55 protein-coding genes (2 of these 55 cut by a window edge) are annotated in these 57,671 nt (G+C 40.9%); 54 read left to right on the plus strand and 1 reads right to left on the minus strand.

All coding sequences use genetic code 11. From position 1 onward, the window contains the following. The 41 genes from ACIQXQ_RS06880 to ACIQXQ_RS07080 form a co-directional block, all read left to right on the plus strand. On the plus strand, nucleotides 1–613 hold the 3' portion of the coding sequence (locus ACIQXQ_RS06880) for a protein-glutamate methylesterase/protein-glutamine glutaminase (protein ID WP_402956331.1). It extends 485 nt beyond the left edge of the window; only the last 613 of its 1,098 coding nucleotides appear in the window; its start codon lies beyond the left edge, outside the window; the stop codon is at nucleotides 611–613. A gap of 20 nt (nucleotides 614–633) precedes the next feature. Next, nucleotides 634–2,679, plus strand: coding sequence for a chemotaxis protein CheW (locus ACIQXQ_RS06885; RefSeq protein WP_402956333.1), 2,046 nt, complete (start codon nucleotides 634–636; stop codon nucleotides 2,677–2,679). Between the two features lie 124 nt (nucleotides 2,680–2,803). Continuing rightward, nucleotides 2,804–3,274: a chemotaxis protein CheW gene (locus tag ACIQXQ_RS06890; protein WP_402956335.1), complete on the plus strand. Its 471-nt coding sequence runs from the start codon at nucleotides 2,804–2,806 to the stop codon at nucleotides 3,272–3,274. A 4-nt stretch (nucleotides 3,275–3,278) separates the two neighbouring features. Beyond that, nucleotides 3,279–3,917 carry a chemotaxis protein CheC gene (locus ACIQXQ_RS06895; RefSeq protein ID WP_402868368.1) on the plus strand — a complete coding sequence of 213 codons (639 nt, stop codon included), beginning with the start codon at nucleotides 3,279–3,281 and terminating at the stop codon, nucleotides 3,915–3,917. Further along, nucleotides 3,910–4,413, plus strand: coding sequence for a chemotaxis protein CheD (locus tag ACIQXQ_RS06900; RefSeq protein ID WP_402868370.1), 504 nt, complete (start codon nucleotides 3,910–3,912; stop codon nucleotides 4,411–4,413). Before ACIQXQ_RS06895 ends, ACIQXQ_RS06900 begins: the two co-directional genes overlap by 8 nt. Nucleotides 4,414–4,537: 124 nt before the next feature. After that, entirely contained in the window at nucleotides 4,538–5,305 is a 768-nt protein-coding gene (locus ACIQXQ_RS06905) for a FliA/WhiG family RNA polymerase sigma factor (RefSeq protein WP_402868372.1), read from the plus strand. Nucleotides 5,306–5,471: 166 nt separating this feature from the next. Continuing rightward, nucleotides 5,472–5,789 (plus strand): hypothetical protein, encoded by a 318-nt coding sequence (locus ACIQXQ_RS06910; RefSeq protein WP_402956337.1) that lies wholly within the window; start codon nucleotides 5,472–5,474, stop codon nucleotides 5,787–5,789. Between the two features lie 11 nt (nucleotides 5,790–5,800). Further along, nucleotides 5,801–6,436: a hypothetical protein gene (locus ACIQXQ_RS06915; RefSeq protein ID WP_402956340.1), complete on the plus strand. Its 636-nt coding sequence runs from the start codon at nucleotides 5,801–5,803 to the stop codon at nucleotides 6,434–6,436. A 151-nt stretch (nucleotides 6,437–6,587) separates the two neighbouring features. Then, nucleotides 6,588–7,301, plus strand: a complete 714-nt coding sequence (gene rpsB / locus ACIQXQ_RS06920; RefSeq protein ID WP_402868377.1) for a 30S ribosomal protein S2 — start codon at nucleotides 6,588–6,590, stop codon at nucleotides 7,299–7,301. A gap of 283 nt (nucleotides 7,302–7,584) precedes the next feature. Next, the gene (tsf, locus tag ACIQXQ_RS06925; RefSeq protein ID WP_402868378.1) at nucleotides 7,585–8,469 is read left to right on the plus strand and encodes a translation elongation factor Ts; all 885 of its coding nucleotides are present in this window, start codon (nucleotides 7,585–7,587) and stop codon (nucleotides 8,467–8,469) included. 130 nt (nucleotides 8,470–8,599) lie between these two features. Then, the gene (gene pyrH, locus ACIQXQ_RS06930) at nucleotides 8,600–9,316 is read left to right on the plus strand and encodes a UMP kinase (protein WP_402868380.1); all 717 of its coding nucleotides are present in this window, start codon (nucleotides 8,600–8,602) and stop codon (nucleotides 9,314–9,316) included. Between the two features lie 3 nt (nucleotides 9,317–9,319). Further along, nucleotides 9,320–9,877 carry a ribosome recycling factor gene (frr, locus tag ACIQXQ_RS06935; protein ID WP_402868382.1) on the plus strand — a complete coding sequence of 186 codons (558 nt, stop codon included), beginning with the start codon at nucleotides 9,320–9,322 and terminating at the stop codon, nucleotides 9,875–9,877. 369 nt (nucleotides 9,878–10,246) lie between these two features. Beyond that, nucleotides 10,247–11,020 carry an undecaprenyl pyrophosphate synthase gene (locus ACIQXQ_RS06940; protein ID WP_402868383.1) on the plus strand — a complete coding sequence of 258 codons (774 nt, stop codon included), beginning with the start codon at nucleotides 10,247–10,249 and terminating at the stop codon, nucleotides 11,018–11,020. A 25-nt stretch (nucleotides 11,021–11,045) separates the two neighbouring features. Then, the gene (locus ACIQXQ_RS06945) at nucleotides 11,046–11,843 is read left to right on the plus strand and encodes a phosphatidate cytidylyltransferase (protein WP_402868385.1); all 798 of its coding nucleotides are present in this window, start codon (nucleotides 11,046–11,048) and stop codon (nucleotides 11,841–11,843) included. A gap of 40 nt (nucleotides 11,844–11,883) precedes the next feature. Continuing rightward, nucleotides 11,884–13,044, plus strand: coding sequence for a 1-deoxy-D-xylulose-5-phosphate reductoisomerase (gene dxr / locus ACIQXQ_RS06950; protein WP_402956342.1), 1,161 nt, complete (start codon nucleotides 11,884–11,886; stop codon nucleotides 13,042–13,044). A 7-nt stretch (nucleotides 13,045–13,051) separates the two neighbouring features. After that, a complete protein-coding gene (gene rseP, locus ACIQXQ_RS06955) occupies nucleotides 13,052–14,320 on the plus strand; it encodes an RIP metalloprotease RseP (protein WP_402868389.1) in 1,269 nt (422 codons plus the stop codon). Between the two features lie 244 nt (nucleotides 14,321–14,564). Continuing rightward, a complete protein-coding gene (locus ACIQXQ_RS06960; protein ID WP_402868390.1) occupies nucleotides 14,565–16,265 on the plus strand; it encodes a proline--tRNA ligase in 1,701 nt (566 codons plus the stop codon). A gap of 168 nt (nucleotides 16,266–16,433) precedes the next feature. Further along, nucleotides 16,434–20,753 carry a PolC-type DNA polymerase III gene (locus tag ACIQXQ_RS06965; RefSeq protein ID WP_402868392.1) on the plus strand — a complete coding sequence of 1,440 codons (4,320 nt, stop codon included), beginning with the start codon at nucleotides 16,434–16,436 and terminating at the stop codon, nucleotides 20,751–20,753. 193 nt (nucleotides 20,754–20,946) lie between these two features. After that, nucleotides 20,947–21,420, plus strand: coding sequence for a ribosome maturation factor RimP (gene rimP, locus ACIQXQ_RS06970; protein ID WP_402868394.1), 474 nt, complete (start codon nucleotides 20,947–20,949; stop codon nucleotides 21,418–21,420). Between the two features lie 40 nt (nucleotides 21,421–21,460). Beyond that, nucleotides 21,461–22,591 (plus strand): transcription termination factor NusA, encoded by a 1,131-nt coding sequence (gene nusA / locus ACIQXQ_RS06975; RefSeq protein WP_402868396.1) that lies wholly within the window; start codon nucleotides 21,461–21,463, stop codon nucleotides 22,589–22,591. 17 nt (nucleotides 22,592–22,608) lie between these two features. Beyond that, complete coding sequence (gene rnpM / locus ACIQXQ_RS06980; protein ID WP_402868398.1) at nucleotides 22,609–22,884, plus strand: RNase P modulator RnpM; 276 nt, start codon at nucleotides 22,609–22,611, stop codon at nucleotides 22,882–22,884. Nucleotides 22,885–22,888: 4 nt separating this feature from the next. Beyond that, nucleotides 22,889–23,194 (plus strand): YlxQ family RNA-binding protein, encoded by a 306-nt coding sequence (locus tag ACIQXQ_RS06985; RefSeq protein WP_402868399.1) that lies wholly within the window; start codon nucleotides 22,889–22,891, stop codon nucleotides 23,192–23,194. 19 nt (nucleotides 23,195–23,213) lie between these two features. Then, nucleotides 23,214–25,373, plus strand: a complete 2,160-nt coding sequence (infB, locus tag ACIQXQ_RS06990) for a translation initiation factor IF-2 (protein ID WP_402868401.1) — start codon at nucleotides 23,214–23,216, stop codon at nucleotides 25,371–25,373. Continuing rightward, on the plus strand, nucleotides 25,370–25,651 hold the full coding sequence (locus ACIQXQ_RS06995; RefSeq protein WP_402868403.1) for a DUF503 domain-containing protein: 282 nt from the start codon (nucleotides 25,370–25,372) through the stop codon (nucleotides 25,649–25,651). The genes infB and ACIQXQ_RS06995 overlap by 4 nt, the downstream gene beginning before the upstream one ends. 17 nt (nucleotides 25,652–25,668) lie before the next feature. Then, nucleotides 25,669–26,037, plus strand: coding sequence for a 30S ribosome-binding factor RbfA (gene rbfA / locus ACIQXQ_RS07000; protein ID WP_402868404.1), 369 nt, complete (start codon nucleotides 25,669–25,671; stop codon nucleotides 26,035–26,037). A gap of 93 nt (nucleotides 26,038–26,130) precedes the next feature. Continuing rightward, on the plus strand, nucleotides 26,131–27,051 hold the full coding sequence (truB, locus tag ACIQXQ_RS07005) for a tRNA pseudouridine(55) synthase TruB (protein WP_402868405.1): 921 nt from the start codon (nucleotides 26,131–26,133) through the stop codon (nucleotides 27,049–27,051). Nucleotides 27,052–27,085: 34 nt separating this feature from the next. Then, nucleotides 27,086–28,036 (plus strand): bifunctional riboflavin kinase/FAD synthetase, encoded by a 951-nt coding sequence (gene ribF, locus ACIQXQ_RS07010; RefSeq protein ID WP_402868407.1) that lies wholly within the window; start codon nucleotides 27,086–27,088, stop codon nucleotides 28,034–28,036. Nucleotides 28,037–28,195: 159 nt separating this feature from the next. Beyond that, nucleotides 28,196–28,465: a 30S ribosomal protein S15 gene (gene rpsO, locus ACIQXQ_RS07015; RefSeq protein WP_402868411.1), complete on the plus strand. Its 270-nt coding sequence runs from the start codon at nucleotides 28,196–28,198 to the stop codon at nucleotides 28,463–28,465. Nucleotides 28,466–28,788: 323 nt separating this feature from the next. Beyond that, nucleotides 28,789–30,906 carry a polyribonucleotide nucleotidyltransferase gene (pnp, locus tag ACIQXQ_RS07020; RefSeq protein WP_402868413.1) on the plus strand — a complete coding sequence of 706 codons (2,118 nt, stop codon included), beginning with the start codon at nucleotides 28,789–28,791 and terminating at the stop codon, nucleotides 30,904–30,906. 158 nt (nucleotides 30,907–31,064) lie between these two features. Further along, a complete protein-coding gene (locus tag ACIQXQ_RS07025) occupies nucleotides 31,065–32,024 on the plus strand; it encodes a polysaccharide deacetylase family protein (RefSeq protein ID WP_402868415.1) in 960 nt (319 codons plus the stop codon). 46 nt (nucleotides 32,025–32,070) lie between these two features. Then, the gene (locus tag ACIQXQ_RS07030; RefSeq protein ID WP_402868417.1) at nucleotides 32,071–33,297 is read left to right on the plus strand and encodes a M16 family metallopeptidase; all 1,227 of its coding nucleotides are present in this window, start codon (nucleotides 32,071–32,073) and stop codon (nucleotides 33,295–33,297) included. A 140-nt stretch (nucleotides 33,298–33,437) separates the two neighbouring features. Continuing rightward, the gene (locus ACIQXQ_RS07035) at nucleotides 33,438–33,716 is read left to right on the plus strand and encodes a YlmC/YmxH family sporulation protein (protein ID WP_402868419.1); all 279 of its coding nucleotides are present in this window, start codon (nucleotides 33,438–33,440) and stop codon (nucleotides 33,714–33,716) included. A 195-nt stretch (nucleotides 33,717–33,911) separates the two neighbouring features. After that, entirely contained in the window at nucleotides 33,912–34,814 is a 903-nt protein-coding gene (dpaA, locus tag ACIQXQ_RS07040) for a dipicolinic acid synthetase subunit A (RefSeq protein ID WP_402956345.1), read from the plus strand. Then, nucleotides 34,811–35,413, plus strand: coding sequence for a dipicolinate synthase subunit B (locus ACIQXQ_RS07045; RefSeq protein WP_402956346.1), 603 nt, complete (start codon nucleotides 34,811–34,813; stop codon nucleotides 35,411–35,413). Before dpaA ends, ACIQXQ_RS07045 begins: the two co-directional genes overlap by 4 nt. A gap of 224 nt (nucleotides 35,414–35,637) precedes the next feature. Beyond that, complete coding sequence (gene asd / locus ACIQXQ_RS07050; protein ID WP_402868424.1) at nucleotides 35,638–36,693, plus strand: aspartate-semialdehyde dehydrogenase; 1,056 nt, start codon at nucleotides 35,638–35,640, stop codon at nucleotides 36,691–36,693. Between the two features lie 94 nt (nucleotides 36,694–36,787). Next, entirely contained in the window at nucleotides 36,788–38,014 is a 1,227-nt protein-coding gene (gene dapG / locus ACIQXQ_RS07055; protein ID WP_402956347.1) for an aspartate kinase, read from the plus strand. A gap of 43 nt (nucleotides 38,015–38,057) precedes the next feature. Next, nucleotides 38,058–38,927, plus strand: coding sequence for a 4-hydroxy-tetrahydrodipicolinate synthase (gene dapA, locus ACIQXQ_RS07060; RefSeq protein WP_402956501.1), 870 nt, complete (start codon nucleotides 38,058–38,060; stop codon nucleotides 38,925–38,927). Between the two features lie 296 nt (nucleotides 38,928–39,223). Next, nucleotides 39,224–40,894 (plus strand): ribonuclease J, encoded by a 1,671-nt coding sequence (locus ACIQXQ_RS07065; RefSeq protein ID WP_402868428.1) that lies wholly within the window; start codon nucleotides 39,224–39,226, stop codon nucleotides 40,892–40,894. A gap of 219 nt (nucleotides 40,895–41,113) precedes the next feature. Beyond that, a complete protein-coding gene (locus tag ACIQXQ_RS07070; RefSeq protein ID WP_402868430.1) occupies nucleotides 41,114–41,851 on the plus strand; it encodes a ClpP family protease in 738 nt (245 codons plus the stop codon). Beyond that, nucleotides 41,848–42,075: a YlzJ-like family protein gene (locus tag ACIQXQ_RS07075; RefSeq protein WP_402868431.1), complete on the plus strand. Its 228-nt coding sequence runs from the start codon at nucleotides 41,848–41,850 to the stop codon at nucleotides 42,073–42,075. Before ACIQXQ_RS07070 ends, ACIQXQ_RS07075 begins: the two co-directional genes overlap by 4 nt. 218 nt (nucleotides 42,076–42,293) lie before the next feature. Next, nucleotides 42,294–44,627, plus strand: coding sequence for a DNA translocase FtsK (locus ACIQXQ_RS07080; RefSeq protein ID WP_483878326.1), 2,334 nt, complete (start codon nucleotides 42,294–42,296; stop codon nucleotides 44,625–44,627). Nucleotides 44,628–44,662: 35 nt separating this feature from the next. Here the strand turns inward: ACIQXQ_RS07080 and ACIQXQ_RS07085 are convergent, their stop codons facing one another. After that, nucleotides 44,663–44,962, minus strand: a complete 300-nt coding sequence (locus ACIQXQ_RS07085; RefSeq protein ID WP_402868433.1) for a DUF6509 family protein — start codon at nucleotides 44,960–44,962, stop codon at nucleotides 44,663–44,665. A 313-nt stretch (nucleotides 44,963–45,275) separates the two neighbouring features. Between ACIQXQ_RS07085 and ACIQXQ_RS07090 the strand changes: the two genes are divergently transcribed. The 13 genes from ACIQXQ_RS07090 to ACIQXQ_RS07150 all read left to right on the plus strand — a co-directional run. Next, nucleotides 45,276–46,001: a GntR family transcriptional regulator gene (locus ACIQXQ_RS07090; protein ID WP_402868435.1), complete on the plus strand. Its 726-nt coding sequence runs from the start codon at nucleotides 45,276–45,278 to the stop codon at nucleotides 45,999–46,001. 153 nt (nucleotides 46,002–46,154) lie between these two features. Beyond that, nucleotides 46,155–47,252: a BMP family lipoprotein gene (locus ACIQXQ_RS07095; protein ID WP_402868437.1), complete on the plus strand. Its 1,098-nt coding sequence runs from the start codon at nucleotides 46,155–46,157 to the stop codon at nucleotides 47,250–47,252. 188 nt (nucleotides 47,253–47,440) lie between these two features. Beyond that, on the plus strand, nucleotides 47,441–48,976 hold the full coding sequence (locus ACIQXQ_RS07100) for an ABC transporter ATP-binding protein (RefSeq protein ID WP_402868439.1): 1,536 nt from the start codon (nucleotides 47,441–47,443) through the stop codon (nucleotides 48,974–48,976). Continuing rightward, nucleotides 48,969–50,039: an ABC transporter permease gene (locus ACIQXQ_RS07105; protein ID WP_402868441.1), complete on the plus strand. Its 1,071-nt coding sequence runs from the start codon at nucleotides 48,969–48,971 to the stop codon at nucleotides 50,037–50,039. The genes ACIQXQ_RS07100 and ACIQXQ_RS07105 overlap by 8 nt, the downstream gene beginning before the upstream one ends. Next, nucleotides 50,040–50,999: an ABC transporter permease gene (locus ACIQXQ_RS07110; protein WP_402868443.1), complete on the plus strand. Its 960-nt coding sequence runs from the start codon at nucleotides 50,040–50,042 to the stop codon at nucleotides 50,997–50,999. Nucleotides 51,000–51,211: 212 nt separating this feature from the next. Further along, nucleotides 51,212–52,492, plus strand: coding sequence for an EF-P 5-aminopentanol modification-associated protein YfmF (gene yfmF / locus ACIQXQ_RS07115; RefSeq protein WP_402868445.1), 1,281 nt, complete (start codon nucleotides 51,212–51,214; stop codon nucleotides 52,490–52,492). Then, nucleotides 52,492–53,778: an EF-P 5-aminopentanol modification-associated protein YfmH gene (yfmH, locus tag ACIQXQ_RS07120; protein ID WP_402956349.1), complete on the plus strand. Its 1,287-nt coding sequence runs from the start codon at nucleotides 52,492–52,494 to the stop codon at nucleotides 53,776–53,778. Before yfmF ends, yfmH begins: the two co-directional genes overlap by 1 nt. 14 nt (nucleotides 53,779–53,792) lie before the next feature. After that, nucleotides 53,793–54,524 carry an elongation factor P 5-aminopentanone reductase gene (gene ymfI, locus ACIQXQ_RS07125; RefSeq protein WP_402956352.1) on the plus strand — a complete coding sequence of 244 codons (732 nt, stop codon included), beginning with the start codon at nucleotides 53,793–53,795 and terminating at the stop codon, nucleotides 54,522–54,524. 82 nt (nucleotides 54,525–54,606) lie between these two features. Next, nucleotides 54,607–54,864: a DUF3243 domain-containing protein gene (locus tag ACIQXQ_RS07130; RefSeq protein ID WP_402868451.1), complete on the plus strand. Its 258-nt coding sequence runs from the start codon at nucleotides 54,607–54,609 to the stop codon at nucleotides 54,862–54,864. 244 nt (nucleotides 54,865–55,108) lie between these two features. After that, nucleotides 55,109–55,900, plus strand: coding sequence for a DUF3388 domain-containing protein (locus tag ACIQXQ_RS07135; RefSeq protein ID WP_402956355.1), 792 nt, complete (start codon nucleotides 55,109–55,111; stop codon nucleotides 55,898–55,900). Nucleotides 55,901–55,908: 8 nt separating this feature from the next. Next, entirely contained in the window at nucleotides 55,909–56,823 is a 915-nt protein-coding gene (locus ACIQXQ_RS07140) for a helix-turn-helix domain-containing protein (RefSeq protein ID WP_402868455.1), read from the plus strand. Nucleotides 56,824–56,997: 174 nt separating this feature from the next. Next, nucleotides 56,998–57,582: a CDP-diacylglycerol--glycerol-3-phosphate 3-phosphatidyltransferase gene (pgsA, locus tag ACIQXQ_RS07145; RefSeq protein WP_402956357.1), complete on the plus strand. Its 585-nt coding sequence runs from the start codon at nucleotides 56,998–57,000 to the stop codon at nucleotides 57,580–57,582. Between the two features lie 16 nt (nucleotides 57,583–57,598). Then, nucleotides 57,599–57,671, plus strand: partial view of a competence/damage-inducible protein A gene (locus tag ACIQXQ_RS07150; RefSeq protein WP_402956359.1) — the 5' end (the start) only. 1,160 nt of this gene lie beyond the right edge of the window; the window shows 73 of its 1,233 coding nt (coding positions 1–73); its start codon is at nucleotides 57,599–57,601; its stop codon lies beyond the right edge, outside the window.

Genomic DNA, 57,671 nt, shown 5'->3' on the forward strand with positions numbered 1-57,671 from the left:
AATTAACGATATTGATAATGATATGAAAAAATGGTTCCATGGCAATAAAAAGATTGTAGTTATTGGTACATCGACAGGAGGACCAAGGGCTTTGCAGACAGTATTGACGGGTCTCCCGGAAAATATCGATGCCCCTATTTTGATTGTCCAGCATATGCCTCCCAGCTTCACGAAATCCTTAGCCGATAGGCTCAATTCATTATCGAGGATACGGGTAAAGGAAGCGGAAGATGGGGAGTTGATTCAAAAAGGAGTAGCTTATATCGCTCCGGGGGGCTTCCATTTCAAAGTGAAAAAAGTTGGTTTGAGCCTTGCGGTAGAATTGGATCAATCCGAGCAGCGAAATGGGCACCGTCCTTCGGTGGATGTGCTTTTCGAATCAGTAAGTGAAATAGCGGAATTTGCAAAAATAGCTGTTGTCATGACTGGAATGGGTATGGATGGTTCAAGCGGACTTACCAAGTTGAAAAGAACTGGTCCCTTAAAGGCAATAGCAGAGTCACAGGAGACGTCAATTGTCTTTGGAATGCCAAAGGCGGCAATTGCTACCAATTTAATAGATAGCATAGAGGATGTAGATAAAATAGCAAAAGCCATAATTGGCTATTGCTAACATACGGGGGTGGAGATTGTATGGATATGAATCAGTATTTAGAGGTATTTATTGAAGAAAGTAAAGAACATCTTCAAACGTGTAGTGAACAGCTGTTGGTACTTGAGAAGAACCCGGAGGATCTTTCGATAGTCAATGAGATTTTTCGTTCCGCACATACTTTAAAAGGTATGTCGGCTACAATGGGCTATGAGGATTTAGCTAATTTGACCCATAAAATGGAAAATGTTCTAGACGCGATCCGGAACAGCAAAATTATCCTAACTCCTGAACTGTTCGACGTAATATTCTTGGCGGTGGATGACCTAGAAGCAATTGTCATGTCGATTGCTGAAGGCGGAGATGGCAAACGTGATGTGACGAACGTGGTGCAAAAATTGCAACAAATCGAAAAAGGTGAATCACTGGTTATCCCTACAATTAATGAAACGGCAGCAGCATCTCCCGTTCTAGAAACAATGGAACAAGCAACGATGGGCGAATATGACGAATTCGAAATGACTGTTTTGCAGCAATCCAAGGAACAAGGATTTAAAAGCTATGAAATTTCAATCAGCTTACGTGACGACTGCCTTTTAAAAGCTGCAAGAGTGTTTATGGTGTTTGAAGTTCTTGAAAAGTCAGGTGAGGTGATAAAATCGAATCCACCCGCTGAACTTTTGGAGGAAGAACAATTTGATCAGAAATTCACGGTTACATTGGTGACCAATGAATCGATTGAAGAGACCAAGAAAAAAATCATGAAGGTTTCAGAAGTGGATGTCGTCGAAATAACAGCCCTAAATCTGGAAGAACTACGTCATGCTGCAAATATTAAAGAGGAAAAAAAAGCGGCCGATAAAAAGCCTCAGGAAGGTACGGACCAGTCACCTTCAATCAATGAGGCTAAAGAAACAAAAAAAGCGGTCAAGCATGCTCCAAGCAAGACCATTCGGGTAAATATCGAGCGGCTAGATATATTAATGAACTTATTTGAAGAACTAGTTATCGATAGAGGAAGGTTAGATCAAATTTCAAGCGATTTGGATAACCAGGAACTGCACGAAACAGTGGAAAGAATGTCTCGCGTAACAAGCGATTTGCAAACGATTGTGTTGAACATGCGCATGGTTCCTGTCGAAACGGTATTCAACCGTTTTCCGAAAATGGTACGCCAATTAGCGAGGGATTTAAATAAAAAGGTAGATTTAGAGATTATCGGCGCTGAAACTGAATTGGACCGAACGGTGATTGATGAAATTGGCGACCCACTCGTCCATTTATTAAGAAACGCGATGGATCATGGAGTGGAGACACCCGAAAAGCGCCTTTCTAAGGGAAAAAATGAAGTAGGGAAGATTCTGTTAAAGGCCTATCATAGCGGTAACCATGTGTTCATTGAAATTGAAGATGATGGAGCTGGTATTAATAAAGAACGGGTTTTAAGTAAAGCCCTTTCCAATGGAATACTAACGAAGGAAACCGCCGCAACACTATCGGATAAGCAAATTTATGAATTGATTTTCGCTTCAGGTTTCTCCACAGCCGATACCATTTCGGATGTATCTGGCCGTGGCGTAGGTTTGGATGTCGTGAAGAACACAATAGAATCACTGGGCGGATCGGTAACAATCGACTCTAAGGAGAATGAAGGGTCCATTTTTCTCATACAACTTCCTTTGACGTTATCTATCATTTCCGTCATGTTAGTTGAAATTCAACAGGAGAAATATGCCATCCCTCTTTCTTCTATTATAGAGACAGCCATTATAAGAAAAGAAGATATTATGAATGCCCATAATCAACAAGTGATCGACTTTAGAGGAAAAGTGCTGCCACTCCTGTTCCTAAAGGACATTTTTGAAGTGCCCGTACAAAACGAAGAAGAAGAGTTTCTTTCAATCGTTATAGTCAGGAAAGGCGAAAAAATGGCGGGACTTGTAGTGGATTCATTTATAGGGCAACTTGAAATCGTCTTGAAGTCATTAGGTAATTATTTATCGACTGCATTTGCCATATCTGGAGCTACTATTTTAGGCGATGGCCAAGTAGCCTTGATTGTCGATTGCAATGCATTGATTCACTGACCATTTTAATATATAGATTCGCTACAATCCTTCCTACCATTTGATTACTGGAGACCCTTTGGAAACAAGGGTCAATGGATGAACAGTAGATATGGTTGAGGGGTAAAAAGAGGAGGGTAATTGAATGTCGACCACAAGTCCTGTTCAAGATATAAAAGTAATCGTGTTTCAAATCAAAGACAAAGAATATGCGATTCCGGTGGATAAAGTAAGTGGAATAGAAAAACTTTTGCATATAACAAGGGTGCCCAAGGCCGTTCCATTTGTTAAAGGTGTGATTAATTTAAGGGGAGTGATTACCCCCATTATTGATTTAAGAGTCCGTTTCGGTTTTGAAGAAGTTGAATATAACGATTCAACGAGGATCATCATTGTTGTCCTTGATGACATCGAAGTAGGGTTGATTGTCGATTCAGCCAATGATGTGCTTGACATTCCTGTCGAGAGCATTGAGCCTCAGCCGGAAGTTGTCGGTCATTTAGCTTCTGAATATATCAGCGGTGTCGCAAAAATCGAGAAACGTTTGCTTGTATTGGTGAATTTGGAGAAGGCCTTAAGTCTCGAAGCAAATGAAATCGTGAGAAAAGAAGGATAAAGGGATGTCATTTATTGATAAAATCAACCCCATCCACCTTGATATCCTCAAAGAAATTGGGAATATTGGTGCGGGACATGCTGCTACTGCACTCTCTGCCATTCTTAATAAAAAAATAGATATGAATGTTCCTAATGTCCGGGTAGTTTCCTTTGATGAAATGATGGAATTGGCAGGGGGAGCAGAACATGTTGTGGCTAGTGTCTTTTTGCGAATTGAAGGAGATGCCACTGGAAGCATGATTTTTATCCTTTCATTACCTGTAGCTGAATATTTCATTCAACAGATGATAGGGGATGAAACCTTCTCCATTGATAAACCACAGCATTCTGAATTAGCTCTTTCTTGTCTACAGGAATTAGGGAATATCTTGTCGGGATCCTATCTTTCTTCTTTATCGGATTTTACTAAGTTGAATATATATCCATCGGTTCCTTCCTTGAATATCGATATGGTGGGAGCAACTATCAGTTATGGATTACTGGAATTATCACAAGTAAGTGATTCTGCTATTGTGATAGATACCGTCCTAGCGCAGAATGAGAGGTTTGCTGAATCTATCAATGGCCATTTCTTTTTACTGCCCGATCCTGATTCCTTTGATACTATTTTTGCTGCCCTGGGAGTGACAATAAATGGTTGAATTATTGCAAATCCAAGTTGTTAAAGTGGGGATAGCGGATATGAATACTGTAAAACCTCCTTATTCGATTCGCACTTCAGGGCTTGGTTCATGCGTAGGGGTCGTCATTTATGATGAGAAAAGAGAGATTGCCGGTTTGGCGCATGTCATGTTGCCGGATTCTTCACTTGCTAAGTCTGGTCAGATTAATCGGGCCAAGTTTGCCGATACAGCCGTAAAGGAATTGGTGAATCGTCTGGTGAAGGAAGGAGCAAGGCCTGCTTTTTTAAAAGCAAAGCTGGCTGGAGGTGCACAAATGTTTCAATTTGCCTCTGGGGGGGATTTAATGAGAATAGGACCCCGAAATGTTGAAGCTGTCCGGAAAGAATTGGCTGATTTACGAATACAGGTCGTTTCGGAGGACGTCGGCGGGAACAGTGGTAGGACGATAGAATTCAATGTGACAAAGTGCATGCTTAATATCCGGACAGTAAATAAAGGGACTAGAAATATTTAATTGGGAAGATGAAATTTGCGCAGCCGGAAAGTGACGGGAACACTGCAATCAAAATATTGTTGCACCTAGAGCCTTCGAGGACCGTTTTGATTACAAAACGTAAACAATGTTAGGAGGAAATCCCATGTCTCAACTGACTATCGAAGAAGAACAGTTATGCTGGAAAAATTGGGTCGATTGCAGGGACCCGCAAGCAGGGGACGTTTTGGTGAAGAAATATGTTCCGCTTGTATCTTACCATGTCCAACGTATTTCAGTCAGCCTTCCTAGGAATGTCAGTCGTGATGACATTAGGAGCTTAGGGATGATGGGCTTATTTGATGCCTTGGAGCGCTTTGATCCAAAGCGTGATCTGAAATTTGACACATATGCTTCATTCCGGATCCGTGGGGCCATATTGGATGGTTTAAGGAAAGAGGATTGGCTACCGCGGAGTGCGAGGGATAAAGCGAAAAAAATCGATTCAGCTATTGAAAAATTGGAACAAAAATATATGCGGAACCTTACACCAAAGGAAATTGCATTTGAATTAAATATTCCGGAAGATGAAGTATATGCTGCACTTAACGAGCATTTCTTTGCCAATGTTTTATCCATGGATGAAAATCCTCAAGAACAGGATGACAAAGAAAAAACGAATTTCCATATTAAAGATGATAAAGCAGACCTGCCTGAAGAGAATGTTCTAAGACAAGAATTGTATGCAGAGCTAGCAAAGGTCATAGAAACACTAAATGAGAAAGAACAGTTGGTATTGCAACTTTTTTATAAAGAAGAACTTACGCTGACGGAAATTGGACAAGTGATGAGTCTTTCCACATCAAGAATATCGCAAATTCACTCAAGGGCGATATTTAAACTTAGACATGCTATGCAGGATAAAAAAAGTTAACCCATATTTTTATTTAGTGTCATGCTTCGAGGCATGCTCTATGAGAAATGCATGGATTTATCATTTTGGATAGACCATTCCGAACATTTTGAATCCATGGGAAGAACATGTGTAACACAGGCAGTTATACAGAAGAATCACTATAGAAATATAGGGGTGGATGGCTGTGAGTTTAAAAGCAATCGAGATGCAAATTGCCCTTCCAAGAACCCAAGATGCCGGAAAGATCCAAGAACAACTTTTACAAAAAAATCTAATCCAACAGGATCATGCCACCCATCAAGGAAGAAAAGAAGAGGAACGAAAACAAACGACTGTAATGGGCGAGGAACAAAAGCTCCCAGCTCATTTTTATGAAAAGGAAGGCAGCGCGGATAAGGGTCCGTTTTTTAAACAGCGTAGGAAGAAAGACAATACGAGACAAACAACAGAGAATATAGATTCCCATCCCTATAAAGGAAAGAGTATCGACTATTCCGGTTAAGAGGAGGCACCATGTCAGTATTTTTTATGTTACTCCTTTTTAGTCTAAATATTTTCACGATTTTCGCCGTTATTCTTTTGTATCTTAGACAAAATCGATTAAGTAAGCTAGAAAAGGAACAAAAAGCCACCATAATTGAAATGGAAGAACTACTAACAGGCTATCTAATGGAAATGAAGGAAGATAACGAAGCCTTGATAAAAGCTTTTACACAAACTGACGTCTTACCTAATGAGAAAAAGATAGAAGAGTCAGTAATAGTAAAAACAAGGCCACCTATAGAAAAGGAAGCAGAACTAGAAAAGGAATCATTCCCTGACTATAAAGAACCAAGTTTTAACGGGAAGAAATTGCAGGCTGCTAATGCTTATATGAACCAGACTGGAATAGAAGAAGAATTCAAGCCAGCCAATGAAGTGAAGGACAAGCTCGAACTTTCGGCGGAGGCCTCCATTTTAACCAAACAAGAGGCACGCGTGGAAAAAGATTTTTCAGCCATGCTACAGGATTCTTTAGAAGAATTATCATTAAATGAACAGGTAGACTATTTAGTGGAGCAAGGTCTTTCAATTGAAGATATCGCCAAAAAATTAAATAGGGGTCAAACGGAAATTGAGCTTTTATTAAAGTTCCGTATGGATAGATAAATATTGCTTGATTGTATCCCCTGAGTATGATATATTATGAAATGGTGTTAATACACACGCCCGTGATTCTAGCAGATGGTGCTGTTTATACAGTTTCTGTATGAAAATGATCGGAGCGGAGGAAAAACAAAACCATTTAGGAGGAACTAAAATGTCAGTCATTTCTATGAAACAATTGCTTGAAGCTGGTGTGCATTTCGGACACCAAACACGTCGCTGGAACCCTAAGATGAAGAAATATATCTTCACTGAGCGTAACGGCATCTACATCATCGACCTTCAAAAAACAGTTAAAAAGGTTGAAGAAGCTTATAACTTCGTTAAAGAACTAGCTGCTAACGGTGGAACTGTTCTTTTCGTTGGTACTAAAAAACAAGCTCAAGAATCAGTTAAAGAAGAAGCTATCCGCTCTGGTATGTACTATGTAAACCAACGTTGGTTAGGTGGAACTTTAACAAACTTTGAAACAATCCAAAAACGTATTAATCGTCTTAAAGATATCGAAAAAATGGACGCTAACGGAACTTTCGAAGTGCTTCCTAAAAAAGAAGTAATCCAACTTAAAAAAGAATGGGATCGCTTAGAAAAATTCTTAGGCGGTATTAAAGATATGAAGACTCTTCCAGATGCGATCTTCGTTATCGACCCTCGCAAAGAGCGTATTGCTGTTGCGGAAGCACACAAATTAAACATTCCACTTGTTGGTATCGTTGATACAAACTGTGATCCGGACGAAATCGACGTAGTTATTCCTGCGAATGACGATGCAATCCGTGCTGTTAAATTATTAACAGGTAAAATGGCAGATGCTATCTTAGAAGCTAAACAAGGCGAAGAAACAGCAACTGAAACAACTACTGCTTAATAGTTGACAGAACTGCTTAACTAGTGAGAAAAAAAGGTGATAAGAGGATAATGCCTTTTATCCCTTTTTTTTGCACTAAATAAGCATACATAAATCCCGTGCCTTATCACGGCTGATTTTTGAAACTGGAGAGAACCGAGCTTATTTGTCATAACGTTGACCAATAAATATTTTTTGTAAAAATTTGCTGCGATTTGTTGTATTTGTTGTTGAAAACAAGTATTATCTAGCAAAATGGGTAAAGACTGAATAAACCGCACTTAATTTGAGGAGGATTTATATTATGGCAATCACTGCACAATTAGTTAAAGAATTGCGTGAAAAAACTGGCGCTGGCATGATGGACTGCAAAAAAGCACTTGTACAAACTGAAGGAAATATGGATAAAGCGATTGACTTCCTTCGCGAAAAAGGAATTGCAAAAGCTGCCAATAAAGGCGACCGTATCGCTGCTGAAGGGTTAACTTCTATCGTAGTAGACGGAAACCAAGCAGTAATCCTTGAAGTGAACTCAGAAACTGATTTCGTTGCTAAAAACGAAGGTTTCCAAACTCTTGTTAAAGAATTGGCTTCATTCTTATTGGCTAACAAGCCTGAAACTGTAGAAGCTGCTCTTGAGCAAACAATGGAAAACGGTGTGAAAGTTGCTGATCATATCAATGCAGCAGTAGCTAAAATTGGTGAAAAATTAACTCTTCGCCGTTTCCAAGTCGTTACAAAAACAGACAGCGATGCTTTCGGCGCTTACCTACACATGGGTGGACGTATCAGCGTACTTACAGTTCTTGAAGGTACAACTGATGCTGAAGCAGCTAAAGGTGTTTCTATGCACATCGCAGCTCTTAACCCAAAATATGTTTCTCGTGACCAAGTAGACGCTACTGAGCTAGAGCACGAACGTGAAGTTCTTACTCAACAAGCCCTAAACGAAGGCAAGCCAGAAAAAATCGTTGCTAAAATGGTTGAAGGACGTATCAACAAATTCTACGAAGAAATCTGTGTAAACGAACAAGCTTTCGTTAAAAACCCAGATCAAAAAGTAGGACAATTCGTTGAAGCACTAGGCGGAAAAATCCTTTCATTCGTACGTTACGAAGTAGGGGAAGGTCTTGAAAAACGTCAAGAAAACTTTGCTGAAGAAGTAATGAACCAAGTTAAAAAGGACTAATTGATTGTAAGAAAACGGTTAAATAGGGAACACTATAGTGTTCCCTATTTTTTAAAATGTCCTGAATTTTTGATTAATGCAAGAATGAGCATGATGGACGAACAAAAAGATTACATAGTTGGAGGTTCTCATGGCTAAATATAAACGTGTCGTATTGAAACTCAGTGGTGAAGCATTGGCTGGAGACGAGGGTTTCGGAATTAATCCTGCAGTTATAAAGTCGATTGCAGAACAAGTAAAAGAAGTAGCTGAATTGGATGTAGAAGTAGCTGTGGTTGTCGGTGGCGGAAACATATGGCGCGGGAAAATCGGTAGTGAAATGGGCATGGACCGTGCAAATGCCGATTATATGGGCATGCTCGCTACAGTCATGAATTCATTGGCGTTACAAGATAGCCTCGAGCAGCTTGGGATTGAAACGCGCGTCCAAACGTCCATTGAGATGAGACAAGTGGCAGAACCATATATTAGACGACGTGCAATTAGACACCTGGAGAAAAAGAGAGTAGTCATTTTTGCAGCAGGAACAGGAAACCCATATTTCTCAACGGATACGACTGCCGCATTACGTGCAGCTGAAATTGAAGCGGATGTCATCTTGATGGCGAAGAACAATGTGGATGGCGTATACAATGCTGATCCTGTTAAAGACAAAAATGCAGTGAAGTATGATGAGCTTTCATATCTTGATGTGATAAAAGACGGATTACAAGTCATGGATTCTACTGCGTCCTCGCTATGTATGGACAATGATATTCCATTGATTGTCTTCTCTATTATGGAAAAAGGTAATATTAAGCGCGCTGTATTAGGCGAAACGCTTGGAACTATTGTAAGGGGGAAATAAAAGATGCCGAAACAAGTTATTTCGAATGCGAAAACGAAAATGGAAAAAGCCATTAGCGCTTACACACGTGAATTAGCCAGCATCCGTGCCGGAAGAGCAAATGCCTCATTGCTTGATAGAATCTCAATTGATTATTACGGATCCCAAACACCTATCAATCAAATGGCGGGCATTTCTGTACCAGAAGCAAGACTTTTAGTCATCCAGCCTTATGACAAAACGATTTTGGGCGAGATTGAAAAAGCAATTTTGAAATCGGATTTAGGATTAAATCCTTCTAATGATGGTTCTATAATCAGGATTGCCATTCCTGCGTTAACAGAAGAACGTAGGAAAGAACTTGTCAAGGTCGTTAAGAAAGAAGCCGAAGAAGCAAAAATCGCGGTTCGTAACGTTCGCCGTGATGCTAACGATGAGTTGAAAAAGCTTGAGAAAAATGGCGATATCACAGAAGATGACTTGCGCGGTTATGCAGATGACATTCAAAAGATGACGGATGGCAACATCTCAAAAATCGATGATATTACAAAAGATAAAGAAAAAGAAATTCTAGAAGTCTAATCCCTTCTAAAAGCATTGAATAAAAGGGCCGAATCCATTGTGGTCATGTCTTTGATCTAACATATAGGTGTGTTAAAAAGAGAAAACTGTTATAATAAGGTTTCTCCGATTATGATTACGCCTGAGTTAGTAAGAGCTTGAAAATGATGGAGGAGGTCCTTTTTGCCTTTTCTTCTTGAAAGGATATGCATTATTTATTTCTGGCCAACTTCTAATGAAGATAATATTTTCATAATAATAATATGAGAACAAGTTTTTTTTTGATATTATAATATAGATTCTGTTCTTATTTAGAATCCAAAAAATATACATAGTGCACGTAAATATTGCCTTTGTAGAGATAAGTACAACCTAATGGGGGACTAACATATGTATTCACTATGGAAGCGTTTCGTTAAAAAAGATGCTTCTTCCGATGTAGCAAGTAGGATCCAGCATATTAAGGAGTCTAATGTTCCTCAACATATTGCCATTATTATGGATGGAAACGGCCGATGGGCTAAAAAACGTGCGCTGCCACGTGTGGCAGGCCACCATGAAGGAATGAAAACCGTTCGAAAAATAACAAAGATTTCTAATGAGTTGGGAATAAAAACGTTGACCGTTTATGCGTTCTCCACAGAAAATTGGAAACGTCCGAAAAGTGAAGTCGATTTTTTAATGAAACTTCCACAGGAATTCCTAGGCACCTTTTTGCCAGAGCTTATAGCTGAAAATGTAAGGGTGGAGATGATGGGAGACTTATCGTTAATCCCGTCACATACTCAGAAAGCAGTTAAACAAGCGATGGAGGATACGAAAAATAATAACGGGATGATTTTGAACTTTGCTCTTAATTATGGAAGCCGTGGAGAAATAGTTGCGGCGGTCAACAGCATCATACATGATGTGAAAAATGGTATAATAAAGGAAAATGTTTCTGAGGAAATAGTATCAAGCTACTTAATGACACAACATTTGCTCGATCCGGATTTGTTGATCCGTACAAGCGGCGAAAAAAGGTTAAGCAACTTCATGCTTTGGCAGTCAGCGTATACCGAGCTATGGTTTACGGATGTGTTATGGCCGGACTTTAGTGAAGGTCATTTACTACAGGCTGTCGAGGAGTATCAAAAACGTTCACGCAGGTTCGGTGGCGTTTAATGTAGAAGGCGAGGAAATAGGAATAATGAAACAGAGAATTATTACGGCAGTCATCGCTGCCGCCATCTTCATTCCAATCGTGATGATAGGGAAGCTTCCCTTTTTATTGGTAATCTACCTTCTAGCATCTATCGGTTTGTATGAATTGATGAAAATGAAAAAGATGCGTGTATTCTCCTTTGAGGCGATTCTTTCACATGTTTTACTTTGGATATTATTACTGCCGAATGAATATAGCACGTTTTTAACTGAAAATAATTATGACAAAGTACAGATTTTCTTAATCGGCGTTTTAGTGCTATTGCTTTATACGGTCCTTTCGAAAAATATGTTCACTTTCGATGATGCAGGATTTTTGGTCATTACGATTCTTTACTTAGGCATCGGCTTTTACTATTTCTTTGAAACACGTGACAATGAATCTCTAGGTCTAGTCTATATCCTTCTTACTTTATTTACGATATGGGCAACCGATTCAGGAGCATACTTCATTGGAAAAGCAATCGGTAAGAGGAAGTTATGGCCTGAAATCAGTCCTAATAAAACAGTCGAGGGATTTTTGGGAGGCGTAGTTTCCGCGTTAGTCGTAGGTGTGCTTTTTTACGTATTTTCATCCCTTGACTATTCGATATGGCAATTGTTGTTGATATCGTTAATCATAGCAATCTTCGGCCAACTGGGAGACCTTGTTCAATCGGCTTATAAACGTCATTATGGCGTAAAGGATTCAGGAAAGATCCTACCTGGTCATGGCGGGATTTTAGACAGGCTGGATAGTTTAATATTTATTTTACCAATCTTACATTTATTGCATGTATTATAATTAAAAAGGTAAGGTTATATGAATTAGGAGATGAACGGATTTGAAGTATATCAGCCTTCTGGGTGCAACAGGTTCGATAGGCAAGCAAACGGCGGATGTGGTCAGGGCCCATCCCGATCAATTTAAGATAGTGGCACTTTCGGCCGGAAAGAATATTGCTTTGGTCAGAACCTATATAAAAGAGTTTGAACCAGAACTAGTTTCCGTACAGACAAAAGAAGATTATGAGGTTTTGAAAAGCGAGTTCTCTAACCGGAAAGATATTGAGTTCATGTATGGCGATGAGGGAATAACGGCAGTGGCTGTGTATAATCAAGCAACAGTCTTAGTGAATGCGGTCATCGGCAGCGTAGGACTTTATCCGACTTTGCAAGCGATTAAAGCCGGTAAGGATATTGCGATTGCCAATAAGGAGACTTTGGTAACAGCGGGCCATTTAGTCATTGATGAAGCGAAAAAAGCCGGGGTAAGGCTGCTTCCGGTCGATAGTGAGCATTCAGCAATTTTTCAAGCACTTCAGGGTGAACAAGAAAAAAATATCGAGCGCTTAGTCATTACTGCCTCTGGTGGAAGTTTCCGTGATCGAACCCGTGAAGAGCTAAAAGGCGTCACGGTAGAAGAGGCTTTAAACCATCCAAACTGGTCTATGGGGGCTAAAATCACCATCGATTCAGCATCCATGATGAACAAGGGATTGGAAGTAATCGAGGCACACTGGTTGTTTGATCTTCCATACGAAAAGATTGACGTGCTTCTCCATAGGGAGAGCATTATCCACTCAATGGTGGAATTTCATGATTCCAGTGTGATGGCACAGTTAGGTACACCTGATATGCGTGTACCCATCCAATTTGCCCTTACATATCCAGATCGACTGCCTCTTGTAGGACGGAAGCGTTTGAATTTGGCTGAAGCGGGAAAACTCCACTTTAGTGAAATGGACTTCACTCGATATCCTTGTTTGCAATTCGCTTACAAAGCAGGTAAAATGGGCGGCACGATGACAACGGTGTTGAATGCTGCAAATGAAGCTGCAGTAGCTGCATTTTTATCTGGAAAAGTTTCTTTCCTAGAAATTGAAACCCTGATAGAAAGAGCGCTTAACAAACATTCTGTCATAGCGAGTCCTGACTTAGAAACGATCCAGGAAGTCGATAAAATGACAAGGAAGTTTATAGAATCCTTAGTGAAAGATAGGTGACCAGAACATGCAGACTCTAGAAACGCTTATAGCGTTCATTATCATTTTTGGCGCTCTTGTTTTTTTCCATGAGCTTGGACACTTAGTATTTGCGAAGCGTGCTGGAATTCTATGCCGCGAATTTGCAATCGGATTTGGACCAAAAGTATTCACATATAAAAAGAAGGAAACGGTCTATACGATACGTCTTCTTCCTCTAGGTGGATACGTTCGAATGGCCGGAGAAGATGCGGAAAATATTGAATTGAAACCTGGTTACCGTGTGGGATTGATGTTTGATGAAGAAGAAACCGTCACGAAAATCATCTTGAACAACAAAGACAAATACCCGGATATTCGGCTTGTCGAAGTGGAAGTGATAGATTTAGATCATAAACTGATACTTACGGGATATGAAGAGGGAGAAGAAGACACGTTAAAAACGTTTTCGATCCATAAGGAAGCCGTAATCGTTGAAAATGGGGTCGAGAACCAAATTGCCCCTTATGATCGCCAGTTTGCATCTAAATCTCTTGGACACCGCTTTTTAACAATCTTAGCGGGCCCAGCAATGAACTTTGTTCTAGCTTTTGTTATTTTTACATTGATTGGTTTATTTCAAGGCGTCGTGGTGGACGAAGCCAAACTGGGTGAATTAACTAAGGACGGTGCAGCCGTTACTTCTGGACTTAAATCCGGGGATGCCATTCAATCGATTGAAGGTACGGAAGTCACAACCTGGGAAGATGTACAGGCGAGTATCCAAAAAAGTCCCGGTAAAGAAATCGAATTCGTTGTATATAGGGACGGTAAAACGTTAGAAGTACCAGTTACTCCTCAGGAAGTCGAGAGGGAAGGTCAGAAAATTGGAATCATCGGGGTATACCCTCCCGTTGAAAAAGCTCCACTAAAAGCCATTCAATATGGTGCGACGGAGACGTATTTTTGGACGAAACAGATTTTCATCATTCTGGGTGACCTAGTAACGGGTGGCTTTACGATTGACAGTCTATCTGGTCCAGTAGGTATATATAAATCGACTGAGGAAGTCGCAAAACAGGGCTTGTTCACGTTGATGAAATGGGCTGGGTTGCTCAGCATAAATTTAGGAATCATGAATCTTTTACCGTTACCTGCTTTGGACGGCGGACGATTATTATTCTTCGTGGTTGAGTTCTTAAGAGGAAAACCAATTGATCGCCAAAAAGAAGGAATGGTGCATTTCATCGGATTTGCTTTGCTGATGTTGTTAATGATCGTCGTGACATGGAATGACATCCAGAGATTCTTCCTATAAGCTGATATGAATGAAACCAAACAAGCCAGCAGAACTATCTGTTGGCTGTTTGAATCTACTTGTAACTTTTTGAAGAGTTTGGGCAAAATAGTTTGTTTTATCGGGAATTCGTAAGTATAATCGAAAAAGAGCGAATGAAATCAACTTAATTTAAATCAATCAGACAATAATAATGTAATTTTGTATTACATGACCCGTAAATTTCCGTATGGAAGTTTAAAGGAAATATTGAAGAGGTGTAGATATGAAACAAAGTATGACGTTAATCCCTACATTGAGGGAAGTCCCTGCAGATGCAGAAATTAAAAGCCACCAGCTTTTGTTGCGAGCAGGATTCATGAGACAGAATTCAAGTGGCGTTTACAGTTTTATGCCGCTTGGTAATAAAGTGCTTCAAAAGGTTGAAGCGATTGTTCGGGAAGAAATGGACAATGCAGGTGCCGTAGAATTATTGATGCCAGCCCTTCAACAAGCGGAATTTTGGCAGGAATCCGGTCGTTGGTATACATATGGACCCGAATTAATGCGATTAAAAGACCGTAACAACCGTGAATTTGCCCTTGGAGCTACACATGAAGAGGTCGTTACAAGCTTGGTCCGTGACGAAGTGAAGTCATACAAGCGTTTGCCATTGACGGTTTATCAAATCCAAACGAAGTTCCGTGATGAAAAAAGACCTCGTTTTGGTTTATTGCGCGGACGCGAATTCATCATGAAGGATGCTTACTCATTCCATGCAAATCAAGAAAGTCTTGATGCTGTATATGAAAAACTTTATGCGGCCTATTCAAATGTATTTAGCCGTTGTGGCCTTGATTTCCGTGCAGTCATCGCCGATTCAGGAGCGATGGGTGGAAAGGATACACATGAATTCATGGTGCTTTCTGAAATTGGAGAAGACACGATTGCCTATTCAGATACATCCGATTATGCGGCGAATATTGAAATGGCGCCTGTAGCGGTAAAATATGAAAAAAATTCCGAAGAGCAGGGAACACTTGATAAAGTTCATACTCCTGGACAGAAATCAATTGATGATGTAGCTTCATTTTTAAAAACCGATGCTTCAAAATTGATCAAGTCCTTGTTATTTAAAGTGGATGAAAAATATGTACTCGTCTTGGTACGAGGAGATCATGAAGTGAATGATATCAAAGTAAAAAACTTCTACAATGCTGAAGTCGTGGAGTTAGTGGACCCTAACGAAACGAAAGAAGTCTTAGGTTGTGCGGTAGGTTCTCTTGGACCAATCAATATTGCCTCAAGCGTAGAAGTCATCGCCGATTTGGCCATTGAAGCAATGGTTAATGGAGTATGCGGCGCTAATGAGGAAGATTATCATTTTGTGAATGTAAACCCTGACCGTGATTTTAAGGTGGAAAGTTTTATCGATCTTCGTTTTATCCAAGAGGGAGATCCATCACCGGATGGCAACGGAATAATCAAGTTTGCTAAAGGAATTGAAGTCGGTCACGTATTCAAGCTTGGGACTAAATATTCCGAAGCGATGAACGCGACGTTCCTAGATGAAAACGGCCGTTCGCAACCGATGATCATGGGTTGTTACGGTATTGGTGTATCTCGTACACTTGCAGCTGTCGCTGAGCAATTCAATGATGAGAAAGGTTTAGTATGGCCGGTGAATTTGGCTCCGTTCCAGGTCCATTTGATTCCGGTTAACATGAAGGATCAATCTCAAGCTGAACTTGCAGAAAAACTATATGCTGAACTTAAAAAACAAGGCATGGATGTCTTGTTGGATGACCGTCATGAACGTGCCGGAGTGAAATTTGCCGATTCTGACTTGATTGGACTTCCTGTCCGCGTAACGGTCGGTAAAAAAGCTTCCGAAGGCATCGTGGAAGTGAAGATCCGTAAAACAGGTGAAGTGCTTGAACTGGAAACATCGGAACTTGCACAGAAGTTACATGAATTATTGGGATAAAGCAGTAAAATCATAGCTTGATTTGGCATCATTCATTTGGATGATGCCTTTCCTTTTCCCTATAATTAGATGTCCGTGAACTGCATCTAGTATGTTATAATAACCACTGTTATTAGAATGAAACTGATGAATAATATCTTTAGATAGTAGATAAAGGGGAGAGAGGAAATGGATCAAAATCCAAACAGCGGTAGAGAGAGATTTCAACTCTTGCTCCAGCAATTGGGCTTGACTGAGGATGCCTTTGTGAATTTTTTCATCGGTGCCGAAATTGATAAACTTTCCATAGAGAGAGAGTCCCAAAAATGGCATTTTGCCTTTAATATACCTGCGTTAATTCCATGCAGTGTTCATACAAGATTTTCAAATCATTTAACTAGTACTTTTGCCCATATTGCCAAGGTTACATTCACCATGAATGTTGCCAATCCGATAGTGACGGAGGAATTGGTCAAAGAATACTGGAAAAATTGCATAAGTGAACTACAAGGCATATCGCCAGCACTTTTATCACTCTTAAATGAGCAAGAACCCAAAGTGACAGGGTATAAGCTCGTGGTCAATGCACGTAATGGTGCGGAAGCTGGACAGTTAAAACAGAAATACTCCGGTCTCATTTCGAATATTTATCAAACGTATGGTTTCCCTCCATTAACTCTTGAAGCAGAAGTGAACGAAAATGTTTCGGAAACTGATTACAAGAAGTTTTTAGCAGAGAAGCAAAAGGAAGATGAGGAAAAGGGACTTGCCGCGTTACTAGAGATGCAGAAGAAAGAATCGGAAAAAGGAGACGAGGGTGTTTACGAAGGCCCGGTTAAAATCGGGTACACCATTAAAGAAGATGCCGATTTCCGTAGCATAGAGCAAATTATTGATGAAGAGCGCAGGATAGCGATTGAAGGTTTCGTGTTTGACGCGGAAGTCCGTGAGCTCCGGAGCGGACGTAGTCTATTGACGTTTAAAGTTACGGATTATACAAGCTCTATTTTAGTTAAAATGTTTTCACGTGACAAAGAGGATGCTGCCATCCTAGCCCGTGTTAAAAAAGGAATGTGGGTACGTGCCCAAGGTAGCATTCAAAATGATACGTTTGTTCGCGATCTAGTTATGATTGCAAACGATATTAATGAGATCTCTAAGCAGGGACGGCAGGATAAGGCTCCTGAGGGTGAAAAACGCGTCGAGCTTCATATGCACACACCGATGAGCCAAATGGATGCAGTGACGCCGACATCCGCCCTTGTTGCCCAAGCCGCGAAGTGGGGTCATAAGGCCGTAGCCATCACCGATCATGCAGGGGCTCAATCTTTCCCAGAGGCCTACGGCGCCGGCCAAAAACATGACATCAAGATTTTGTATGGTGTCGAAGTGAATCTCGTGAACGACGGTGTGCCAATCGCCTATAATGAAGCACATATACCGCTTTCCGATGCCACCTATATCGTTTTCGATGTCGAGACGACTGGTTTGTCTGCCGTTTATGATACGATCATTGAATTAGCAGCCGTGAAAATTCATGATGGAGACATCATTGATAAATTTGAATCATTCGCTAACCCACATCGACCGTTATCCAATACGATCATCGACTTGACTCATATCACAGATGATATGCTGGTGGATGCACCGGAAGTTTCAGACGTATTGGAAAAGTTCAAGGAATGGGCGGGAGATGCCATCCTTGTTGCGCATAATGCAAGTTTTGATATGGGCTTTTTGAACATGGGCTACAAAAATATTGGGTATCCAAAAGCAACCAATCCCGTATTGGATACGCTGGAATTAGGGAGATTTTTATATCCCGAGTTCAAAAATCACCGGTTGAACACATTGTGTAAAAAGCTCGATATTGATTTGACTCAACATCATAGGGCCATATACGATGCTGAGGCTACGGGGTACCTGATGTTGAAGATGTTGAAGGAAACGATAGCGAGAGGCATTACCCATCATGATCAATTAAATGACAATATGGGAAACGGAAATGCATATCAGCGTTCTCGACCATCTCATTGTACTTTGATTGCACAAACACAGGAAGGCTTGAAAAATCTCTTTAAATTGATTTCATTATCCCATATTAATTATTTTTACAGAGTTCCGCGGATTCCGCGTTCTCAACTAAAAAAATATCGTGAAGGAATTCTCGTTGGTTCTGGATGTGATAAAGGGGAAGTCTTCGAAGGGATGATGCAAAAGGGTTTTGAGGATGTTGTCGAAATAGCCGAGTTTTACGATTATCTTGAAATCCATCCAAAGGATGTTTATCAACATTTGATAGAGCTTGAATTTGTCCGTGATGAAAAGTCGTTAGAGACGATTATTTCAAACATTGTCAAGCTCGGAGAAAAGCTTAATAAACCTGTTGTAGCGACAGGAAATGTGCATTATTTGGACCCGAATGACAAGATATACCGTAAAATCCTTGTGAATTCACAAGGTGGGGCGAATATGCTGAATCGACATAAGCTACCAGATGTCCATTTCCGTACAACGGATGAGATGTTAAGGGATTTTTCCTTCCTTGGTGCCGAGAAGGCAAAAGAAGTCGTAGTCACAAATACGAATAAAATTGCAGATATGATAGAAAACATCAAGCCAATCAAGGACGATCTATATACACCTAAAATCGAGGGTGCAGAAGAAGAAATGCGTGCAATGAGTTATGGAATGGCTAGAAAGATATATGGAGAGAATCTACCGGAAATCGTTGAGGCCCGTCTTGAAAAGGAACTAAAAAGTATTATCGGCCATGGATTCGCCGTTATCTATTTAATTTCTCATAAACTGGTTAAAAAATCATTGAATGATGGCTATCTCGTTGGTTCCCGGGGTTCGGTCGGATCGTCATTCGTTGCGACGATGACAGAAATTACGGAAGTGAACCCGCTGCCGCCACATTATGTGTGCCCAGTATGTAAGAAATCGGAATTCTTTAATGATGGGTCAGTAGGCTCAGGGTTTGACTTGCCTGATAAAGATTGCCCGGATTGTGGCATTGCCTATACGAAAGACGGTCATGATATTCCATTTGAAACGTTCCTTGGATTTAAAGGGGATAAGGTCCCCGATATTGACTTGAACTTCTCTGGTGAATATCAGCCGAAAGCCCATGATTATACGAAGGTCCTATTTGGAGAAGATTATGTTTATCGTGCCGGTACAATCGGTACGGTGGCTGAAAAGACGGCATACGGATATGTTAAAGGCTATTCAGCCGACAATAATATCCACATGCGTGGTGCAGAAACAGATCGACTTGTCGCGGGATGTACGGGTGTTAAACGGACAACTGGACAGCATCCAGGGGGAATCATCGTTGTCCCGGATTACATGGATATCTATGATTTCTCACCAATACAGTTCCCTGCGGATGACAGAAACTCAGAGTGGAAAACGACTCACTTTGATTTCCACTCCATTCACGATAATATTTTGAAACTGGATATACTTGGTCATGATGATCCGACAGTGATCAGGATGCTTCAGGATTTAAGTGGTATTGACCCAAAAACGATTCCGACAGATGATCCAGAGGTAATGAAGATATTCAGCAGTACGGAGTCGTTAGGTGTGACTGAAGATCAAATCATGTGTAAAACCGGGACACTCGGCATACCTGAATTTGGAACGCGTTTTGTTCGACAAATGCTTGAGGACACTAAACCGACGACATTTTCCGAGCTTGTCCAGATTTCTGGTTTATCCCACGGTACTGATGTATGGCTGAGCAATGCACAAGAACTGATTCATAATAAAATCTGTACACTTAGCGAAGTAATCGGTTGCCGGGATGATATTATGGTTTATCTCATTTATCAGGGACTAGACCCTTCCCTTGCTTTTAAAATCATGGAATCCGTACGTAAAGGGAAAGGCTTGTCTGAGGAATTCGAAGAGGAAATGCGTAAGAATCAAGTGCCGGAATGGTATATAGATTCCTGTAAGAAGATTAAATATATGTTCCCGAAAGCACATGCTGCCGCATATGTGTTGATGGCGGTTCGGATTGCCTATTTCAAAGTGCATTTGCCATTATTGTATTATGCAGCATATTTCACGGTTCGTGCCGATGACTTCGAAATAGATGCCATGACACGTGGGTCACAAGCAATCAAGACCAAGATGGATGAAATAAATGTAAAAGGGTTGGATGCTTCCACGAAAGAGAAAAACACACTGACGGTACTTGAGCTAGCGTTGGAAATGTGTGAGCGTGGATACTCTTTCGCCAAGGTAGACTTGTATAAATCGAGTGCAGACCAATTCATCATTGAGGGTAACACGTTAATTCCACCTTTCAATTCGATTCCAGGTCTTGGTACGAATGCGGCGATCAATATTGTCAATGCGCGCAAAAACGGAGAGTTTCTCTCCAAGGAAGATTTGCAACAACGTGGGAAAGTATCCAAGACAATTCTTGAATACCTTGATAAACAAGGCTGTCTCGAGGCTCTTCCAGAACAAAATCAGCTTTCCTTATTTTAAGTGTGGAACTGCCTATGAAAAGGAAGAAACAGACATGATATTTGCAAAAATATCTTGATTATGGTATATTTTTATTGGAAATACTAAGAGGAACCAATGGCAAGAGTGGGGAAACCCACTCTTTCGTGTTGTATTGACCATTTAATTTTGAATCCGAAACCAAGCGCACACAACGCACGTATGGAGGAAACAAATGAGTAAAAAGGTAACGGAAGTTGTAGAAGAATTAGCTCTACCAATTCTTGAAGAATTGCAGCTTGAATTAGTTGAAGTGGAGTATGTGAAGGAAGGCAAGAACTGGTTCCTTCGAGTGTACATTGATAAAGAGACAGGCGTAGATCTTGAAGATTGCGGGAAAACGAGTGAAAAGCTCAGTGAAAAGCTTGATGAAGTCGATCCAATTCCACAAATTTATTTTCTCGAAGTTTCATCTCCCGGAGCGGAAAGGCCTCTAAAAAAAGAGAAGGATTTCCTTAATGCTATCGGTAAAAATGTTTACATAAAAACATACGAGCCCATTTTAAATGAAAAAGAATTCGAAGGAATCATGACCAATTATGATGGGAATGAAGTGACGCTTGAAATCAAAATCAAGACTAGAAAGAAAATAGTCGTCATTCCATTTGAAAAAGTGGCGAAAGCAAGACTTGCCATTACCTTCTCTTAATCAAGCAATTATTAATTAAATATCCGTAAGGGGGATCACCATGAGCAATGAGTTATTGGATGCTCTCTATATTTTAGAACATGATAAAGGAATTTCGAGAGAAGTTTTGATCGACGCGATTGAGGCTGCACTTATATCGGCATATCGCCGTAACTTTAACCAAGCACAAAATGTACGTATCGACTTGAATTTAGGCAAAGGCACCATGCGAGTATTTGCCAGAAAAGATGTAGTCGAGGAAGTATTCGATTCACGTCTGGAAATTTCCGTTGAAGAAGCAAGAGCAATAGATCCAAACTACCAGTTGGAAGATATTGTGGAAATGGAAGTTACGCCTAAGGATTTCGGCCGTATTGCTGCACAAACAGCCAAGCAGGTCGTAACACAAAGAGTGCGTGAAGCTGAACGTGGTATCATTTACGCAGAATTCATAGACCGTGAAGAGGATATCATGACAGGTATCGTGCAACGCCAGGATTCACGTTTCATCTATGTGAGTTTGGGGAAAATTGAAGCATTGCTTCCTGTCAATGAACAGATGCCAAATGAACAGTATAAACCTCACGACCGCATCAAGGTTTTCATTACAAAAGTTGAAAAGACTTCGAAAGGGCCACAAATTTTTGTATCCCGTTCTCATCCAGGTCTTTTAAAACGTTTGTTTGAGATAGAAGTGCCTGAGATTTTTGATGGAACTGTAGAAATCAAATCAGTTGCCAGAGAAGCAGGCGACCGCTCAAAAATTTCTGTACACTCAGATAATGAGGAAGTCGATCCAGTTGGTTCATGTGTTGGCCAAAAAGGACAGCGTGTCCAGGCTATCGTCAATGAATTAAAAGGTGAGAAGATCGATATCGTTAAATGGTCAGAAAATCCTGTTATCTTTGTTGCGAATGCTTTAAGTCCTTCAAAAGTGCTTGAAGTAATCGTTAAAGAAGAAGACAAAGCGACGACGGTCATTGTTCCTGACTACCAACTTTCACTAGCAATTGGTAAGCGTGGACAAAACGCACGCTTAGCAGCCAAACTGACTGGCTGGAAAATTGATATCAAGAGTGAAACGGAAGCCCGCGAAGCTGGTATTTACCCTGTTGAAGAACAGGAGTTCTTATTAAGCCGGGATAGTTATGTGAATGAAGAGGATGAAGAATTCGAAGAGGATAACGAGTAAGGTAGAGGTGAAAATAGATGAATAGCCGAAAAAAAATCCCGATGCGTAAATGTGTTGCCACTGGCGTTATGAAGCCAAAGAAAGAACTCATTCGTATCGTTCGATCTAAAGAAGGGGAAGTCAGCCTTGATCCGACCGGAAAAAAATCGGGAAGGGGAGCTTATTTGACCCTTGATCGGAATATTATCGAGCTGGCCAAAAAGAAAAATGTGCTGGCAAATCACCTTAGTACTCAAATTGATTCTTCCCTTTATGAACAATTGCTTGAATTAGTGGATAAGGAGCAAGACTAACACCATGACCCAACAACAACAATGGATGTCTCTATTAGGTTTGGCCAATCGAGCACGCAAGCTAATTTCGGGTGAAGAATTAGTGGTTAAAGAGATTAGAAGCGGTAATGCCAAAGTTGTTATTTTAGCCGCGGACGCTTCAAAAAACACTGAGAAAAAAATCTCTGATAAGTGCGCATTTTATCAGGTTCCTTTAAAAAGAGTCGAAGACAGATCTATGCTCGGCCATGCTATTGGCAAAGATGCTAGAGTTGCCGTCGCAGTTCTTGATGAAGGTTTTGCACAAAAACTCCGAATGCTGCTCGATTAAATTTACCGGGGGTGAACGTATGACAAAATTGCGTGTATATGAATATGCAAAACAGAAAAACGTTTCAAGTAAAGACGTAATAAATAAACTTAAAGAAATGAATATAGAGGTAACAAACCATATGACAGCATTAGACGATTCAACTGTAAACAAATTAAACGATTCTCTTAAACCAAAAAGCGAAGAACCAACCCAAGCAGCTGCTGAACCAAAAGCAAATGCAACGGTTGCGAAATACGAAGCTGAAGCAGATGAGAAAAGCACGATCAATAAAGAAAAGCTAAAGAAAAAGCCACCAGTTAAACCGTTGGGCACTAAAAAACCATCAGGACAGTTTAGCAGGGGAAGAAATAACCGTAATAAGAATAACAAACAAAGACAATCGGCGCCGCAGGCACCAGTTACAAAACGTAAGGAAAGAGAACTTCCAGAAAAAATTACGTTTTATGAGTCTTTGACTGTCATGGAACTTGGTAAGAAACTTCACCGTGAACCTTCTGAAATCATTAAGAAGCTTTTCATGCTTGGAGTCATGGCTACAATCAACCAAACGTTGGATAAAGATGCTATCGAATTAATCTGTACTGAGTACGGAGTATTGGCTGAAGAAGAGATTCGTGTTGACTTGACAGATCTTGAGTCATTAGTGACTGAAGATGCTTCTGAAGATTTAATCGAACGTCCAGCAGTCGTAACTATCATGGGTCACGTCGATCATGGTAAAACGACATTGCTTGATTCTATTCGCCATACGAAAGTAACAGAAGGCGAAGCGGGCGGAATCACTCAACATATCGGTGCTTACCAAGTCAAAGTCAATGACAAGAAAATCACATTCCTTGATACACCAGGACATGCTGCGTTTACAACAATGCGTGCTCGTGGAGCTTTAATCACGGATATTACGATTCTTGTTGTAGCAGCGGATGACGGTGTAATGCCGCAAACAATTGAAGCGATTAACCATGCTAAAGCAGCGGATGTTCCAATCATTGTTGCTGTTAATAAAATGGATAAAGAAGCAGCTAATCCTGACCGCGTCATGCAAGAATTAACAGAGCATGGTTTAGTTTCTGAAGCATGGGGTGGAGATACGATCTTCGTACCTATTTCTGCCAAAACGGGCGAAGGAATTGATAACTTGCTGGAAATGATTCTACTAGTTAGTGAAGTAGAAGAATATAAAGCCAATCCAACCCGTAAAGCGAACGGAACGGTTATAGAAGCACGTTTGGATAAAGGCCGTGGCTCTGTAGCGACGTTACTAGTCCAAAACGGTACTTTGAAAGTCGGAGACCCAATCGTTATCGGTAACACTTTCGGCCGTGTACGTGCCATGGTCAGTGATCTTGGACGTCGTGTTAAGGATGCAGGTCCATCAACACCGGTTGAAATCACTGGATTGAATGAAGTTCCACAAGCAGGCGACCGTTTCATCGTCTTTGAAGATGAGAAAACAGCCCGCCAAGTTGGGGAAGTACGTGCACAGAGACAACTTGCTTCACAACGTAATGAAAAATCACGTGTAACACTTGATACATTGTTTGAACAAATGAAAGAAGGGGAAATTAAGGAATTGAACATCATCTTAAAAGCGGATGTTCAAGGTTCTGCTGAAGCAGTAGCCGCTTCCCTGAATAAAATAGAAGTAGAAGGCGCTAAAGTAAAAATCATTCATATCGGCGTCGGTGCTATCACAGAGTCTGATATCATCCTTGCTACCGCTTCTAATGCAATCGTAATTGGTTTTAATGTTCGTCCAGATGCGAATGCGAAGCGTGCCGCTGAATCAGAACAAGTTGATGTTCGCCTTCACCGTATCATATACAAAGCAATTGAAGAGATTGAATCGGCTATGAAAGGGATGCTTGATCCTGAGTTCGAAGAAAAAATCATTGGTCAAGCTGAAGTTCGTACAACTTTCAAAGTATCTAAAGTTGGTACAATTGCTGGTTCATATGTTACCGAAGGAAAACTTACGCGTGACAGCGGAATTCGCTTAATTCGTGAAGGTGTTGTCATTTACGAAGGTGAAATTGACGCATTGAAACGTTTTAAAGATGACGTTAAAGAAGTGGCAACAAATTATGAATGTGGTATTACCATTAAAAATTACAATGACCTTAAAGAGGGCGATGTAATTGAGGCTTATATAATGGAAGAGATCGAGCGTAAATGATCGTTGGATCCGTCCAATGTGAGTGCATAATCTATGACACCCATTCTTTGAAAGAAAAACGAGCTGTGTTGCAACGTGTCATGACACGGCTTAAGCAGAAGCTTAATGTCTCGGTAGCGGAAACGGATTTCCAGGATCTTTGGCAGCGTACTAAGATTTCTATCGTAACCGTTTCATCCTCAAGGAAAGCTACTGAGAGGGAACTTCAAAATGCCCTTAAATTTCTAGATTCATTTCCGGAAATTGAGCGCACAATAACAGATATAGACTGGCTATAAGCTAGCGAGGTGATATTATGAGCCTTCGAGCAAATCGTGTGGGCGAACAAATGAAAAAAGAGCTGAGTGAAATCATCGGCCGCAAAATTAAAGATCCAAGAATCGGATTCGTCACAGTAACGGATGTTGAAGTGACAGGCGATTTACAACAAGCAACAGTTTATATCTCTGTCTTGGGAGACCAGGAACAACGGGAAAAAACTTTGCAGGGTCTTGAAAAGGCAAAAGGATTCATGCGTTCAGAAATTGGGCAAAGAATTCGCTTGCGTAAAACTCCGGAGTTGTTTTTTGAATTTGATGAATCCGTCGATTATGGTAACCGTATCGAATCATTAATTTCTCAAATCAAAAAAGAGGAAAAACCTTCAGTAAAAGACGAAGAATAAGCAAGCAGTAAATGGAGGCTGACTCAATAAGTGCTTTGCACTTCTTGGCTCGGCCTCTTTTTTTTGAAATGACAAGATTAATGAGGTGAAGGAATGGACGGCATACTCCCATTATGGAAACCAAAGGGAATGACATCCCATGATTGTGTTTTTAAATTAAGGAAGATTTTAAAAACGAAAAAAGTCGGACATACGGGCACTTTAGATCCTGAAGTCACCGGTGTTTTACCGATATGTATCGGCAGGGCAACGAAAATTGCCGAATACTTAACAGAAGCAGGTAAAGCGTATGAAGGGGAAGTGACGCTTGGTTTTTCAACGGCTACCGAAGATGCGACTGGAGAAAAAGTGGCGGAACAAAAGGTAACCGAAACATTTCAACGTTCACAAATCCTTGAGGTATTGAAATCCCTAACAGGAAAAATTGAACAAACTCCGCCAATGTTCTCAGCTGTCAAGGTAAATGGCAAAAAGCTATATGAATATGCTCGGGCTGGGATAGAAGTGGAACGTCCAACACGGGAAGTAACTATTCATGATATTACTTTACTGGATGATCGTTCAGAATTCAAAGGTGAAACCATTTCCTTCCGGTTTCGTGTCAAGTGTAGCAAAGGAACCTATATTCGGACATTAGCGGTGATGATGGGCGAAAGATTGGGATACCCGGCACATATGTCGGACTTGGTCCGGATTGAAGCGGCTGGCTTTACGCTTGAGGATTGTTTCACGTTCGCTGAGGTGGAAGAATTCATGGAATCAGAAAAGACAGGAGATTTTCTGTTGCCATTAGAACGTGGATTGTTACATTTGCCGAAATTCCAGATTAATGATAAAGTAGCAAAGAAAGTACTTAACGGTGCGGTATTGGAACAAACGGAGGATGTTGTTTTTGAAAAGGGGCAACCATTTGTCATGATGGATCCCACTGATAAGGCGATTGCCATTTATCAAATACATCCCACAAAAGAAGGGTTAATTAAACCTGTCAAAGTTTTCGCACAAGAATCATAGACCGTTTTTGCCGTCGGAAAGAGGAGATTGAAAGGTGAAAGTGATTGCATTAGAGCATCCTCATCAATTTAAACCGGATGACTTCCCTGAGCTTGTCATGGCACTTGGTTTTTTTGATGGCATCCATAAAGGACATCAAACTGTCATCCAAACCGCTAAGCAAAAGGCTCATGAAATGAATCTTATGTCAGCAGTCATGACATTTGATCCACATCCTTCCGCTGTATTAGGGAAGAAAGTGGGAAACATTCGTTATATTACACCACTGGAAGATAAGATAAAAATCATAGAAACGATGGAAATCGATTACCTATTTGTCGTCAACTTCAGTAAGGAATTCGCTTCGATGCTACCTGAGGAGTTTGTGGATGATTACATAGTGGGTCTGAATGTCCGTCACGTTGTAGCAGGTTTTGATTATTCTTATGGCCGCTATGGTAATGGATCGATGGATGATCTACCTGCCTATGCTAAGGGAAGATTTGGTCAAACCGTCGTTGCAAAGCAGACATTCGAGGACGGAAAGGTAAGTTCCACAAGAATCAGGGAGACGCTCAGCAATGGTGATTTTTCTGACTTCTATCATTTAGCGGGTCGTCGCTATGTAACAAAGGGACATGTAGTCCATGGAGAAAAGCGGGGGAGAAAGTTAGGATTCCCGACCGCGAATATTGAAGTGAGTGATGATTACATATTCCCCGCACCTGGCGTATATGCAGTCAGGATTAAAATAAGTGGATCCTGGTATGATGGGGTGTGCAATGTAGGGTATAAGCCGACATTCCATGAAGAAAAACCCGAATATCCTAGCGTAGAAGTTCATGCATTAGGTTTTACAGGAGATATCTATGGAGAACAGGTGTCAGTCGAGTGGCATATTAGGTTGAGAAGCGAGCGCAAATTCTCGGGACTTGAAGAGTTAGTCAACCAGATTGAAATTGACAAGCAAAATACGCAAGCATATTTTGCCGAATTGAACGGGTAACATTGTAAGAAACCAAAAGGATAGAAGACAAGGCTTGCAATTTTGACGGAAAACATGTATTCTATTGTATGTATGAAAATAACCATTGCTTGGCTAGTCGAGACTCCGACGCTGGCTCGGTAATAGGTGATTTTACAGAATTTTAGGAGGAATAATAACATGGCTATTACACAAGAACGCAAAAACGAACTTATCGCTGAGTTCAGAACTCACGATACTGACACTGGATCTCCAGAAGTTCAAATCGCAGTACTAACAGAAGAAATCAACAACTTGAACGGTCACTTACGCACACACAAAAAAGATCACCATTCTCGTCGCGGTCTTCTTAAAATGGTAGGTAAACGTCGTAATCTTTTAACTTACCTACGTAATAAAGACGTTACTCGTTACCGTACACTAATTAACACATTAGGTCTACGTAGATAATTTTTTCAAAAAAAGCGGGAAATTTCCCGCTTTTTTGATGTTATTCAAATGATTTGGACGCTATCAATTTTTAGGCTAAGCCATCGTCCTTTGGACTCGGCAGCCGCCGAGTTTTTTTCTACTCATAAATGATTAAGATATATACATAATTGAATGAATAAATATTTAGTCATATTACTGTTAACACTTGTTTTTTTCGTGCATAATAGTGATAGTTTGGTTATAACTTGAGTTCAATTACTTTCACATATAATGATTTATTTTAATAAAGGTTTAGGTAAACTAAGCCTCTAATAGCGAAGATTCAGAGAGGGGTTTAATAAATGGGACAGGGAAAACATACGTATTCATTTGACTGGGCCGGCCGTAATGTAACGGTAGAAATCGGTCAGTTGGCCAAACAAGCGAACGGAGCCGTTTTAGTCCGTTATGGCGAAACAGCTGTCTTAAGTACAGCAACTGCTTCTAAAGAACCTAGAAACGTCGACTTCTTCCCGTTGACAGTCAACTACGAAGAAAGACTGTATGCAGTCGGTAAAATTCCAGGGGGCTTCATTAAACGTGAGGGTAGACCGAGTGAAAGAGCTATTTTGGCAAGCCGTCTAATTGACCGTCCAATTCGTCCACTATTTGCGGATGGTTTCAGGAACGACGTTCAAATCATCAGCATGGTCATGAGTGTTGATCAAGATTGTTCTACAGAAATGGCAGCAATGCTAGGTTCTTCCCTTGCACTTTCAGTTTCTGACATTCCGTTTGAAGGACCAATCGCGGGCGTAGTAGTAGGAAGAATCAATAATGAATTCATCATAAACCCTACTGTTGACCAACTTGCGAAAAGTGATATCAACTTAACGGTTGCTGGAACAAAGGACGCTATCAACATGGTTGAAGCTGGAGCGAATGAAGTGCCTGAAGAAACAATGCTTGAAGCCATCATGTTTGGACATGATGAAATCAAGAAGGTCATTGCATTCCAAGAAAAAATCGTTGCTGAAATTGGCAAGGAAAAGCTACAAATCACTTTGTATAAAGTGGATGAAGAACTTGAAGCAGAAGTGAAAGGCCTATGTGAGGCGGAACTTAACAAAGCTGTACAAGTTCAGGAAAAACATGCACGTGAAGCCGCCATCAAAGAGGTTAAAGATGATGTGTTGGCTAAATACGAAGAAGAAACTGATGAAGAAAAACTAAAACAAATTAAAGAAATTTTAAATAAACTGGTTAAATCAGAAGTCCGCCGTTTAATCACGGAAGAAAAAGTACGTCCGGATGGCCGTAATCCTGATGAAATCAGACCATTGTCATCTGAAGTTACGATTTTACCACGTACCCACGGCTCTGGATTGTTCACACGCGGACAAACACAAGCACTATCCATTTGTACACTGGGAGCACTAGGAGATGTACAAATTTTGGACGGGCTTGGAACAGAAGAGTCAAAACGCTTTATGCATCATTATAACTTCCCACATTTCAGTGTTGGGGAAACAGGTCCGATCCGCGGGGCAGGACGTCGTGAAATCGGTCACGGTGCACTTGGTGAAAGAGCATTAGAACCAGTCATTCCAAATGATAAAGACTTCCCTTATACAATCAGACTTGTATCTGAAGTACTTGAATCTAATGGATCAACATCTCAAGCAAGTATCTGTGCTAGTACGCTAGCTATGATGGACGCGGGTGTTCCATTGAAAGCACCGGTTGCAGGTATCGCAATGGGTCTTGTAAAAACAGGTGAGCATTATACGATCCTGACTGATATTCAAGGCATGGAAGATCACCTTGGCGATATGGACTTTAAAGTGGCTGGAACATCTAAAGGTGTTACCGCTCTTCAAATGGATATCAAAATTGATGGTCTTTCAAGAGAAATTCTTGAAGAAGCATTGCTTCAAGCTAAAAAAGGCCGCATGCATATCTTGGAATCGATGATTGCTACAATCAATCAACCGCGTGAAAAATTGTCCAAATATGCGCCTAAAATCGTTACAATGACCATTAATCCGGACAAAATCCGCGATGTTATCGGACCTAGTGGTAAACATATCAATAAAATCATTGAAGAGACCGGCGTGAAAATCGATATCGAACAAGATGGTACGGTATTCATTTCTTCAACGGACGAACCGATGATCGAAAAAGCTAAAAAAATCATTGAAGACATCGTTCGTGAAGTCGTTGTGGGCGAACTATACTTAGGTAAAGTTAAACGCATTGAAAAATTCGGTTGCTTCGTGGAGATTTTCAATGGTAAAGATGGTTTGGTCCATATTTCGGAATTGGCTGAAGAAAGAGTCGGCAAAGTGGAAGATGTCGTTTCACTTGGCGATGAGCTATTAGTAAAGGTCACTGAGATTGACAAACAAGGTAGGGTTAACCTTTCTCGTAAAGCTGTACTTAAAGAACAAAAAGAAGCAGCTAATCCTTCTCAATCATAAGAAAAAAGAATATACGGCATGCGGTTCTCTTTATGAACCTGCATGCTTTTTTTGTTTGAAAAGGCCCCCTTATTTATAAGCATTTCAGCAATTGAAAGTTGTCATGTTCTACCTTGTCCATTTTCTTCATACATTTCTGTATGAAGGGGGCGTAAAAAATGAATAATAAATGGAAGCAGATAGTTGCGATAAGTGCCATTGCAGGTATATCATGGTTATTAGTGCAAAATCCATATACACAAGTTTATTTGACCCAGTTAACGAATCAATCAGTGGCTACCATGAAGCAGGAAGATGAACTGCTTACCGAGATAAAAGGATCAGCCCAAAAATATGAGATTGCACCCCAAGATGCACGAATAGATTCGGTTTGGAAGACCGTTCCTGGGTATAATGGCCTTACGGTCAATATCCAGGCTTCGTATAAAGCAATGAAGAAGGAGGATAAATTCGATAAGGATAAGCTTGTGTATGAACAAGTTCCCCCAAAAGTCCATTTAAAAGATCTTGAGCCTGCACCCATTTACCGGGCACATCCGGAAAAGCAGGTTGTATCATTTTTAATCAATGTGGCTTGGGGAAATGAATACCTACAAGATATGTTGGCTGTGTTGAAGAAGCATAATGTAAAGGCGACGTTTTTTCTAGAAGGGAAATGGACGAAAAATAATCCGGAATTCGCAAAAATGATTGTGGATGGTGGTCATGAAATAGGCAATCATTCATACTCGCATCCTAATATGCAAACCATTTCCTCACAGGCAACACGGGAGGAAATCACCAAGACGAATGAAGTGGTGGAAGCTGTGACGGGCGTGAAGATGAATTGGTTCGCCCCTCCAAGTGGGAGTTATCGAGACGAAACGGTCAAAATTGCGAGTTCTTTAGGAATGGGGACCGTGATGTGGAGTGTGGATACGATTGACTGGCAAAAACCCAGCCCCGAGGTCCTTCAACAAAGGGTCCTTTCTAAAGTTCACCCTGGAGCTTTTATTTTAATGCATCCGACAGAATCTACAGCCAAATCCTTGGAGACGTTAATTATTAATATAGAAAAGAAAGACCTGGAAGTTGTTAAGGTTTCGGAAGCAGTTAGTGAGGAACGTTTGAATCCGTAAGGCTTTGGTTACGATAGCAGCATAGAATGATTGGGAGGAATGTTAGTTGATTAAGAAATACACGTGTCAAAATGGAGTAAGAATAGTATTGGAAAATATTCCAACAGTGCGTTCAGCGGCAATTGGAGTTTGGATCAAGACCGGTTCGCGGAATGAAACACCGGAACTGAATGGTGTATCCCATTTTCTTGAGCATATGTTTTTCAAAGGGACGACAACGAGGAACGCGCGTGAAATCGCCGAGTCGTTTGACAGCATTGGCGGCCAAGTGAATGCATTTACTTCAAAAGAGTATACATGCTACTATGCTAAAGTAATGGATAACCATGCAAGCTATGCTCTTGAAATTCTTGCTGATATGTTCTTCAACTCTACATTTGATGAGGAAGAATTGAAAAAAGAAAAAAATGTTGTCTATGAAGAAATCAAAATGTATGAAGATACACCCGATGATATCGTCCATGACCTTTTGAGCAAGGCTGTCTATGAAAATCATCCTCTTGGCTATCCAATCCTTGGTACGGAAAGTACGTTGGAAACATTCAATAGTGAAACACTTAAGAAATATGTTCATGATATGTATACGCCTGATAAAGTCGTCATCTCGATTGCTGGAAATGTGGACGAGAAGTTGATTCAGGAAGTGGAAAGTTACTTTGGTTCCTATCAAGGTGGGGAAGAGCGTCTTGAATTGGTGAAGCCTTCATTCCATGAAAATAGAATCACTCGTAAAAAAGAGACTGAACAAGCACACCTATGCCTCGGTTTCAAAGGTTTGGAAATCGGAAATGATAAAACCTATAGTCTAGTCACATTGAATAATATCCTTGGAGGTAGCATGAGTAGCCGTCTATTCCAAGAGGTCCGTGAGCAACGTGGGCTGGCCTACTCGGTATATTCTTACCATTCAAGCTACCAGGATACGGGTTTAGTGACCATTTATGGTGGGACAGGCACAAGCCAGCTTGACAGCTTGTATGATACGATCCAGGAGACGCTTGCTACGCTGAAAAGAGACGGAATCACAGAAAAAGAATTGCGAAATAGTAAGGAACAGCTAAAAGGTAGCTTAATGCTAAGCCTTGAGAGCACAAACAGCCGAATGAGCCGTAATGGCAAAAATGAGCTAATGCTAGGTGAGCATCGTTCACTGGATGATATCATAGTCAAGATTGATGAAGTTACGGAAGATAGTGTCAATGAACTAGCAAACCGTATCTTCACAGAACACTCTTTATCGTTGGTGAGCCCTTTGGAAAATTGGGATAAATAAATATCTACGACCTGTTCTTCTGTTTAGGAGGGCAGGTTTTTTTTTGGAAGGAAGGGGACGACTATTTTAATAAATGCCTTCTAAGTTCTCTTGATTTCGGATATAGATGGAATTAAGGAGAAAAAAAGGGGGATTCGGATTTGAGGCTGAGTGAATTAAGTGGAAAAGAGATAGTCGATGTGAACAGGGCAGAACGATTAGGTGTCCTGGGACAAACGGATTTGGAATTTGACGAAACTGGACAAATTACCACTTTGGTCATTCCTTCAGTAAAATGGTTTGGGCTTTTCAGAAATGGAAGTGAGATCAGGGTACCATGGAATCACATTAAAAAAGTGGGAACGGATATGCTTATCATCGATTTTAGGGAAGAACTTGAAGCTCATTCGGTGGAAGACGGAGAACATATGGATGGATAGGAATGAAAATGAGAAAAGACTAATGAGCGCCTTAGCTGGTAATAGCTATAGGCGTTTTTACTTTTCTAATCACCGTTCTTTATTTCAGTACATAAGATGGATGGAGACTGAATGAATATCGGATAACAAAACGCCTTCAAGAGTTGATCTTGGGCGAGGAGTGGGTTGGATTTTTAAAAAGAAGGTGACGATTTAATGCTCACAGACATGCAAATCGCTGTAATCGGTGGGGATGCGCGTCAGCTTGAAGTTGTTCGTAAACTGACTGAGCTAGATGCGAAGCTGTTTTTAGTAGGGTTTGAACAGCTTGACCATGCGTTTACAGGTGCGGTTAAGGAGAAATTAGAAGATATAAATTTTACGGAACTGGATGCAGTTATCCTGCCTGTACGAGGGACTGATTCAACCGGTAAAGTGGAAACCATCTTCTCCAGTGAAGATGTTTTCTTGACCGAGTCCATGATAAATGACACGCCAAAGGATTGTGTATTTTATTCAGGAATCAGTAATGATTACCTCGATCGACTATTCAAGGAAGCGGATCGTAAACTCGTACTCTTATTTGAACGAGACGATGTAGCGATATACAATTCGATTCCCACCGTAGAGGGCGCAATCATGATGGCTATTCAACACACGGATTTTACCATCCATGGATCGGATGTTGCCGTTCTAGGCCTAGGAAGGGTTGGGATGAGTGTGGCACGATCATTTCAAGCACTTGGAGCCAAAGTGAAGGTAGGGGCGAGGAAAAGCGAAGATATTGCGAGAATTACTGAAATGGCGATAATCCCTTTTCATCTAAATGATCTTGCGTCCGAAATGAAAAATGTTGATATTTGCATTAATACCATCCCTTTTCCCATCATTACAGCAGACGTTCTTGCAAACATGCCCGTTCATACTTTGATTATTGACCTTGCTTCAAAGCCTGGGGGGACGGATTTTCGTTTTGCGGAAAAAAGGGGAATTAAAGCGTTATTGGCGCCAAGCCTACCGGGGATAGTGGCCCCGAAAACTGCCGGTCAAATTTTGGCGAATGCACTTGGGGTCTTGATCCAAGGGGAATTCTTGAAAAGAAAGGGGAAAAAATTATGAGTCTGAAAGGTAAACGGATCGGTTTTGGATTGACAGGATCGCATTGCACATACGATAGTGTGTTTCCCGAGATAGAAAAACTTATAAATGAAGGGGCAGAAGTCATTCCGATTGTGACATCCACTGTTCAAAATACGGAAACACGCTTTGGAAATGGGGAGGACTGGGTTGCACGTATAGAAAAATTGACGGGAAATGAAGCCGTTGATACAATCGTCAAAGCAGAGCCATTAGGACCTAAATTGCCGCTAGACTGCATGGTCATTGCTCCGTTGACCGGGAATTCGATGAGTAAGATGGCAAATGCCCTTACAGATTCGCCTGTACTTATGGCTGCAAAAGCGACGATGAGAAATCACCGTCCAGTTGTGGTTGCGATTTCAACCAACGATGCCCTTGGTTTGAATGGTGTAAATTTAATGAGGCTGATGGCTGCAAAGGATATCTATTTTGTTCCATACGGCCAAGATAATCCGGTAGGCAAACCGAGCTCGATGGTGGCGAGAATGAGTTTGATTCGGGATACCATCGTGGCGGCAATAGAAGGAGAACAAATACAGCCAGTGATTATTGAAAGGTTCAAAGATGATGTAATCTAATTGTCGTTCCACAATGCCTAAATCCAGGAAATGTCATTTGTTCATGCTTTGCAACCAGGTGGAATTATCGTTAAGAACCAAAAACAATCTATACTACCAGAATATTTTGTTAAAGTGCGTTCTTTCGAATGTTAATGTGTTAAAATATATGATATTCTGAGCAAGTAGAAATGAATAGACAAATTATAAACCAACTTTTAGAGATAGAAAAGGAGTATGGACAAATGACCGGGACACAGGGATTGCATATTGCAGTAGTAGGAGCGACTGGAGCAGTAGGACAACAAATGATTTCAACACTTGAACAACGGGATCTACCGATTAAGAAAATCATCTTTTTATCATCGGCTCGTTCTGCAGGGACTAAATTGTCATTTAAAGGCGAAGAAATCGAAGTTCAGGAAGCAAAACCTGAAAGCTTTGAAGGCATAGATATCGCTCTTTTCAGTGCAGGAGGAAGTGTGTCTAAGGAATTGGCTCCTGAAGCAGTAAAAAGAGGAGCGATAGTAGTAGATAATACAAGCGCGTTCCGCATGGATGAAAATGTTCCGCTTGTTGTACCGGAAGTAAATGAAGAGGACTTGAAACAGCATAACGGAATCATTGCCAACCCGAATTGCTCAACAATCCAGATGGTTGTTGCATTGGAACCAATCCGTCAAGAGTTTGGTTTATCAAAGGTAGTCGTTTCAACATACCAGGCAGTATCTGGAGCTGGAGTCGCTGCGATAAACGAACTAAAGGATCAGGCTCGTGATCTTCTGGATGAAAAAGAAATCGAACCAAAAATCTTGCCGGTAAAAGGGGATGCCAAGCATTATCAAATTGCTTTCAATGTCATTCCACAAATCGATAGGTTCCAAGATAATGGATTCACGTTTGAAGAAATGAAAATGATTAATGAAACAAAGAAAATCATGCATATGGAAGAGCTACCTGTAGCGGCAACTTGCGTAAGGCTTCCCGTTGTAACGGGGCATTCGGAATCCGTATACATCGAAGTCGAAAAAGAAGGCATTTCTGCGTCTGAGATCAAGAATTTGATGAAAACGGCACCGGGAGTCGTATTAGAAGATGAGCCAGAACAACAGGTTTATCCAACGCCTGCATCATCTGTCGGCAAGAATGACGTATTCGTTGGCCGGATCCGTAAAGATTTAGATGAAGATAAAGGCTTCCATTTATGGATAGTTTCCGATAACCTATTAAAAGGGGCAGCATGGAATTCTGTCCAAATAGCTGAAAGCCTTTTAAAATTAGGGTTAGTGACTGTTAAGTAAGGTAAAAACTCAAGCAGCTAAGCCTTGTCAACATGATAGAGAGTTAGGTCAGCTTCCTTAACGGGGGAGCTGGCTTATATTTGGGGTGAGAATAGTGAAAATAATCGTCCAGAAATTCGGTGGGACATCAGTCCGGGACGAAGAGAGCCGGGCCCATGCCAAGAATCATATCGAAAGGGCAATTAAAGAAGGCTACAAAGTGGTGGTCGTTGTTTCTGCCATGGGTAGGAAGGGCGATCCATATGCGACGGATACGTTACTTTCTTTAGTGAATGGTTCCAACGCCCGCCTCTCCAAGCGGGAACAGGATTTACTAATGTCGGTAGGGGAAACGATCTCTTCTGTCGTATTTACGAATATGTTATTGGAACATGGAATCGAGGCTACTGCATACACAGGTGCTCAAGCAGGGTTCCAGACGAATTATGAATTTTCGAGTGCGAAAATCATTGAAATGAAATGTGACCGTCTTCTGAAAGAACTTGAATTGAAGGATGTCGTCGTGGTCGCAGGCTTCCAAGGGGCCGCTAAAAATGGGGACATGACAACTATTGGACGAGGTGGAAGTGACACTTCGGCTGCTGCATTGGGAGCGGCTTTACAGGCTGACCGCGTTGATATTTTCACGGATGTCGAAGGTATCATGACCGCTGATCCACGGATTGCGGAGCATGCCCGCCCATTATCGATCGTTTCTTATACTGAGGTATGCAATATGGCATATCAAGGCGCTAAAGTCATCCATCCCCGTGCGGTCGAAATTGCTATGCAGTCGAAAGTACCAATCCGGATCCGTTCGACATACAGTGAAGGGTTGGGAACCCTGGTTACCAGCGTCAATAAAGGAAGCCAAGGTAGTGATATCAGGGAAAGACTCGTTACAGGAATCGCTCATGTTTCGAAAATTACCCAAATTAAGGTGAATGCAAAAAAAGGACAATATAATTTACAGGCAGAAGTGTTTAAAGCGATGGCAAATGCATCTATTTCCGTAGACTTTATCAATATTTCTCCGCATGGTGTCGTGTATACGGTCACGGAAGAGATGACCGAACTTGCACTTTCCATTCTTACAGGAATGGGACATGAGCCTCTCGTTGAGCGGAATTGTGCGAAGGTATCAGTCGTGGGCGCAGGCATCAATGGAGTACCTGGGGTTGCATCAAAAATTGTCACAGCATTATCGGAAAATGAAATCTCGATTCTACAATCCGCGGATAGCCATACGACTATTTGGGTTCTAGTGAAGGAAGAAGATTTAATCAAGGCTGTAAATTCACTTCATGATGCATTCCATTTACATGAAATAGAAGCAGAATAATCTATAATCTATATAGAGGTTTTAAAAATTAAAGAGGTGTTAAATAATGATATTTGGTAGAGTATCAACCGCAATGGTCACCCCTTTCGATAGCAAGGGAAACGTTGATTTTCAAAAAACAACTAAATTAGTCAATTACTTATTATCGAACGGAACGGATTCGCTTGTACTTGCGGGTACAACAGGGGAATCGCCGACATTATCCTCGGAAGAGAAGATAGCCTTGCTTCGCCATGTCACCAAGGTTGTAGAAAAACGGGTGCCAATCATCATGGGAACTGGGAGCAATAACACATATGCTTCCATTGAGCTGACTAAAAAAGCAGAAAAGAATGGCGCCGACGCAATCATGTTGGTAGCTCCTTATTATAGTAAAACGAATCAAGAAGGCCTATACCAACATTTTAAAGCGATTGCCGAAAGTACGACATTGCCGGTCATGGTTTATAACATTCCGGGACGTGCTTCGGTCAATATTGAACCGGAGACCATTATTCGCCTTGCGGAAATACCGAATATCGTGGCTGTGAAAGAGGCGAGCGGCGATTTAAACGCCATGACCCAAATCATTGCCGAAACGGATGAAGATTTCGCTTTATATAGTGGCGATGATGCTTTAACCCTTCCTGTACTAGCAATCGGTGGGGTTGGGGTCGTATCGGTTGCTTCCCATGTAGCCGGGAATGAAATGCAGCAAATTGTTGAAGCTTTCGTCACTGGGAACTTAACGGAAGCGGCGAGACTTCATCAGGAGCTACTCCCGCTCATAAAAGGCTTATTTGCAGCACCAAGCCCTGCGCCTGTCAAAACGGCTCTTCAAATTCGTGGCATAGATGTAGGCTCAGTCAGGTTACCAATTGTACCATTGACTGAAAAAGAGCGCTTAACGCTCATATCCGTCTTAAATAAATAAAAATAATCACCAAACAAGCTGATCGTTTAATGATTGGCTTGTTTTTACATAGAGAATGATTAGTTTTGGGATTCCCGTATTATTTTCTTTCCAGTTATAGGATAAAGGCTTATACTTCTAATAGTCTTTTCTTTAAAAAAGACAAAAATTGAGAAGTGGGACCTATACATATACGCATGGCCAAGTAGAGGAAAAAATCTTTCTAAAAATGGTATGTGTTGTCATGTTTTTTGAACTTGAGTTATAATGAAATCATTGGAACTTATGAACGGCTATTTTTTAAGGAGGATATTCGATTGGGTAAAGATAAAAATAATGGAATTAAAGTGATTTCTCTTGGGGGACAAGGGGAACTTGGTAAAAATATGTATGTAGTTGAGGTGAACGATGACCTTTATCTTTTGGATGCAGGTTTGATGTTGCCGGAAGAAGAAATGCTTGGCATCGATGCTGTTATACCTGATATTTCTTATTTGATGGATAACAAAGAACGGATTCAGGGGATTTTTATAACGCATGGTCATGAAGATCATATGGGAGCCCTAGCTTATGTATTGAAGTATTTACCTGTTCCTGTTTATGGGACAAAGTTAACACTAGCGCTGATTAAGACTAAGTTGAAGGAAGATGGCTTTAATGGCCGGGCAATTTTTACTGAGATTGACTCTGATTCCCTTTTGAGTTTCCCAGAGGCTGCTGTTTCCTTTTTCCGTACGAACCATAGTATCCCTGATTCTGTGGGAGTGGTCATCCATACTCGTGAAGGGGCCATCGTCTACACCGGTGATTTCAAGTTTGATCAAGCTGCGACCGAACTGTATAAACCGGAAATAGGCAAAATGGCAAGCATAGGAGAAGAAGGGGTCCTATGTCTTCTATCTGATAGCACAGGAGCGGAGAAACCAGGCTATACACCATCCGAAGCGGTAGTGGCCAAGGATATTACCGAAGCTTTCCGGTCCACATCCGGAAGAATTATCGTTGCCTGCTTTGCTTCGAACGTAAATCGAATTCAGCATGTTTTCAACGCGGCTGCAGCGAATAAGAGGAAAGTGGCCGTTGTTGGAAAAAGTCTGAAGCGGGTATATGAAACAGCCTTAAATCTAGGTTACTTAAAAGTGGAAGAAGATTTAATCATTCCGGTCAGTGAAATCAGCCAATACGAAGACCGTGAAATTGTGGTGCTATCAACGGGTCATCAGGGGGAGCCGATAGCGGCACTTCAAAAAATGGCGAAGCAGACTCATAAGCAAGTTACGATTAAGAAAGGGGATACGGTCTTGATCAGTGCGTCCCCACTACAGGGTGGAGAACTCATTCTATCAAAAACCGTCGACTTACTTTACCGGGTGGGTGCGGAAGTCGTTTCTTCTAATAAATATAAGGTCCATGTTACGGGCCATGGTAGTCAGGAAGAATTGAAAATGATGATCAACCTGATGAACCCTAAGTTTTTCATACCGGTACATGGGGAATACCGTCACCTTTATTCTCACCAAAAAGTAGGTATCTCTGCCGGAATCAAGCCGGAAAACATTATGATTGCTGAAAAAGGTGACGTCATTGAAATGAATGGTGATAAGATTGCCCTTTCAGGCAAGGTAACTGCTGGAAATATTTTAATTGATGGCAGTGGTGTTGGTGATGTCGGGAATATCGTACTCCGTGATCGCCGTCTGTTATCACAAGATGGTATATTGATTGTTGTGGTCACGTTGAATCGACAAGATAAGAGCATTGCTGCAGGTCCGGAAATCATCTCCCGTGGATTCGTATATGTACGTGAATCAGAAAAAATGATGACGGAAGCAACAGCCATTGTCAATGAGATAGTGAAGAAAAACGGTTCTCGTCAGCCTTTCGATTGGTCCACGCTGAAACAGGAAATGCGTGATGCGCTAAACCAATTCTTCTATGAAAAAACAAAGCGTCGTCCGATGATATTACCCATCATCATGGAATATTAATAAAAAAGGGATTTTCATACCCCCTTTTTCAAGTAAAATAAGCGAAAATGCAAAAGGCGGCAACGTTCATACAACGTTTCTGCCTTTTTGTATTCCTTTCGATTTCGATTTTTAAAAGGGGCAAGGCTTTTTCTCATGCAGGCTATCTGACTGGAAGAATGAAGTTTAAGACTCGAGACATAATAAGGGCATAGGCTTTTGAGAAAGGGGTTGCCATAAGTGGATACACCATTACCAAATGAAAATGAAGGACGACAGGAAGGTAAAAATTCAACTTTAATTGAGAAGATTCAGCAGTTGGGAACAACAAGTGTCCCACAATTATCGAAAGACTCAAAAATCCATTGTTTGACGATCATTGGTCAAATTGAAGGTCACATGCAACTTCCTCCACAAAATAAAACGACAAAGTATGAGCATGTTATTCCTCAAATTGTTGCGATTGAACAAAATCCTAATATTGAGGGGTTACTTGTCATTTTAAATACCGTCGGAGGAGACGTGGAAGCGGGACTAGCCATTGCCGAGATGTTAGCTTCCTTGTCTAAGCCGTCCGTCTCCATCGTTTTAGGAGGCGGACATTCCATTGGGGTGCCGATTGCCGTATCTTGTGATTATTCCTTTATAGCAGAGACGGCGACCATGACGATCCATCCTATTAGGTTGACAGGTATGGTCATTGGAGTACCGCAAACATTTGAATACTTAGATAAAATGCAGGAACGGGTCATAAAGTTTGTCACACGGCATTCCAATGTTACCGAAGACAGTTTTAAAGATCTAATGTTCGCTAAAGGAAATTTAACGAGGGATATAGGCACGAATGTAATCGGGGTGGAAGCGGTCGATGTTGGAATGATTGATGGTGTCGGAGGAGTAGGGCAGGCGATGAGGAAACTGAATGAATTCATGGAGGAAAGAAGTACAAATAAAGGAGAAGAGGGGCTACTGCAATGACACTTTATACGATTGTTCCAGAAGAAATCATCTTCCCTCATCCCCATGAGAAAATTGCACAAATGATTGAAATGAAGGTGAATGGGGTTCATGTTATGGTGGAACATGAAGGAGGAAGTTCGTTTCGCATTGATCGGATCGTGAGTACGAATCCTGAGGATTACATGAAGACCAATGTACAGCCTGGTGAAGTCGTCAATGTATTCGAACCGTTGAGAAATTAGAAAAAAGGACCAACGGAGAGAAATTATGATATACTAATGAAAAAATTAGCAGCCCTTTGGCTGCTTTATTCATTGGTTTGTTTTTTCATGTTAGATAAGACACGATCAAGGGACAACATGATATTTTTTTGATATAATCGTTGAGCGAACGTTTGTTTCCTATTGAGTTGTACCATATGAATGTAAAGAAGTTTCAAGAAGAATCAGGTGATTTTATGGTGAAGAAGAAAAAAAGGAAAAAGAAAAGTACAGAAAAATTAAAGATTACGCTTAAATATGAATTGATTGGCCTAATCATAATAAGTCTGGCCGTCATTGCCATTGCAAAACTAGGGGCAGTGGGAAATGGTACCGTCCTTTTAGTCCGTTTCTTTATGGGAGAGTGGTATATCCTCTTTTTATTAGGGGCAATAACGGCGGGCTTTTATTTGATGATTAAAAGAGAAGTTCCATATTTGCTGAAACGGCAGTTAATTGGTTTGTATTTCATTGTTGCGAGTATGCTACTGCTTAGTCATGTCACCCTCTTTAATTTATTGGCCGAAGGTGGTCCTTTCGCAAAGCCAAGTGTCATTTCGAATACTTGGGAATTGTTCTGGATGGAAGTGACCGGAAATGCTAGCACAAAGGATCTTGGCGGTGGGATGGTTGGTGCTGTTTTATTCGCTGCTTCTTATTTCTTGTTCGATGAAGCGGGTTCAAAAATCGTATCCATCGTCCTAATAATCATTGGGATTGTATTACTGACTGGGAAAACACTAGGCGATACTCTTGGTAAATTTGCCTTCGCCCTTGGTAGCTTTGTTAAAAGGCAATGGACCGCGTTTAGTGATGATATGAAAACCTGGAATAACGATAAGAAACAGAAGAAAAAAGATCCGGTCAAAAAGAAAAAACGTGAAAAAGAACCAGTGGAAGAAGAGGTTCATGCCATACAGCAGGTAGAAGAGACACAACAAGTGGCGACAGAGCGTATTATTTCAAGCTTTGCAGATAAAGCATACGGTGATGATGAAAAGGATGAACAACCGTCTGCTGAAACGCTACCTTCGGCTGAAGTTGAAGAAGAACATGACGATCCTGTTCCCGCCATCGATTTTACGGAAGTAGAAAATAAAGAATATGCTCTACCGCCACTTTCCTTGTTATCGCAACCGAAAAAAACGGATCAAAGTGGAGAGTATCAATTAATTCATGAAAATGCGGCAAAGCTTGAACGCACTTTTCAGAGCTTTGGGGTCAAAGCAAGAGTCACTCAAGTTTATTTGGGACCGGCTGTCACTAAATATGAAGTGCACCCGGATGTAGGGGTGAAAGTCAGCAAAATAGTGAGCCTTTCCGATGACCTTGCACTGGCACTTGCAGCTAAAGATATCCGGATGGAAGCACCGATTCCAGGTAAATCGGCGATTGGGATTGAGGTACCGAATTCCGAGGTGGCAATGGTTTCCCTTAGAGAAGTATTGGATGCAAAAGAAGTGGACAAGCCGGATGCCAAGCTGCAAATTGGTCTAGGCCGAAATATTTCCGGTGAAGCGGTTAAGGCCGAACTAAATAAAATGCCCCATTTACTGGTAGCGGGGGCTACAGGAAGTGGTAAATCCGTCTGTATCAACGGCATTATCACAAGTATCTTGATGCGGGCAAAACCTCATGAAGTGAAGATGATGATGATTGATCCGAAAATGGTGGAACTCAATGTCTATAACGGGATTCCACATTTACTGGCACCAGTCGTGACTAATCCGAAAAAAGCGGCCCAAGCTTTGCAAAAAGTGGTCAGTGAAATGGAACGACGCTACGAGCTCTTTTCACATACGGGTACGCGTAATATAGAAGGCTATAACGATTACGTAAACCGTTTTAACAGTGAGGAAGATTCCAAACAACCGTTGTTACCTTATATAGTAGTGATAGTCGATGAACTGGCTGATTTGATGATGGTGGCTTCAAATGACGTGGAGGATGCTATCACACGTCTTGCACAGATGGCAAGGGCAGCGGGCATCCACTTAATCATAGCCACTCAGCGACCCTCTGTAGATGTTATTACGGGTGTCATCAAGGCCAACATCCCATCCAGGATCGCTTTTAGTGTCTCCTCCTCAACGGATTCAAGAACCATACTCGATATGGGAGGTGCGGAGAAACTGCTAGGCCGTGGAGATATGCTATTTTTACCTGTTGGATCTTCAAAACCAATTCGCGTCCAAGGGGCTTTCTTATCCGATCATGAAGTTGAAGAAGTGGTCACTTTCGTCATTTCCCAACAGAAAGCTCAGTACAACGAAGAAATGATTCCGGATGAGATACCGGAGACGTCAAGCGGTGAAGTCGAAGATAGTTTATATGGGGAAGCGGTGGCTTTAATTACCGAAATGCAGACAGCTTCTGTCTCGATGCTTCAGCGCCGTTTCAGGATTGGCTATACGCGGGCTGCAAGGTTAATCGATGAAATGGAAGCAAGGGGAATCGTCGGTCCATATGAAGGAAGTAAACCACGTAATGTGTTAATTTCCAAAGATGATCATGATGAAGCACATTTATCTTAGGTATAAAAAAATACCGGGCAGCTGCCCGGTATTTTTTAATTTACTGTCGCTTCGTCTAGATGCTCTAGGCAGAAGGCAGTAATCATGGCTACTTCTTCATCTTCTAACTCGAAATCAAACAGTTGATCGCTGCCTTTTTCTAGAATGTCATATTTAACAAGTCTGCCATTCTGTTCTTCGACAACAAATAAAACCCGGATATATAAACCGTTCTCTGAAAAGAGTTCGTCCTCTTCCGGAACTTCAATATCTAAAAAGTATTCAAAGCGGTCTCCGGATAAGATTCCGAATGGGTCGGTCAATTTTTCTACGGTATATTCTGTAATGTTTAACATAATTCGATCATCCCTTCAAAGAAGATAAGTTCTATTATACAGCAAAACGGATTCTTGGAAAGAAAGCAGTGTCATTTTCGCAATAAGAATTTTACCCATGACCAATAGTTGGATTAGGGCAAATAATCGTAAGATTTGCAACGTTTTTACTACGTGGAAGAAAATAGGGGGGTATATTCTACTAAATTCTTTTCAGTTAATTAGTAAAACTCTATTTATTTATAGTTGAAAAAATGTTATATTATTTTCGATTAGTAGGAATGATTCAACATCAGATGTCTGATGTCTTAAGAAACAAGCTGGGGGAAACTGTATGTCTATTAAATCAGATAGTCGACATTTATATTTGCAGGTCATTGATTACCTGAAGCAAGATATTGAATCAGGAGTTTACAAGGAAAATGAAAAATTCCCTTCTGAATTCGATCTTGCAAAAAAGCTAGGAGTGAGTAGAGCGACGCTTCGTGAAGCACTGCGAATTTTAGAAGAAGAAAATATCATCATTCGCCGCCATGGAGTCGGAACCTTTGTCAATCCTAAGCCACGGTTCACTTCAGGTATCGAGCAACTAAAAAGTGTCACGGATATGATTGAGGAGGCAGGGATGAAGCCGGGGACGTTTTTCTTAAGTTCGACGACTCAAGAACCAACAGAAGAGGATATCCGCAGGTTTTCATGTACACCGGATGAACGCATCGTGATTATTGAACGTGTAAGAACAGCGAATGGTGAGCCTGTCATCTACTGTATCGATAAAATTCCTGAATCTATTCTCTCGGTGAATTTCGACCGTAATGATGAGTCTCTTTTTGATATATTGGAAAGGGACGCTGATAGGAAAATCACCCATGCCGTAGCTGAAATAGAGCCTATCGGATACCATGAGAAGGTTTCTCCTATCCTTAAATGTACGCCTGAAGCTGCCTTGCTCGTTCTAAAGCAGATGCATCTGGATGACTGGGACCAGCCTATCTTGTATTCTGTTAACTACTTTAAAGCCAATATGTTCAGTTTTCATGTCCTTCGGAAACGGGTGTAGGCATAGTCCCTTACATAAGGATGAATGCAAACGTTTGTTTCCACTATGGCACACCGTTAACCGTTTAGTTTTTTTGTGGACCATTGAAAACGCAAACATGAATGACTTTTCAGAACATTCCTGCTCAAACCATCAATCTTAGGAGGAAAAAAAATGAAAAAGCGCAAATTGGGTTTAGCTCTTTCGCTTGTTCTTGCTGCTGGTACATTATTGGGGGCTTGTGGTAATTCAGAGGACGATGATAAAGAATCTTCTACTGGGAAAGACAAGAAAGATAATTTCACAGTAGCGATGGTGACCGATACGGGTGGAGTTGATGATGAGTCTTTCAACCAATCCGCTTGGGTAGGAATTCAGGACTTCGGGAAAGAAAATAACTTAAAAAAAGGTAAGGATGGATACAATTACCTGCAATCGAAATCGGATGCTGACTATGCAAAGAACTTGAATACGCTTGTCCGTGAAGATTACAGTTTGATTTATGCCATTGGTTTCTTATTAGCAGAGTCAGTTGAAGAAGTAGCTGACCAACGTCCTGATTCACATTTTGCTATCGTCGATACTGTTGTGGATAAACCGAATGTTGCAAGTATTAATTTCAAAGAACAGCAAGGTTCCTTCTTGGTTGGGGTTATAGCTGGACTTCAAACGAAAACGAACAAAGTCGGTTTTATCGGCGGAGTTGAATCCGAATTAATCAAAAAATTCGAAATCGGATTCAAAGCTGGTGTATTGGCAGTAAACCCGAAAGCAAAAGTAGAAGTCAAGTATGCCGGTGATTTCAATAAGGCTGATATCGGTAAATCTACTGCTGGGTCTATGTACTCTTCAGGAGCAGATATCATTTATCATGCTGCTGGCGGTACGGGTAAAGGTGTATTCACTGAAGCAGTGGAACAAAAACAAAAAGATCCTAAGAGAGAAATTTATGTAATTGGTGTGGATAGTGATCAAGTTAAACTGGGAGATGTTCCAGGAACAGATGAAAATGTTACATTAACATCCATGATCAAACGCGTTGATATTGCGGTTAAAGACCTTTCTACAAAAGCGAAGGATGGAAAATTCCCTGGTGGAGAAACCATTGAATATGGTATCGAAGAGAATGGTGTAGGCATTTCAGAATCGAAAGACAATGTTTCTGAAGAATCTTTAAAAGCAGTAGAAGAATGGACTGCGAAAATCAAGTCAGGTGATTTAGTGGTTCCTGGCACGGATGATGAATTCAAAAAATTCCAAGAAGAATTATAATCAGAAAGATCGAGAGGGAGTAGGGAACATTTTCCTATTCCTTCTTTTCCCCAAAAACGCTGGTGGAAAAAAATGAATGAAAGACTATGAAAGATTCATAGTTTCTCATTTGGTTTTTTCTAATAAGGTAGGGATAAGCCAATCTTCTAGTTAAGTTTCATATACACTCATTTAGGGGTTGATTATACGTGGATTATGTAATTGAGATGCTGAACATCCGAAAGGAGTTTCCTGGAATCGTCGCTAATGATAATGTAACCCTTCAAGTGAAAAAAGGGGAGATTCACGCATTATTGGGTGAAAATGGTGCCGGAAAATCGACATTGATGAATGTTCTGTTTGGACTTTACCAACCAGAACAAGGGGAAATTCGAGTGAATGGAGAGCCCCATAAAATCACAAGTCCAAATATTGCAAATGATTTAGGAATCGGGATGGTGCATCAGCATTTTATGCTTGTTGATCCTTTTACTGTCACTGAAAATATCATTTTGGGAAAAGAACCTTCAAAGGCTGGGAAAATTGATTTAAAAGAGGCGAGTGAAGAAGTTCGGAAACTATCGGAACAATACCAGCTTCGTGTTGACCCTCATGCGAAAATTGCCGACATTTCGATAGGGATGCAACAACGTGTCGAAATTTTGAAAACACTCTACCGTGGGGCAGAGATTCTCATATTCGATGAACCTACGGCCGTATTGACCCCTCAAGAGATTAAAGAGCTGATAACGATTATGAAGGCGCTCGTTAGAGAAGGGAAATCTATCATTTTGATCACCCACAAACTTAAGGAAATCATGGAAGTTTGTGATCGTGTGACAGTCATCCGTAAAGGACAAGGAATTGGGACGGTTACTGTCAGTGAAACAAACCCCAATGAACTAGCTAGTTTAATGGTTGGCCGGGAAGTCCTATTTAAAACGGAAAAAACGGAAGGTACCCCAACGGATGTCGTTTTAGATGTAAAAGGACTTGAAGTGAAGGATGCCAGGGGAGTTTCAGCCGTAAGGAACCTGGATTTAACCGTCCGTGCTGGAGAAATCGTCGGTATCGCAGGAGTGGATGGCAATGGTCAATCCGAACTCATTGAGGCTTTGGCCGGTTTAAGGAAAACGACAGCTGGTAGCATTCAATTGAATGGCAAGGAAATCCGGAATCTAAAACCACGGAAAATTACGGAATCAGGGGTAGGACATATCCCGGAAGACCGTCATAAGCATGGCTTGGTCCTCGATTATAGCATTGGGGAAAACATTGTCCTGCAAACGTATTATCAACAGCCATTTTCCAAAGGTGGAATCTTGAATTCAAGAAAAATATTCGAAAAAGCCCGTTCTTTAATTAAATCTTATGATGTTCGTACACCAAGTGAGTATACACCTGCAAGGGCTCTATCGGGAGGAAACCAGCAGAAAGCAATCATCGGCCGGGAAGTTGATAGAAACCCGGATTTATTGATTGCCGCACAGCCCACTCGAGGACTCGATGTTGGAGCGATTGAATTTATTCATAGACGTTTGATTGAACAACGTGATGCGGGCAAGGCGGTACTTCTCATCTCATTCGAACTGGATGAAATCATGAATGTGAGCGATAGAATTGCTGTTATATACGAGGGAGAAATCGTGGCCATTGTCAATCCTAAAGAAACGACAGAACAGGAACTTGGGCTTCTTATGGCTGGCAGTAAACGGACGGGAGCAGGTGAGAAACAACATGACTAAAGACAAAATCATGAAGTTTGTATCTAAATATTTATCCAAATTACTAAACCCGGTGATTGCCGTCATCCTCGGTTTAATTGTAGGGGCTATCATCATGTTGGTCAGTGGATACGATCCAATTGCAGGATATGGTTCCATGCTTGGCGGCATTGTTGGGGATTCTTATTATGTGGGAGAATCAGTCAGGACGATCATCCCTTATATCCTTACCGGTTTGGCGGTCGCTTTTGCTTTTCGTACGGGTCTATTCAATATCGGTGTTGAAGGACAATTAATCGTAGGCTGGCTGGCTGCAGTATGGGTAGGAATTGCTTTTGAACTTCCTGGGGTCATTCATTTACCTTTAGCGATTTTAGCAGGGGCCGTTGCAGGAGCTCTGTGGGCCTTTATCCCGGGGTATTTAAAAGCGAAATTTCGTGTACACGAAGTAATCGTTTCTATCATGCTAAATTATACGGCCTTATATGTAACGAACTATTTAATCCGGAACGTATTGACGGACAAGCTGGATAAAACAGAGAGAATTGCTGATTCTGCTTCTCTTCGTTCACCTTTCTTTGAAAGCATGACCGATTATTCCCGGATGCACTGGGGAATTGTCGTAGCCATCATATGTGTGATCATCATGTGGTTCATTTTAGAAAAAACCAAAACCGGTTTTGAATTGAAAGCGGTTGGATTTAATCAGCATGCATCTGAGTACGCAGGGATGAGCGTCAATAAGAACATTATCCTATCCATGGTCATTTCAGGTGCATTCGCTGGTCTTGCTGGAGCGATGGAAGGATTGGGTACATTCGGATATGCTGCCGTAAAAGGCGGATTCACAGGTATGGGATTTGATGGTATCGCAGTCGCGTTACTCGGAGCGAATACGGCCATCGGTGTTGTGTTGGCAGCCTTATTATTCGGTGGACTAAAAGCCGGGGCATTGAACATGCCACTTGAAACAGGCATACCTAGTGAAATTGTAGACATTGTCATTGCATTGATCATCTTCTTCGTAGCATCCAGTTACTTTATTCGTTGGATTGCCAATCGTTTTAAGAAAGGGGTGAAATAAGTGGACTTTTATCAAGTTTTACAAATTATTGTACCATCAATGATCGCTCTAGCTGCTCCGCTTATATTCACGGCACTCGGCGGAGTATTTTCTGAACGGGCTGGCGTCATCAATATTGGGTTAGAAGGATTAATGGTCATTGGTGCTTTCACCGGGATTGTATTTAACTTAACCTTTGCCGAAACATTTGGCGCTTGGACTCCGTGGCTGGCAGTTTTAGCCGCTATGGTTGCCGGATTGTTATTTTCGGTTCTCCATGCCGTTGCGTCGATCACATTCAGGGCGGACCAAACGGTTAGTGGGGTCGCCATCAACTTATTGGCAGTCGGGCTCACGATGTTTTTAGTCAAGCTGATTTATGATAAAGGACAAACAGATCGTATTACGGAAACATTCCCGAGGATTGATGTCCCATTACTAAGCGATATCCCATTCATCGGTCCAATCCTCTTCTCGAATGGATATTATATCGTCTATATCGCTATTTTAATTTCATTTGTCGTATGGTATATCCTTTATAAAACGCCGTTCGGCTTACGAATCCGGGCTGTAGGGGAGCACCCGATGGCCGCTGATACGATGGGTGTCAACGTTACGAAAATTCGGTATGCAGGCGTTCTTCTTTCAGGTGCTTTTGGGGGAATCGGCGGAGCAATATATGCGACCATCTTTTCTAATGAATTCAACCATGCGACCATCAATGGTCAAGGGTTCATGGCTATTGCGGCCATGATATTTGGTAAGTGGCACCCAATCGGGGCTATGGGAGCCGCCTTATTCTTTGGACTGGCTCAAAGCTTGAGTATTGTGGGATCAAGCCTACCATTCTTTAAAGACATTCCATCTGTCTATCTATTAATTGCGCCTTATGTTCTAACAATTATCGCATTAACTGGATTCATCGGTCGCGCAGATGCACCTAAGGCATCTGGTCAGCCGTATATCAAAGGAAATAGATAAAAGTTTGACGGTCAGCTATTATAATGCTGACCGTTTTTTTCATGTCAGGGACAGAGTAAAGATAGTTAAGTTGGAACTTTTACAAAAAAAGTACCTCCAACTTGCATGAATTTTCCTTTGACATGTATATTTTAAGGAGATGTTTAAAAGATTACGTATCTACAAACAATAACTTAATTAAGAATGCATTCCATATCGAGGAGGATTAATCCATGTCTATTGCATCCGACACAGTTACAGAAAAAAGCGGATATAAGCTGCATATTGTCCATACGGATAAATATAAAACAAACACGCTCGTGTTGAAAATGAAAGCTCCACTGACTAAAGATTCCGTTACATACCGTGCTTTATTGCCATATGTGCTTCAAAGCAGTACAAGTAAATTCCCAACTACGCCCGAGCTTCGGTCTTATTTGGATGATCTATATGGAGCGGGCTTTTACGTCGATGTGGCAAAAAAAGGGGAATATCAAGTCGTGAGCTTTACCATTGATATCGTCAACGAAAAGTTCTTAAGCGACCCGACCCCCCTTCTGGAAAAAGCTTTTGCGTTGCTTTCTGAAGTGATCTTTCATCCCAAAACAAATGGAGAGGCTTTTGATGCCAAGACTGTTACCAATGAAATCAGGTCATTAAGGCAACGTATTCAGTCAATCTATGATGATAAAATGAGATACTCCGCTACTCGTCTTGTCGAGGAAATGTGTAAAAATGAGCCATATGCTTTGGAGGCCAGTGGCAATTTAGAAGACCTGGAGACCATTACTCCACAATCACTTTATGCTTTTTATGAAAAAATGCTGGCTCAGGATGATATCGATCTGTATGTCATTGGTGATATTGATGAGTCAGAAGTGGAGAAGCTGGCTGACCGATATATTTCCCTTCCGGAACGGGTTCCGGCCCGACTTCAAAGAAATATAGGGGGAAAAGTTGAGAAAGAACAAGAAATCATTGAGAATGCTGATGTGAAACAAGGGAAGTTGAATATGGGGTATCGGACGCATATTTCATATGGAGATCCCGACTATTATGCCCTCCAGCTGTTTAATGGGATTTTTGGCGGTTTTTCACATTCAAAACTTTTCATCAATGTCAGGGAAAAAGCAAGCCTGGCTTATTATGCTGCCTCAAGACTTGAAAGTCATAAGGGACTTCTAATGGTGATGGCTGGCATCGAAAATGCTAACTATAAGCAGGCGATAGATATCATTCATGAACAAATGAAGGAAATGAAGCAAGGGAATTTTTCGGAAGAAGAATTGGAGCAAACGAAAGCTGTCATTAAAAATCAACTTCTAGAAACCATTGATGTATCAAGGGGATTAGTCGAAATCCTCTATCATAATGTTCTATCGGGGAAAGATATCTCACTTGATGAATGGTTTGAAAAAACGGAACAGACAACCAAGGAAGATATTATCAAAGTTGGCCAAAAGATTGAGCTAGATACAATTTACTTCCTATCTGGAACGGAGGTGCAAGAATAATGGAAAAAATTGAATTCGCCCAATTAAAAGAAGAGCTCTATCATGAAAAAATGGAGAATGGATTAGAGGTATATATTCTTCCAAAAAAAGAGTTTAACAAATCATTCGCCACGTTTACGACAAAGTACGGTTCAGTTGACAGCCATTTCAAACCATTGAACCAAGAAGGATTTACAAAAGTACCGGATGGAATTGCCCATTTCTTAGAGCATAAATTATTTGAAAAAGAAGACGGAGACGTGTTTCAACAATTCTCTAAGCAGGGTGCGTCCGCCAATGCCTTCACATCGTTTACAAGGACGGCTTATCTTTTTTCGAGCACATCGGATTTTGAAAGGAACTTAACCACATTAATAGACTTCGTCCAAGAACCTTATTTCTCCGAGAAGACCGTCGAGAAGGAAAAAGGCATTATAGGACAAGAAATTAATATGTATGATGACAACCCTGATTGGCGTTTATATTTTGGTACGATTGCGAACATGTACCATCACCATCCTGTGAAGATCGACATCGCAGGCACAGTCGAATCAATCGCAGATATTACGAAAGACATGCTTTATGATTGTTACAATACGTTCTATCATCCAAGCAACATGCTATTATTCGTTGTAGGACCAGTGGATGTGGAGAAAACGATGAAGCAGATACGGGATAATCAAAACGGTAAAGACTACCGGGAACAACCGGAAATCGAACGGAGATTCGAAAAGGAGCCCGATACAGTAGCTAAGGATAAGGATATTTTAAAAATGAATGTTCAAACACCGAAAGTGATGATTGGAATCAAGGCCACCGATGTTTTTCAAACAGGCGAACAACTTTTGAAGCGGGAACTGGCAACGAATATATACTTAGAAATGCTGTTCGGGAAAAGTTCATCCCTTCATGAAGGCCTGTATGAGGAGGGATTGATTGATCAAAGCTTCTCGTATGATTATACCCAGGAACAAGGGTTTGGTTTCGCTTTAATTGGTGGAGACACGGCCAATCCTGAAAAATTAACAAAGTCTTTGTTGGAAATCCTGGAGAATTCTAAAAAAGGTACTGGTTTAAGTGAAGAAAGTTTGCAAAGAACAATTAAGAAAAAAATTGGTTCTTTCCTTCGCTCACTGAATTCACCCGAATATATTGCCAACCAATTTACGCGGTATGCATTCAATGAGATGAAATTATTCGATGTGGTAGCAGTTTTGGAAAAACTTAAAATGGAAGACATCGAACAGATTGCCAAGGATCTAATCTCCGTTGAGCGGATGACGGTCTGTGAGGTACTTCCTAAATAACATATAGAGGGGGCATGAAAGTGGAAAAGCGTTTTGCCCGTATAACGGGAGCTAGCGGAGGAATCGGCAGGGAAATTGCTTTAAAACTTGCGGAAGAAAATTATTCACTTTATTTACATTACAATAGCAATGAGGAAGCCATTCATGATCTAATTGAACAACTTCGTCCATTTCAGGTCGAACTCATCCCGATTCAGGCAGATTTGTCTACCGGGGATGGTTACAAAAAATTGGTGGAAAATATATTTGCTCTTCATGCCATCGTCCTTAATAGCGGGAATAGTTATTATGGACTCATATCAGACATGACTGAGCAGATTGTCAATGAAATGGTTCAGCTACATGTGACCAGCCCTTTTCAATTAACCAAGGAATTGTTGCCTAAATTAATGTATCAAGAAAAGGCGACCATCGTCGCAGTTACATCCATCTGGGGTCAGACGGGTGCTTCATGTGAAGTGCTTTATTCGATGGTCAAGGGAGGGCAAAATGCCTTTATCAAGGCATTAAGCAAAGAAGTATCATTAAATGGACTTCGTGTAAACGCCGTCGCCCCTGGCGCGATTTCAACTTCCATGCTGGAATCTTTTAGTGCGGAGGATTTGGAAATCATTAAAGGCGACATCCCAATGGGCAGGATGGGGAGTGCCAAGGAAGTGGCGGAAGCCGTTTCCTATTTACTTTCAGATAAGGCTTCTTATATAACCGGGCAAATCCTTGGTGTAAATGGCGGTTGGTATACTTGAATAAAATTTTTTAAGATGCATAATTTCATCGTTTCCTTCACAAAATATACTTGTACTATTTTGAAGGAAAGGGTGACCACACATGTCTGTATTAGACAATTGGGATCAATGGAAAAATTTCTTGGGAGATCGTCTTAATGAGGGTGAACGCCAAGGGTTGAATGATGAGACAGTAAATAGCTTGGCTTTCGAAATCGGTGATTACTTAGCTAAGCAGGTTGAGCCCCAAAACGACCAAGAAAAAGTGCTAGCTGATCTTTGGTCCGTTGCGAGCGATGAGGAAAAACAAGCAATGGCAAATGTAATGGTCAAGTTAGTCGAGAACAACGGAACAAAGTAAATATGTGAAGATAAAGGCCCCGTTACCCTTGTAATGGGGCCTTTATCTTGGTTATATAAAATATTCCGCTATCCTTCAATGAAAATGGAGATTTTTTATAGGGTTTTTCCTTTTAACTTATCAAGAAATACTATATTATAGAATCTAGACAGTAATAATTTAAAAGTAAAGAAGATGAAATAGTATGACGGATAAGTAATACTCGATGGTTGGATAAAAGCTTCTAGGCTTAAGGAGTGTTATCGTGGAGAAAAAAGAATGGTATTTTGAATATGAAATTCAAGTTAACCGTCCAGGTTTATTAGGGGACATATCATCTTTGCTGGGTATGCTATCCATTAATATCATCACTATTAACGGTGTCGACCAAGGCAGGCGAGGTTTGCTTTTAAGGGCAAACGACAGCCGAAATATAGAGAGATTTGAGTCCATTCTCCATACGATGGATACGATAAAGGTCATTAAACTTAGAGAACCCAAATTACGCGATCGGCTTGCGGTCAGGCATGGCCGTTATATACAACGTGATGCCGATGAAAAAAACACATTCAGATTTGTTCGTGATGAATTGGGCTTACTGGTGGACTTTATGGCCGAACTATTCAAACAAGAAGGTCACAAGTTAATCGGTATTCGAGGAATGCCCCGAGTCGGAAAGACCGAATCGATAGTTGCATCAAGCGTTTGTGCGAATAAAAGATGGTTGTTTGTGTCATCTACCCTTCTAAAGCAGACGATTCGCAGTCAACTTATCGAGGATGAGTACAATAATGATAATTTGTTTATTCTAGACGGAATTGTATCAACCCGTCGCGCCAATGAGAGACATTGGCAGCTTATCCGTGAAATAATGAGGCTTGATGCTGTCAAAGTCATTGAACATCCAGATGTGTTTGTTCAAAATACGGAGTATACGCTCGAAGACTTTGATTATATTATTGAACTAAGAAACAATCCAGAAGAAGAAATTACATATGAAGTTGTGGACCAAAAAGATCAGTTTTCTGGTTCGAAATTTGGATCCTTTGACTTTTAAAATGGCAGGTGTTTTATTTGACTGAATTAGGTAATCGATTAAAAGAAACTAGGGAAGCCAAAGGGCTTACCCTTGATGATTTACAGGAACTGACAAAGATTCAAAAGCGGTATCTTGTAGGGATTGAAGAGGGAAATTATAGTATGATGCCTGGAAAGTTTTATGTGCGGGCATTCATCAAGCAATATTGTGAAGCTGTAGGTCTGGACCCTGATGAAATATTCGAGGAGTTCAAGAGCGACGTGCCATCTGTCTATAGCGAGGAACTGCCTGAACAGCTTTCAAGGGTTCAAACCCGTAAGACGATTCCGGCAAAAGACTCCAAATTTGTAGAGATGTTGCCTAAAATCCTAGGTGTGATCGTGGTAATTGGTGTCGCTATATTGATTTGGGTGTTGGTTTCCAATAGTATGAGTAAGTCCAATGACAATGATAAAAAGAGCGATAAACCGAATGAAGTGGTTGGATATAACGAAAGTAATGAGTTTAACGAAAAAGAAGAAAAAGTAGATAAAGACCAGAAAAAAGAAACAGATACAGCTGATAAAAAGGATAAAGACAATGCTGTAGAAGAAGAAAAAGAAGAAGAAAAGATTGAGCAGGATTTGACTGTTGTCAGTTCTAGCGGTAAAAATAGTACGTATGAGTTAAAAGGTTCGGATACTTTCAAATTGAAAGTTTCCTCTAAAGGTTCGCCATGGGTAGGTATTACAAATGGTGAAGGGAAATTACTTTTCCAAGGGACAATCAAGGAAAATGAAAGTGAGGAAATAGATTTTACTGAAGAAAAAGAAGCTGTCATTAATATTGGTAGAGCAAACGAAACGGAAATTTTTGTCAATGATGAAAAGCTTGAGTATACTATTTCACCCAATGATATGACTACGCAATTGGTTACGATACAATTTACGAAAGCGGAATAGTCATCTCTTAGATGACTATTTTTCTCTTTTCTATATGGAAAATGTCCATGTTAAACCGGCATACATCAATGATTTTGAGGTAAATTATACATAGGTAAACCTGGCCATTGGCCACATTACAATGATGGAAAGCGCATTGCCTAAAAGCAAGCGTATATTTTGGAGGTTAAAAGTTTGAATCTGCCTAATAAGATTACAGTAGCAAGAATCTGTCTAATTCCAGTTTTTTTAATCATCATGCTCGTACCTTTTTCTTGGGGAACACTTACTTGGGGAGAGTATACATTGCCGGTGGCGCATCTAGCGGGGGCTATACTTTTCATCATAGCTTCTACTACGGATTGGATTGATGGTCATTTTGCAAGAAAATATAATTTGGTTACTGATTTAGGGAAGTTTTTAGACCCGTTGGCCGATAAATTACTTGTTTCGGCAGCATTGATTGTTTTAGTTGACTTAAATTTAATGTATGGCCAGTCCTGGATTGCCATCGTCATTATCAGTCGGGAATTTGCCGTTACTGGTTTACGCCTGGTTTTAGCCGGTACGGGTGAAGTGGTCGCGGCCAACCAATTGGGTAAAATTAAAACATGGGCACAAATTGTCTCAATATCTGCTTTATTGCTTCATAACCTGCCCTTTGCTTTTATTTCGCTTCCATTTGCCAATATCGCTCTATGGATTGCGTTAATCTTTACAATATGGTCTGGGGCCGATTATTTTGTGAAAAACAAGCAAGCTTTCATTAATTCTAAGTAACGAAGGGGTCGTTGATATGGATGCAGAAATCATTGCAGTAGGCTCTGAACTTCTATTGGGGCAAATTAACAATACAAACGGAAGGTTTT

Origin of the sequence: Peribacillus sp. NPDC097198 (genome assembly GCF_044762055.1) — a bacterium.
Classification (GTDB): Bacteria; Bacillota; Bacilli; order Bacillales; family DSM-1321; genus Peribacillus.

Coding starts and splice junctions, on each gene's coding strand:
- ACIQXQ_RS06885 (WP_402956333.1), top strand. CDS start 634: ATGGATATGAATCAGTATTTAGAGGTATTTATTGAAGAAAGTAAAGAA.
- ACIQXQ_RS06890 (WP_402956335.1), top strand. CDS start 2,804: ATGTCGACCACAAGTCCTGTTCAAGATATAAAAGTAATCGTGTTTCAA.
- ACIQXQ_RS06895 (WP_402868368.1), top strand. CDS start 3,279: ATGTCATTTATTGATAAAATCAACCCCATCCACCTTGATATCCTCAAA.
- ACIQXQ_RS06900 (WP_402868370.1), top strand. CDS start 3,910: ATGGTTGAATTATTGCAAATCCAAGTTGTTAAAGTGGGGATAGCGGAT.
- ACIQXQ_RS06905 (WP_402868372.1), top strand. CDS start 4,538: ATGTCTCAACTGACTATCGAAGAAGAACAGTTATGCTGGAAAAATTGG.
- ACIQXQ_RS06915 (WP_402956340.1), top strand. CDS start 5,801: ATGTCAGTATTTTTTATGTTACTCCTTTTTAGTCTAAATATTTTCACG.
- rpsB (WP_402868377.1), top strand. CDS start 6,588: ATGTCAGTCATTTCTATGAAACAATTGCTTGAAGCTGGTGTGCATTTC.
- tsf (WP_402868378.1), top strand. CDS start 7,585: ATGGCAATCACTGCACAATTAGTTAAAGAATTGCGTGAAAAAACTGGC.
- pyrH (WP_402868380.1), top strand. CDS start 8,600: ATGGCTAAATATAAACGTGTCGTATTGAAACTCAGTGGTGAAGCATTG.
- frr (WP_402868382.1), top strand. CDS start 9,320: ATGCCGAAACAAGTTATTTCGAATGCGAAAACGAAAATGGAAAAAGCC.
- ACIQXQ_RS06940 (WP_402868383.1), top strand. CDS start 10,247: ATGTATTCACTATGGAAGCGTTTCGTTAAAAAAGATGCTTCTTCCGAT.
- ACIQXQ_RS06945 (WP_402868385.1), top strand. CDS start 11,046: ATGAAACAGAGAATTATTACGGCAGTCATCGCTGCCGCCATCTTCATT.
- rseP (WP_402868389.1), top strand. CDS start 13,052: ATGCAGACTCTAGAAACGCTTATAGCGTTCATTATCATTTTTGGCGCT.
- ACIQXQ_RS06960 (WP_402868390.1), top strand. CDS start 14,565: ATGAAACAAAGTATGACGTTAATCCCTACATTGAGGGAAGTCCCTGCA.
- ACIQXQ_RS06965 (WP_402868392.1), top strand. CDS start 16,434: ATGGATCAAAATCCAAACAGCGGTAGAGAGAGATTTCAACTCTTGCTC.
- rimP (WP_402868394.1), top strand. CDS start 20,947: ATGAGTAAAAAGGTAACGGAAGTTGTAGAAGAATTAGCTCTACCAATT.
- nusA (WP_402868396.1), top strand. CDS start 21,461: ATGAGCAATGAGTTATTGGATGCTCTCTATATTTTAGAACATGATAAA.
- rnpM (WP_402868398.1), top strand. CDS start 22,609: ATGAATAGCCGAAAAAAAATCCCGATGCGTAAATGTGTTGCCACTGGC.
- ACIQXQ_RS06985 (WP_402868399.1), top strand. CDS start 22,889: ATGACCCAACAACAACAATGGATGTCTCTATTAGGTTTGGCCAATCGA.
- infB (WP_402868401.1), top strand. CDS start 23,214: ATGACAAAATTGCGTGTATATGAATATGCAAAACAGAAAAACGTTTCA.
- ACIQXQ_RS06995 (WP_402868403.1), top strand. CDS start 25,370: ATGATCGTTGGATCCGTCCAATGTGAGTGCATAATCTATGACACCCAT.
- rbfA (WP_402868404.1), top strand. CDS start 25,669: ATGAGCCTTCGAGCAAATCGTGTGGGCGAACAAATGAAAAAAGAGCTG.
- truB (WP_402868405.1), top strand. CDS start 26,131: ATGGACGGCATACTCCCATTATGGAAACCAAAGGGAATGACATCCCAT.
- rpsO (WP_402868411.1), top strand. CDS start 28,196: ATGGCTATTACACAAGAACGCAAAAACGAACTTATCGCTGAGTTCAGA.
- pnp (WP_402868413.1), top strand. CDS start 28,789: ATGGGACAGGGAAAACATACGTATTCATTTGACTGGGCCGGCCGTAAT.
- ACIQXQ_RS07025 (WP_402868415.1), top strand. CDS start 31,065: ATGAATAATAAATGGAAGCAGATAGTTGCGATAAGTGCCATTGCAGGT.
- dpaA (WP_402956345.1), top strand. CDS start 33,912: ATGCTCACAGACATGCAAATCGCTGTAATCGGTGGGGATGCGCGTCAG.
- ACIQXQ_RS07045 (WP_402956346.1), top strand. CDS start 34,811: ATGAGTCTGAAAGGTAAACGGATCGGTTTTGGATTGACAGGATCGCAT.
- asd (WP_402868424.1), top strand. CDS start 35,638: ATGACCGGGACACAGGGATTGCATATTGCAGTAGTAGGAGCGACTGGA.
- ACIQXQ_RS07075 (WP_402868431.1), top strand. CDS start 41,848: ATGACACTTTATACGATTGTTCCAGAAGAAATCATCTTCCCTCATCCC.
- ACIQXQ_RS07085 (WP_402868433.1), bottom strand. CDS start 44,962: ATGTTAAACATTACAGAATATACCGTAGAAAAATTGACCGACCCATTC.
- ACIQXQ_RS07090 (WP_402868435.1), top strand. CDS start 45,276: ATGTCTATTAAATCAGATAGTCGACATTTATATTTGCAGGTCATTGAT.
- ACIQXQ_RS07095 (WP_402868437.1), top strand. CDS start 46,155: ATGAAAAAGCGCAAATTGGGTTTAGCTCTTTCGCTTGTTCTTGCTGCT.
- ACIQXQ_RS07105 (WP_402868441.1), top strand. CDS start 48,969: ATGACTAAAGACAAAATCATGAAGTTTGTATCTAAATATTTATCCAAA.
- yfmF (WP_402868445.1), top strand. CDS start 51,212: ATGTCTATTGCATCCGACACAGTTACAGAAAAAAGCGGATATAAGCTG.
- yfmH (WP_402956349.1), top strand. CDS start 52,492: ATGGAAAAAATTGAATTCGCCCAATTAAAAGAAGAGCTCTATCATGAA.
- ymfI (WP_402956352.1), top strand. CDS start 53,793: ATGAAAGTGGAAAAGCGTTTTGCCCGTATAACGGGAGCTAGCGGAGGA.
- ACIQXQ_RS07130 (WP_402868451.1), top strand. CDS start 54,607: ATGTCTGTATTAGACAATTGGGATCAATGGAAAAATTTCTTGGGAGAT.